The sequence below is a fragment of the Leisingera sp. SA215 genome (assembly GCF_055902035.1).
Window position 1 is genome coordinate 54,320 of record NZ_JBVVXU010000018.1, and the last position, 49,421, is coordinate 103,740.

General features: G+C 61.2%; 54 protein-coding genes and 4 pseudogenes (1 of these 58 cut by a window edge). 37 read left to right on the top strand and 21 right to left on the bottom strand.

All coding sequences use genetic code 11. From position 1 onward, the window contains the following. Positions 1–268, bottom strand: the 5' end (the start) of a protein-coding gene (locus tag AC0KW6_RS16610; protein ID WP_474035432.1) for a chromosome segregation SMC family protein. The gene continues 3,188 nt to the left of window position 1, outside the view; only the first 268 of its 3,456 coding nucleotides appear in the window; it begins with the start codon at positions 266–268; the stop codon falls past the left edge of the window. 165 nt (positions 269–433) lie between these two features. After that, positions 434–1,642 (bottom strand): aminotransferase-like domain-containing protein, encoded by a 1,209-nt coding sequence (locus AC0KW6_RS16615; RefSeq protein WP_474035433.1) that lies wholly within the window; start codon positions 1,640–1,642, stop codon positions 434–436. Between the two features lie 167 nt (positions 1,643–1,809). On the opposite strand from AC0KW6_RS16615, the gene AC0KW6_RS16620 reads away from it, so the two are divergent. Continuing rightward, positions 1,810–2,580, top strand: a complete 771-nt coding sequence (locus AC0KW6_RS16620; RefSeq protein WP_323777492.1) for a FadR/GntR family transcriptional regulator — start codon at positions 1,810–1,812, stop codon at positions 2,578–2,580. 308 nt (positions 2,581–2,888) lie between these two features. On the opposite strand, the gene AC0KW6_RS16625 is transcribed toward AC0KW6_RS16620, so the two are convergent. The 6 genes from AC0KW6_RS16625 to AC0KW6_RS16650 form a co-directional block, all read right to left on the bottom strand. Further along, positions 2,889–3,449 carry a F0F1 ATP synthase subunit B gene (locus AC0KW6_RS16625; RefSeq protein WP_323777489.1) on the bottom strand — a complete coding sequence of 187 codons (561 nt, stop codon included), beginning with the start codon at positions 3,447–3,449 and terminating at the stop codon, positions 2,889–2,891. 4 nt (positions 3,450–3,453) lie between these two features. Beyond that, positions 3,454–4,002 carry a F0F1 ATP synthase subunit B' gene (locus AC0KW6_RS16630; RefSeq protein WP_323777487.1) on the bottom strand — a complete coding sequence of 183 codons (549 nt, stop codon included), beginning with the start codon at positions 4,000–4,002 and terminating at the stop codon, positions 3,454–3,456. Between the two features lie 88 nt (positions 4,003–4,090). After that, positions 4,091–4,327 (bottom strand): F0F1 ATP synthase subunit C, encoded by a 237-nt coding sequence (locus AC0KW6_RS16635; protein WP_008205040.1) that lies wholly within the window; start codon positions 4,325–4,327, stop codon positions 4,091–4,093. A gap of 84 nt (positions 4,328–4,411) precedes the next feature. After that, positions 4,412–5,212: a F0F1 ATP synthase subunit A gene (locus AC0KW6_RS16640; protein WP_323777482.1), complete on the bottom strand. Its 801-nt coding sequence runs from the start codon at positions 5,210–5,212 to the stop codon at positions 4,412–4,414. A gap of 40 nt (positions 5,213–5,252) precedes the next feature. After that, positions 5,253–5,597, bottom strand: a complete 345-nt coding sequence (locus AC0KW6_RS16645) for an AtpZ/AtpI family protein (protein ID WP_416361494.1) — start codon at positions 5,595–5,597, stop codon at positions 5,253–5,255. A 196-nt stretch (positions 5,598–5,793) separates the two neighbouring features. Next, a complete protein-coding gene (locus AC0KW6_RS16650) occupies positions 5,794–5,955 on the bottom strand; it encodes a hypothetical protein (protein WP_474035434.1) in 162 nt (53 codons plus the stop codon). A gap of 53 nt (positions 5,956–6,008) precedes the next feature. Here AC0KW6_RS16650 and AC0KW6_RS16655 point away from each other — a divergent pair, with 53 nt between their 5' ends. After that, entirely contained in the window at positions 6,009–6,353 is a 345-nt protein-coding gene (locus AC0KW6_RS16655; RefSeq protein ID WP_323777281.1) for an ArsR/SmtB family transcription factor, read from the top strand. On the opposite strand, the gene AC0KW6_RS16660 is transcribed toward AC0KW6_RS16655, so the two are convergent. The 3 genes from AC0KW6_RS16660 to AC0KW6_RS16670 form a co-directional block, all read right to left on the bottom strand. After that, the gene (locus AC0KW6_RS16660) at positions 6,350–6,760 is read right to left on the bottom strand and encodes a universal stress protein (protein WP_323777279.1); all 411 of its coding nucleotides are present in this window, start codon (positions 6,758–6,760) and stop codon (positions 6,350–6,352) included. The genes AC0KW6_RS16655 and AC0KW6_RS16660 overlap by 4 nt on opposite strands. 117 nt (positions 6,761–6,877) lie before the next feature. Continuing rightward, positions 6,878–7,774 carry a DMT family transporter gene (locus tag AC0KW6_RS16665; RefSeq protein WP_474035435.1) on the bottom strand — a complete coding sequence of 299 codons (897 nt, stop codon included), beginning with the start codon at positions 7,772–7,774 and terminating at the stop codon, positions 6,878–6,880. Beyond that, positions 7,771–8,649, bottom strand: coding sequence for a LysR family transcriptional regulator (locus AC0KW6_RS16670; protein WP_474035436.1), 879 nt, complete (start codon positions 8,647–8,649; stop codon positions 7,771–7,773). Before AC0KW6_RS16670 ends, AC0KW6_RS16665 begins: the two co-directional genes overlap by 4 nt. Before the next feature lie 125 nt (positions 8,650–8,774). Between AC0KW6_RS16670 and AC0KW6_RS16675 the strand changes: the two genes are divergently transcribed. After that, positions 8,775–9,356: an FMN-dependent NADH-azoreductase gene (locus tag AC0KW6_RS16675; RefSeq protein WP_323777274.1), complete on the top strand. Its 582-nt coding sequence runs from the start codon at positions 8,775–8,777 to the stop codon at positions 9,354–9,356. A gap of 149 nt (positions 9,357–9,505) precedes the next feature. Here the strand turns inward: AC0KW6_RS16675 and AC0KW6_RS16680 are convergent, their stop codons facing one another. Continuing rightward, complete coding sequence (locus tag AC0KW6_RS16680) at positions 9,506–10,033, bottom strand: prolyl-tRNA synthetase associated domain-containing protein (protein ID WP_323777272.1); 528 nt, start codon at positions 10,031–10,033, stop codon at positions 9,506–9,508. A gap of 107 nt (positions 10,034–10,140) precedes the next feature. Then, positions 10,141–12,048, bottom strand: coding sequence for an elongation factor G (locus AC0KW6_RS16685; RefSeq protein WP_474035437.1), 1,908 nt, complete (start codon positions 12,046–12,048; stop codon positions 10,141–10,143). A 414-nt stretch (positions 12,049–12,462) separates the two neighbouring features. Between AC0KW6_RS16685 and ffh the strand changes: the two genes are divergently transcribed. The 15 genes from ffh to AC0KW6_RS16760 all read left to right on the top strand — a co-directional run bounded on the left by ffh (position 12,463) and on the right by AC0KW6_RS16760 (position 24,285). Next, a complete protein-coding gene (gene ffh / locus AC0KW6_RS16690; protein ID WP_474035438.1) occupies positions 12,463–13,986 on the top strand; it encodes a signal recognition particle protein in 1,524 nt (507 codons plus the stop codon). A gap of 2 nt (positions 13,987–13,988) precedes the next feature. Continuing rightward, complete coding sequence (locus tag AC0KW6_RS16695) at positions 13,989–14,534, top strand: GNAT family N-acetyltransferase (RefSeq protein WP_323777266.1); 546 nt, start codon at positions 13,989–13,991, stop codon at positions 14,532–14,534. Positions 14,535–14,680: 146 nt separating this feature from the next. Further along, a complete protein-coding gene (locus AC0KW6_RS16700) occupies positions 14,681–15,247 on the top strand; it encodes a GNAT family N-acetyltransferase (protein WP_323777264.1) in 567 nt (188 codons plus the stop codon). Between the two features lie 61 nt (positions 15,248–15,308). Then, complete coding sequence (locus tag AC0KW6_RS16705) at positions 15,309–15,911, top strand: GNAT family N-acetyltransferase (protein ID WP_323777261.1); 603 nt, start codon at positions 15,309–15,311, stop codon at positions 15,909–15,911. A 102-nt stretch (positions 15,912–16,013) separates the two neighbouring features. Continuing rightward, the gene (locus AC0KW6_RS16710; protein ID WP_323777259.1) at positions 16,014–16,322 is read left to right on the top strand and encodes a chorismate mutase; all 309 of its coding nucleotides are present in this window, start codon (positions 16,014–16,016) and stop codon (positions 16,320–16,322) included. A 60-nt stretch (positions 16,323–16,382) separates the two neighbouring features. Next, positions 16,383–16,751, top strand: a complete 369-nt coding sequence (gene rpsP, locus AC0KW6_RS16715; protein ID WP_024088433.1) for a 30S ribosomal protein S16 — start codon at positions 16,383–16,385, stop codon at positions 16,749–16,751. Positions 16,752–16,755: 4 nt separating this feature from the next. Next, positions 16,756–17,394: a 5,6-dimethylbenzimidazole synthase gene (gene bluB / locus AC0KW6_RS16720; RefSeq protein WP_323777257.1), complete on the top strand. Its 639-nt coding sequence runs from the start codon at positions 16,756–16,758 to the stop codon at positions 17,392–17,394. Between the two features lie 153 nt (positions 17,395–17,547). Beyond that, on the top strand, positions 17,548–18,051 hold the full coding sequence (gene rimM / locus AC0KW6_RS16725; protein ID WP_323777255.1) for a ribosome maturation factor RimM: 504 nt from the start codon (positions 17,548–17,550) through the stop codon (positions 18,049–18,051). Positions 18,052–18,053: 2 nt separating this feature from the next. Next, positions 18,054–18,893, top strand: a complete 840-nt coding sequence (locus AC0KW6_RS16730) for a hypothetical protein (protein WP_474035439.1) — start codon at positions 18,054–18,056, stop codon at positions 18,891–18,893. Positions 18,894–18,977: 84 nt separating this feature from the next. Continuing rightward, the gene (gene trmD / locus AC0KW6_RS16735; RefSeq protein WP_323777251.1) at positions 18,978–19,784 is read left to right on the top strand and encodes a tRNA (guanosine(37)-N1)-methyltransferase TrmD; all 807 of its coding nucleotides are present in this window, start codon (positions 18,978–18,980) and stop codon (positions 19,782–19,784) included. A 124-nt stretch (positions 19,785–19,908) separates the two neighbouring features. Next, a complete protein-coding gene (locus tag AC0KW6_RS16740) occupies positions 19,909–20,244 on the top strand; it encodes a YegP family protein (RefSeq protein ID WP_323777249.1) in 336 nt (111 codons plus the stop codon). A gap of 355 nt (positions 20,245–20,599) precedes the next feature. Further along, positions 20,600–20,974 (top strand): 50S ribosomal protein L19, encoded by a 375-nt coding sequence (gene rplS / locus AC0KW6_RS16745; protein ID WP_323777248.1) that lies wholly within the window; start codon positions 20,600–20,602, stop codon positions 20,972–20,974. Between the two features lie 11 nt (positions 20,975–20,985). Beyond that, a complete protein-coding gene (gene rpmE, locus AC0KW6_RS16750; protein ID WP_024088426.1) occupies positions 20,986–21,207 on the top strand; it encodes a 50S ribosomal protein L31 in 222 nt (73 codons plus the stop codon). A 112-nt stretch (positions 21,208–21,319) separates the two neighbouring features. Then, positions 21,320–23,365 (top strand): DEAD/DEAH box helicase, encoded by a 2,046-nt coding sequence (locus tag AC0KW6_RS16755; RefSeq protein WP_474035440.1) that lies wholly within the window; start codon positions 21,320–21,322, stop codon positions 23,363–23,365. Positions 23,366–23,475: 110 nt separating this feature from the next. Further along, the gene (locus AC0KW6_RS16760; RefSeq protein WP_474035441.1) at positions 23,476–24,285 is read left to right on the top strand and encodes a division plane positioning ATPase MipZ; all 810 of its coding nucleotides are present in this window, start codon (positions 23,476–23,478) and stop codon (positions 24,283–24,285) included. Positions 24,286–24,303: 18 nt separating this feature from the next. Here the strand turns inward: AC0KW6_RS16760 and AC0KW6_RS16765 are convergent, their stop codons facing one another. Then, positions 24,304–25,536: an adenylate/guanylate cyclase domain-containing protein gene (locus AC0KW6_RS16765; protein ID WP_474035442.1), complete on the bottom strand. Its 1,233-nt coding sequence runs from the start codon at positions 25,534–25,536 to the stop codon at positions 24,304–24,306. 51 nt (positions 25,537–25,587) lie between these two features. Next, positions 25,588–26,028, bottom strand: coding sequence for a MarR family winged helix-turn-helix transcriptional regulator (locus tag AC0KW6_RS16770; RefSeq protein WP_323783530.1), 441 nt, complete (start codon positions 26,026–26,028; stop codon positions 25,588–25,590). A gap of 73 nt (positions 26,029–26,101) precedes the next feature. On the opposite strand from AC0KW6_RS16770, the gene hmgA reads away from it, so the two are divergent. From hmgA to maiA, 7 genes and pseudogenes are all read left to right on the top strand, one after another. Beyond that, positions 26,102–27,457 carry a homogentisate 1,2-dioxygenase gene (gene hmgA / locus AC0KW6_RS16775; RefSeq protein WP_474035443.1) on the top strand — a complete coding sequence of 452 codons (1,356 nt, stop codon included), beginning with the start codon at positions 26,102–26,104 and terminating at the stop codon, positions 27,455–27,457. Positions 27,458–27,565: 108 nt separating this feature from the next. Continuing rightward, entirely contained in the window at positions 27,566–28,822 is a 1,257-nt protein-coding gene (gene fahA, locus AC0KW6_RS16780; RefSeq protein ID WP_474035444.1) for a fumarylacetoacetase, read from the top strand. Between the two features lie 11 nt (positions 28,823–28,833). Then, complete coding sequence (locus AC0KW6_RS16785) at positions 28,834–29,784, top strand: MBL fold metallo-hydrolase (RefSeq protein ID WP_323783524.1); 951 nt, start codon at positions 28,834–28,836, stop codon at positions 29,782–29,784. Between the two features lie 150 nt (positions 29,785–29,934). Further along, positions 29,935–31,545 (top strand): FAD-dependent oxidoreductase, encoded by a 1,611-nt coding sequence (locus AC0KW6_RS16790; protein ID WP_474035445.1) that lies wholly within the window; start codon positions 29,935–29,937, stop codon positions 31,543–31,545. Positions 31,546–31,550: 5 nt separating this feature from the next. Continuing rightward, a complete protein-coding gene (locus AC0KW6_RS16795) occupies positions 31,551–31,766 on the top strand; it encodes a DUF2783 domain-containing protein (RefSeq protein WP_323779054.1) in 216 nt (71 codons plus the stop codon). Further along, positions 31,763–32,307: pseudogene (locus AC0KW6_RS16800) on the top strand (VOC family protein). The gene AC0KW6_RS16795 and the pseudogene AC0KW6_RS16800 overlap by 4 nt, the downstream one beginning before the upstream one ends. 24 nt (positions 32,308–32,331) lie before the next feature. Next, positions 32,332–32,964, top strand: coding sequence for a maleylacetoacetate isomerase (gene maiA, locus AC0KW6_RS16805; RefSeq protein ID WP_474035452.1), 633 nt, complete (start codon positions 32,332–32,334; stop codon positions 32,962–32,964). Between the two features lie 176 nt (positions 32,965–33,140). Here maiA and argE read toward each other — a convergent pair whose 3' ends face one another. From argE to AC0KW6_RS16825, 4 genes are all read right to left on the bottom strand, one after another. Then, the gene (gene argE, locus AC0KW6_RS16810; protein WP_474035446.1) at positions 33,141–34,334 is read right to left on the bottom strand and encodes an acetylornithine deacetylase; all 1,194 of its coding nucleotides are present in this window, start codon (positions 34,332–34,334) and stop codon (positions 33,141–33,143) included. Continuing rightward, positions 34,331–35,821: a tripartite tricarboxylate transporter permease gene (locus AC0KW6_RS16815; protein ID WP_474035447.1), complete on the bottom strand. Its 1,491-nt coding sequence runs from the start codon at positions 35,819–35,821 to the stop codon at positions 34,331–34,333. Before AC0KW6_RS16815 ends, argE begins: the two co-directional genes overlap by 4 nt. A 13-nt stretch (positions 35,822–35,834) precedes the next feature. Beyond that, positions 35,835–36,332 (bottom strand): tripartite tricarboxylate transporter TctB family protein, encoded by a 498-nt coding sequence (locus tag AC0KW6_RS16820; protein WP_323779049.1) that lies wholly within the window; start codon positions 36,330–36,332, stop codon positions 35,835–35,837. 90 nt (positions 36,333–36,422) lie between these two features. Continuing rightward, complete coding sequence (locus AC0KW6_RS16825) at positions 36,423–37,397, bottom strand: Bug family tripartite tricarboxylate transporter substrate binding protein (RefSeq protein WP_474035448.1); 975 nt, start codon at positions 37,395–37,397, stop codon at positions 36,423–36,425. A 127-nt stretch (positions 37,398–37,524) separates the two neighbouring features. Here AC0KW6_RS16825 and AC0KW6_RS16830 point away from each other — a divergent pair, with 127 nt between their 5' ends. Continuing rightward, positions 37,525–38,436, top strand: coding sequence for a LysR family transcriptional regulator (locus tag AC0KW6_RS16830; RefSeq protein WP_323779046.1), 912 nt, complete (start codon positions 37,525–37,527; stop codon positions 38,434–38,436). Here the strand turns inward: AC0KW6_RS16830 and AC0KW6_RS16835 are convergent. Further along, a pseudogene (locus tag AC0KW6_RS16835) lies at positions 38,424–38,890 on the bottom strand (transposase); the annotation flags it as partial. The gene AC0KW6_RS16830 and the pseudogene AC0KW6_RS16835 sit on opposite strands and share 13 nt — an antisense overlap. Before the next feature lie 493 nt (positions 38,891–39,383). On the opposite strand from AC0KW6_RS16835, the gene AC0KW6_RS16840 reads away from it, so the two are divergent. From AC0KW6_RS16840 to AC0KW6_RS16860, 5 genes are all read left to right on the top strand, one after another. Then, positions 39,384–39,563 (top strand): hypothetical protein, encoded by a 180-nt coding sequence (locus AC0KW6_RS16840; protein WP_474035449.1) that lies wholly within the window; start codon positions 39,384–39,386, stop codon positions 39,561–39,563. A gap of 153 nt (positions 39,564–39,716) precedes the next feature. Continuing rightward, positions 39,717–40,334, top strand: a complete 618-nt coding sequence (locus AC0KW6_RS16845) for a paraquat-inducible protein A (protein WP_323779042.1) — start codon at positions 39,717–39,719, stop codon at positions 40,332–40,334. Further along, positions 40,301–40,936, top strand: a complete 636-nt coding sequence (locus AC0KW6_RS16850; protein WP_323779041.1) for a paraquat-inducible protein A — start codon at positions 40,301–40,303, stop codon at positions 40,934–40,936. The genes AC0KW6_RS16845 and AC0KW6_RS16850 overlap by 34 nt, the downstream gene beginning before the upstream one ends. Next, positions 40,933–43,017, top strand: coding sequence for an MlaD family protein (locus AC0KW6_RS16855; RefSeq protein WP_323779039.1), 2,085 nt, complete (start codon positions 40,933–40,935; stop codon positions 43,015–43,017). The genes AC0KW6_RS16850 and AC0KW6_RS16855 overlap by 4 nt, the downstream gene beginning before the upstream one ends. Before the next feature lies 1 nt (position 43,018). Next, positions 43,019–43,576 (top strand): PqiC family protein, encoded by a 558-nt coding sequence (locus tag AC0KW6_RS16860; RefSeq protein WP_323779038.1) that lies wholly within the window; start codon positions 43,019–43,021, stop codon positions 43,574–43,576. Positions 43,577–43,875: 299 nt separating this feature from the next. Here the strand turns inward: AC0KW6_RS16860 and AC0KW6_RS16865 are convergent. Further along, a pseudogene (locus tag AC0KW6_RS16865) lies at positions 43,876–44,085 on the bottom strand (IS256 family transposase); the annotation flags it as partial. 194 nt (positions 44,086–44,279) lie between these two features. Between AC0KW6_RS16865 and AC0KW6_RS16870 the strand changes: the two are divergent. From AC0KW6_RS16870 to AC0KW6_RS16895, 6 genes and pseudogenes are all read left to right on the top strand, one after another. Continuing rightward, positions 44,280–45,110: a metalloregulator ArsR/SmtB family transcription factor gene (locus tag AC0KW6_RS16870; protein ID WP_323779036.1), complete on the top strand. Its 831-nt coding sequence runs from the start codon at positions 44,280–44,282 to the stop codon at positions 45,108–45,110. A gap of 42 nt (positions 45,111–45,152) precedes the next feature. After that, positions 45,153–46,151, top strand: a complete 999-nt coding sequence (locus tag AC0KW6_RS16875; RefSeq protein ID WP_323779034.1) for an ArsJ-associated glyceraldehyde-3-phosphate dehydrogenase — start codon at positions 45,153–45,155, stop codon at positions 46,149–46,151. Next, a complete protein-coding gene (gene arsJ / locus AC0KW6_RS16880; protein WP_474035450.1) occupies positions 46,148–47,440 on the top strand; it encodes an organoarsenical effux MFS transporter ArsJ in 1,293 nt (430 codons plus the stop codon). Before AC0KW6_RS16875 ends, arsJ begins: the two co-directional genes overlap by 4 nt. Next, positions 47,437–48,456 (top strand): ACR3 family arsenite efflux transporter, encoded by a 1,020-nt coding sequence (gene arsB, locus AC0KW6_RS16885; protein WP_323784432.1) that lies wholly within the window; start codon positions 47,437–47,439, stop codon positions 48,454–48,456. Before arsJ ends, arsB begins: the two co-directional genes overlap by 4 nt. Beyond that, positions 48,453–48,875 (top strand): arsenate reductase (glutaredoxin), encoded by a 423-nt coding sequence (gene arsC, locus AC0KW6_RS16890; RefSeq protein ID WP_323784430.1) that lies wholly within the window; start codon positions 48,453–48,455, stop codon positions 48,873–48,875. The genes arsB and arsC overlap by 4 nt, the downstream gene beginning before the upstream one ends. A 91-nt stretch (positions 48,876–48,966) precedes the next feature. After that, positions 48,967–49,421 (top strand): annotated as a pseudogene (locus AC0KW6_RS16895) (IS5 family transposase); the annotation flags it as partial.

Here is a 49,421-nt window from a genome sequence, read left to right on the forward strand (position 1 = left end):
GCCGCTCAGTATTGTCGATCTGCAAGCTGACTTCGGCAAAGTTGCGCGCGGGACGCGACGAGGTGCCGGCAAAGATCACATCCTCCATGCCGCCGCCGCGCATGGCCTTGGCGCGGGTCTCGCCCATCACCCAGCGCAAAGCCTCCAATAGATTGGATTTGCCGCAGCCATTTGGTCCCACAACCCCTGTCAGCCCATCGGCAATGACCAGTTCGGTAGGATCAACAAAGCTTTTGAAGCCGTTCAGCCTGAGCTTGGAAAACCGCAAAGCCGCCCCTTCGTGATTCCGTATCGGGAAAGTTCAGCGGTTCCTATCGTGTGTGTCAACGCTCCGCACCCCCAAATCGGGACAAACCGAATGGATTTGGCACCATATCTTGTGGATAACCCGTGCGATCCGGCGGTCTTTTGCCAAGCCAGCGCTGTTCCGAAGTCAGACAGAGCGCAACAGCCGCCCCAGCCGGGCTATCCCTTCCTGAATGGCCGCGTGGTTGGATTTGGAAAAGCTAAGCCGGATCGTGTTCTGGCCGCTGTCATCGGCAAAAAAAGCCTGCCCGGGCACAAAAGCGACCTTCTCTGTCTCCAGCGACCGTGCCAGCAATCGGGTCCCATCCGCGCCGTCTGGCAATGTCATCCAGACAAACATCCCGCCCTCGGGCCGGGTCCAGTTTACCCCCTCCGGCATATGTTCCTCCAGGGCCGCCAGCATCACGTCACGGCGCCGCTGATAGACCGCGTGCAGCTGCTCAACATGCGCATCAAAGCAAGCCTCGGCCACCGCATGCACTGCCATCTGGTTGATAGTGGACGTGTGCAAGTCCGCCGCTTGCTTCAGCAACACCATCTGCGATATGACCGGCTTGGCCGCCACCGCCCAGCCGATCCGCACTCCTGGTGCCAGCGTCTTGCTGAAGGTGCCGCAATAGACCGTGCGGCAGTCCGCGACCGTGCCTTTCTGCTCCAGTTCCAACGCCAGCACCGGCGGCACGGCCTCGCCATCATAGCGCAGTGACTGATAGGCTGCGTCTTCGATGATCGCACAATCCAGTTCCTCCGCCACCTCCAGCATCTGCAGGCGGCAGGTGCGATCCAGGGTTTCCCCGGTCGGGTTAGCGAAATCCGGTGACAGATAGGCGAATTTCACCACGCTGCCCGCTTCAGCCGCGCCTACGGCATAGCTCTCCGCAGTCCGGTCCCCTTTCAACGACAAGCGGTCATAGCGTGGCTCATAGGCATTAAAGGCCGCCAGCGCCCCCAGGTATGTCGGCCAGCCCACCAAAGCGGTGTCGCCAGGCGACAAGAACAGTTTACCTAAATAATCCAACGCCTGCTGGGAGCCGGAAGTAATCAGCACATTGCCCGGATCACAGACTATTCCAATCTTTGCCATCTCCCCAACAATCCACTCGCGCAGCGGCATATATCCCTCGCTCACCGAATACTGCAGCGCCATGGCTTGCCGTTCTGGTGAAAGCGAATTCTTGAAAGCTTTGGCAAATTCATCCGTTGGGAACAGCGCTGAATCCGGGATGCCGCCGGCAAAAGAGATAATATCCGGCTGATCCAGAAGCTTCAGCAACTCGCGGATTGCCGACGCCTTCATCCGCGCGTTCCGGCTGGCAAAGATCTGGTCGAACTGCATCCTCGCTCTCCTGGTGCTTCTGGTTTGGCATTTAGTGTCACGGTAGGAGAGTGCAAAATAAAGTCAATAATACTGACCTAATGTTGCAGCCTTCGTGAACCGGCCCGCCCTTGCAGCCTCTTCCCTCGCGTGGTCATATGATTTGACCAATTCAGACGAGCCTCCGCATGCCATTTCAGAAAGTTCAGCCCGAAAAACTCTCTGCCTCTGTCGTCAAGCAGATCGAACAGCTGATCCTGCGCGGCATCCTCTCACCCGGTGAACGGCTGCCTGCTGAACGTGAGCTGGCCGAACGGCTGGGCGTTTCCCGCCCCTCTCTGCGCGATGCCATCGGCGAACTGCAAGCGCGCGGGCTGCTGACGTCCAAGGCAGGCTCCGGCGTGTTTGTGGGGGACGTTCTAGGGTCAGCCTTTTCGCCAGCGCTGATCCAGCTCTTTGCCACCCATGACGAGGCTGTGTTCGACTACCTGTCCTTCCGCCGCGACATGGAGGGGCTGGCGGCGGAACGCGCAGCCCGGTTCGGCTCTGACTATGACCTGCAGGTGATCCAGGCGATCTTTAATAAGATGGAGGCGGCAGGCAACCCGGCTGTGTCCGAAGCGGCGGCCAAGCTCGACGCCCAGTTCCATTCCGCCATCATGGACGCCAGCCACAACGTGATCATGCTGCATATGATGCGGTCGATGTTCGACCTGCTGCGCGAGGGGGTGTTCTACAACCGCCGGATCATGTTCCAGCAGCACACCACCTATGAAGCGCTGCTGGAGCAGCACCGCGCCATCAACGCCGCCCTGCAGGCCCGCGACCCGCAAGCGGCTCGCGCCGCGGTGGAGGCGCATCTGGACTACGTCAAACAGGCCCTCACCGACAACCAGCGCGCCGAGCGCAACACCGAAGTGGCACGGCAGCGGCTGGAGCATGAGACGGGCAAAGGTTGAACAGGGAGCTGTAGCCATATTCCGGCTGCCGCAAAAAGCGGCCCGGCAAAGATGAGGATGTATGGGGTAGTTTTGACGCGTTTAATGAAAAAGTTCGAAGTCGTTGATGGAAATCCTGACATATCACCCTCAGTTGAAAGCCCCGTTTTACTACACGCCGTTCAACGCCCGTTTTCAAAGTTCAGTCGGAAAAAGCAGAGTTAAGCTGCTGCTTTTGCATCTTTAGATGCAAGGCAGCCTTCTACTCGCAAACGAAAAAACCCGGCCGCTTGGGCCGGGTTCTTTGATTTTCCAGGTGTCAGCGCAGCTTAGTGCAGCTTGGCGTCCACATCTGCGATCGCGGCGTCAATCAGCTTGTTGGCTTCGGCCGCAGTCATCTGTTTCGAGATCACCTCATCCGCCGCAGCAACTGCGATTGAGATCGCTTGGTCGCGTACTTCCTTCACAGCCGAAGCTTCCGCTGAAGCGATTTGCTCTTCAGCAGCCGCCAGACGGCGGGCGATGGAGGCTTGCAGGTCCGCTTTTGCCTGTTCCGCTGCACGGGCAGCTTCGTCACGGGCAGCAGCGACGATCTGGTCGGCCTTGGCCTGAACTTCCTGCTGCTTGCGCTCGTAAGACGCCAGAACAGTCTGGGCCTCCTCGCGCAATGCACGGGCCTCGTTCAGTTCCTTCTGGATGCCTTCTGCACGGCTGTCCAGCTGGCCACCCAGCATGCCCGGCACTTTGGCCAGCAGCAGGATGCCCACAAACAGAGCAAAAGCCAGCAGAACAACAAAATCGGTGTTGCCCAGTGAAAAGAACGGGCCTGAAGCGGCCAGCGCAGGGCTGGCGGCGCCAAACGTCAGGGCAAGGGCGAGAATATTGCGCATGTCCTTATCCTTTCGTCCGCTCGGCAACTGCCACGGCAATTGCGTCTGCGTCTGCCGAACCGCCCAGCGCGGTCACCAGCGCCTCTGCGGTATCGGTGGCAACAGCCTTCACGCTTTCCAGCGCACCGGCCTTGATTTCGGCGATTGCCTTTTCGGACTCGGCAGCCTTAGCAGAGATCTGTTCGTCCGCTTTAGCAATTGCCTGATCCAGTCCGGCCTGAATTTCCGCGCGGGTCTCAGCAACGATGCGCTGAGCTTCGGCACGGGCATCCGCCAGAGCTTTGTTATATGCGTTCTCGGCCTCGACAGCCTTGGCTTTCAGGTCTTCAGCCGCGGCGAGGTCGTTGGTGATGGTCCCCTGACGCTCGGCCAGCACCGCAGCAATGCGGGGCAGCGCGACGCGCGACAGAATGAGGTAGATCACGACCAGGGCGACCACGAGCCAGAAGATCTGGTTCCCGAAGGTCGAGAAGTCCAGCTGCGGCATGCCCGGAGCAGACCCGTGCGCTGCGTCTGCGGCGCCGTGTGCTGCGTCTTGCGTATTTGATGCCATGTCGTTCTCCTTGGGAACTTGCCGTTACACCGGGCAGTGCAGATCTAGGCCGCACTGCCCGGCCGTAAGGAAATAGGTTCCTAAGGTCTTAGACGGCGAACATCAGCAGCAGCGCGACCAGGAACGAGAAGATGCCCAGTGCTTCTGCAAATGCGATGCCGATGAACAGGGTTGCGGTCTGGCCGGCGGCTGCCGACGGGTTGCGCAGAGCGCCTGCCAGGAAGTTGCCGGCAACGTGGCCCACACCGATTGCGGCTGCGCCGGAACCGATTGCTGCCAGGCCTGCGCCGATGAACTGACCGAGTTGTGCGATATCGCCTTCCATGAGTATTCTCCTTACGATGGAATGTGGTGATTTAGGGTCTGGGTGAACCGCCAGGCTCACCCGGTAAACTTTCAGATCCTGGCCTTAGTGACTCGGATGCAGCGCGTCCTTCAGGTACACGCAGGTCAGGATGGTGAAGACATAGGCCTGGATGAAGGCCACCAGAACTTCGAGTGCATAAACCGCAGTGATCGCGAAGATCGGCAGGAAGCTGAACAGGCCCAGGGCGCCTGCAAAACCTGCGAACACCTTCAGAACCGCGTGGCCGGCCATCACGTTGCCAGCCAGACGAATGCTGTGGCTGACGGGACGCACGAAGTAGGAAATCAGCTCGATGATCGCCAGGATCGGGCGGAGCGCCAGAGGCGCGCTCGACACCCAGAACAGGCCAAGGAAACCGGCGCCGTTCTTGACAAAGCCAACGATGGTCACAGTGAAGAACACCAGCCCGGCCAGGATCGCGGTTACCGCGATGTGCGAGGTGGTGGTGAAGGACATCGGCAGCAGACCCAGGAAGTTGGCCATCACGATGAACATGAACAGGGTCATGATATAGGGGAAGAACTTGACGCCATCCTTGCCGGCCACATCTTCAACCATTTTATAGATGAATCCATAGGCCAGTTCCGCAACCGACTGGGCGCGGCCCGGCACGATGGCCCGGCGCGACGACCCCAGCACCAGCAGCGCGAACACGGCAGTAACGGCCAGTGCCATCCACAGGGTCACGTTGGTTGGGGTGTACCAGGAAATATTATCGCCAAACAGCGCCTTCACATTGAACTGATCCATCGGGTGGATTGCCAGTTTTGATTCCGCCGGAGCGAAAATCAGGCCGGATACCAGCACCAGCGCCAGCGCTGCGTAAAAGAAAATTTTGCCCATCAGTCCGCTTCTCCTGTCGCCGGTGCCCGATCCCGTCGGATCAATCCCGGTCTTGCGCATTTTTGTCGGCCTCTTCGGCCAGTTTCTGTTCCTGGATTTCTTGCGCGGTGCGAAGCATCGTCTTCACCCCGGCCGCCAAGCCCAGCATTATAAACAGCACCATGAAAATAGGCAGGGTTCCAAACAGATGGTCCAACCCGTATCCGATGCCAAAGCCGATCCCAAGACCGGCCACCAATTCGATCACCATCCGCCAGGCCTGATTGGCCATCGAATAATGCTCATCCGCACGCGGCTTGGGCTCTTGGGCCTTACGCGCCGCCGCCAGCTTCTCCTCCAGCTGCGCCATGCGCTGCTTTTGGTCGTCGTCGGTCACGGGCGCCATCCTCACGCGAATTTCTGAGAACGGTTGCTAAGGCCAAGGAGCTTGGGAGTCAATTACAAGGATTGAAACTTGGATTTCCTATTAACATACTGATAAATAACAGCTAAAAATGCAACACTGCGTCCCGCGCGCTTCTGTCGCGCCGGCTGTTGGCGCCCGAACTTCAGGGAAACGATATTCAACCAAGAGGTTGATTTTAGCCAAAGGGCCGTTTTGCCGTACCCCAGCGCCCGATCCGCCCGCCGGCCAGCAACAGCCCCAGCAGGATCGCCACCATGCCCCAGCCGATGCCCAGGAAGAAATCACCAGCCAGTATTCCAGTGCCACGCCCTGTCTCTCCCCACAGTAGAGCCTCCATGACGGCTCAAGACAGATTGTCAAACCTGCCGGCGGTGGATAGGACTACCAGGCATGAGCGATCCCCTCGACACAGCTTTTGCGGCCTTGGCCGACCCGACTCGCCGGGCGATCCTCACTATGCTGCTGGAAGACGACATGGCGGTGACCGATGTAGCGGAACCATTCGAAATGTCGCTGGCGGCGATTTCCAAGCATTTGAGCATCCTGACCCGGGCAGGGCTGATCGCTCAGGAAAAGCGCGGCCGGGTAAAGTGGTGCAAGCTGCAGCCCGACGCCATGCGCGCTGCCTCCGTCTGGATGCAGGGGTTTGGCCAGTTTGAACCGGTCAACCTGGATGCCTTTGAACGCTTCTTGGAGGCTGAGCATCTGGCAGGAGACGCGCAGGCGGACCCCTAGCGAACTACAAATACCGATGTTTCAGAATGCAGCACCAGATGGCTGGCGTGTGACGAAAACACATAGTCCAGGATTCCAGGCATATGGGTGCCCATCACAACCAGATCCACTTCCAGCTCCTTTGCAGTCCGGGGCAGGATCGAATCGATCTCTGCCCCGACATCCACAGAATAGATCGGCAGCCCCTCAACCTTAGCACCGGTTTGCTCCGCCATCTTGCTTGCCAGGTCTGCCAGCTCATCACCGGACGACCCTACAGTATGCCCGCGCCTGACCTGCTGATCCGTCACATGGACCAGCGTCACGCGCGCGCCATGATTCTTGGCGAAATCCGCTGCCACATCCAGCGCTTTCTTGACCGTTGAAGGCATGTGCAGGTCAACGGGCACCATGATATGCTTGAACATTGTCGCCTCCTCTGTCCGATGCGTCCCTCAGCACCAGTATAGCGGAAAACAAGAGGGTTGCGTTGACCTGCTGCAAGGTGTTGGACCCGCCGCCGGTGGGGAGCATGCCCTGTGTGTTCAGACGGGCACCCGATCCCTCGCGCCCTCCAGCAGCATCGCCAATGCCACCACCGACATCACGATCCCAATCAACACCATGCCCGGCGGCGCGCCGCGGCCCAGCGCGATCTCCCACAGGATCACCCAGCTCGGCGTGAGGTAGGTATAGGCCATAACCTTTGCCGAAGGCAGCCGCATTGCCGCATATTGCAAAAGCACAAAGGTCGCCGAACTGGCACAGACAGCCAGATAGAACAGCCCGATCCAGACGATAGCGGGCAACTGGGCCCAATCGGCGGCCAGAATGTCCTGCCAGCCAAACACCGCCAGCAGCGCGCCGCCTGCCAGCAGCATCCCGAAGGTAAAGACCACTGCGGGCTCACCCCGGTTCAGTTTCCGCACCATCGGCGTATAAATGGCATGCAACAGGCAGCCCCAGAAATAAATGATCTCCCCCTGGCCGACCTCAAACGCCGCCAAGGCGCCCAAATCGCCGCGCACGATCACCCATACTGCCCCCGCCGCGCCAATCGCCAGCGCCACGGCCATCCAGCGGGTGGTGATCTGCCGCAGCAGCAGCCAGCCGAATGCCGCGCTCATCACCGGCACCAGGGTGAACACCGCTGCGGCGCTGACCGGCGCCGCCGTCTGCAGCCCATAGAACATCAGCACGAAGTATCCGCCGAACAGCCCGCCGAGTACGGCAAACCGCCAGGGTGCTCGAAAATGCCCACGCTGCAGCCCGGTGGTTGCCAGTGCGGCGATGCCGATGACGACCGCGGCAATACCAAATCGCGCCGCATTCAAGGCCGCCGGCGCAATCTCGTTGGCCACCATCGCGCCCAGCGAGAAAGATCCTGCCACCAGTGCCGAAAACAGCAGCATCGCCAGGTGCCCCCGCAGTGCCTCGCTCATAGCTGCCAATCCTTTACCTGCTCTTTCAAGAACGCCAGGAACGCCTGCACCTTGGTAGTACGGTGCAGATCCACATGGGTCACCAGCCACAACGCGCCCTCCCAGTCCTTCTTGGGCGGCATCATCTCCACCAGATCCGGCTGCTGCCGCGCCTCCCACGCCGCCATGAAGCCGATTCCGGCGCCGCTGCGCACCGCCGCCTTAAGGGTGGAGCCGTCGGTACAGCGAAAGGCGATCGCCTCAGCCGGAGCATTGGCCCGCAGCCAACGGGAATACGGCGCCCGGCTACTCTCATCGTCCTGACCGACGAACCGGTGGTTGGGAATATCCTCCAGCCCCTGCAGCAGCCCGTATTTCGCCGCATAATTCCTGGAGGCATAAAGCCCGATCTTCTGCTTCATGAAAGACTGCACCACATTGTCCGGCTGATCCGGCGCATTGCCCGCGCGGATCGCCACATGGGCTTCACCGTATTCCAGCCGGAACAGACGGTCGCCGGTCAGATAGCGGATGATCAGCCCGGGATGCATGTCCTGGAATTCTTGCAGCGCCGGAACCATCATCGGCGCGAACGACGCCAGCGAGGTCACCACCAGCTCGCCTGAAACGTCATCGCCCTGCCCCTTCAGCCGACCCACCAGCTGGTTGAACTGATCGTCCGTGGCTTGCGCGACCCGCAGCAGGTCCTGCCCGGATTCTGTCGGCGTATAGCCGCGGGCATGGCGCTGGAACAGCTTCACCCCAAGCCGCGCCTCGATTGAGTCGATATGGCGGATCACCGTGGCATGGTGCACACCCAGCACTTCGGCGGCACCGCTCACCGTGCCCATGCGGGCCACCTGATACGCAGTGCGGACCTCATCCCAATTGTCCATTGCAGCCTCCTTGCCAGCCGGATCCATTATGCGCAAAAATGCACATCTCATGTGATCAAAGCGGCATTGCGTTCAAATTTGCAATACCCCAAATACCTGTCAGCAACAAGCACAGGAACACGAAAATGACCCGCACTGTTCTCCACATCGACTCCTCCGCCCGCACCGAGGGTTCCGTGACCCGCGATCTCTCGGCGCAGATCGTCAGCCGCCTTGGCGCCGGACAGGTGATCCGCCGCGACTTGGCCACACCGCTGCCGCTGCTGGACGGCGCTTGGATTGGCGCCAACTTCACCCCGGCGGACCAGCGCAGCGACGCGCAAAAGCAGCTGCTTTCCCTCTCCGACTCGCTGGTGGAGGAACTGAAACAGGCCGACACTATCGTCATCGGCGCTCCGGTCTACAATTTCTCGGTGCCCTCCACGCTGAAGGCCTGGATCGATCTGGTAGCCCGCGTCGGCATGACTTTCCAGTACCGTGAAACCGGCCCCGTCGGCCTGCTGGAAGGCAAGCGCGCCATCATCGTCATGGCCTCGGGCGGCACCCAGGCCGGCTCCGACATCGACTTTGCCACTACCTACCTGCGTCACATGCTGGGCTTCATCGGGATAACAAACGTCGAAATCGTCGCCGCCGACGCCATGTCGATCGACGCCGATGGCGCCCTGGCTAAGGCAAAGGGCCAGATCGAAGCGCTGGCGGCCTGATCCCGGCTGCCCAGCGCGCCTGCCGTCAGCCCTGCCCGGGCTGGCGGTTTTCTGTTCGTGAACCCGTCCGCAGCCCATCAGGCGGCAGCGCTGGACCTGGCGCTGGAAGACGAGCAGGCTGGATAGCACGGCCGTCATTCAATTCCTGCTTAGATCCAGCTGACCTCACAGCCGGTCTTTTCGAAGAAGGCCATCAGATCAGTCCGCGTCATCGCCACCGTGCGGTCATTGACCAGCGGATGCATGAAAATCACATCCGACTCCTGTGCCCGCGCGTCCATATAAAAGGTGACGCCCTTTTCCGTTCCTGTGATCATCGCCAGCGGACTGACCGCGCCGGGGCGGATACCGAGGTTCTCCAGCAGCCGGTCCGCCGAGCCGAACGACAAGTTTCCGGCCCCCAACTCCGCCGCCAGCACCTTGAGATCGACCTCCCGGTCCTGCTGCAGCGTCACCAGATAGTTGCGCTTCTTCTTATCGCGCAGATACAGGTTCTTGAGCCGCAGCGCGTTTTCGCCCGGCACCGTGAACTGGTCTTCGACCGCCTTGGCATCCTCCACCGTGCGGAGCGGCACATGCGTGTGCAGCCGATAGGCGATTCCCCAACCGTCCAGCTGCTTCAGCAGCGCATCCGAGGAGACAGGCAGGCTGTCTTGATAGGCCGATGATGCATCCATGATCTTACTCCGCAAGCCGTTTCGGGTTGCAGCGCAGATCACGCAAAATGAATACGGGACGCAAGAGGTGTTCCGCCCCCTGCGCCCCGTTTTGCGCCAATTCGCCTCTACGCCTCGGCGAAATCCCCGCGCCGGGCCTCTTCATAGTGGTCGAAATCAGTGCTGAACCAGCCGGTACCGCGGGTGGCGCTGGCCAAAGTGCTGCACAGATCATCCTGCACCGACATCGGCAGCAGTGTTTCAAACACATCCCAGCCAGCGACACCGTCTTCGGCCTCAAACCCCAGGATCTGCCCCTTCATGCCGCTCACCACCGGCACCAGCCCGCCGGTAAACACCGAGGGCACATGAATTTGCACCCGCATGATCGGTTGAAGCAGCACCGCGCCAGCTTCGGACAGCGCCTCCCTGACCGCATTCTTCCCCGCAGTCCGGAACGCAAAATCAGAGCTGTCGACCGAGTGATGCTTACCGTCCTTCAGCGTCACGCAGATATCCACCACAGGATGCCCGTTCAACCCCTGCGCCAGCGCCTCGCGCGCGCCGGCCTCGACCGAGGGGATATAGTTCTTGGGCACTGAGCCGCCTTTCACGGTTTCTTCAAATACGAAACCGCTGCCCCGCGGAAGGGGCTTCACCTCGATCACCACATCGGCAAACTGCCCGGCGCCGCCGGACTGCTTGCGGTGGCGGTACTGCACCTGCACCGGCTTCCTGATTGTCTCGCGTAATGCCGGCGGCACCACGACTTCCTCCACCTCAACGCCGAATTCGTCCTTCAGGGCTTGCTTGATGCGCCGCATGTGCAGCGGGCCTTGCAGGTTCAGCAGCACTTGGCCGCTGGCCTCATCCTGCCCCACACCCAGCGCCGGATCGATCTCCGCCAGCCGCTCCAGCGCGCCTGACAGCCGGGCATCGTCGCGCTCGTTTACCGGGGTAATCACCCGCCGAAAGGTCGATGGCCGCGGCTGCGCCCAGTCCGGCAGCGGCGCGGCGCCGTCGCGCGCATAAGCAAATCCCATATTCAGATGGTCCGACTTGACCGCTTGCCCCATATCCCCTGGTGCCAGGCTAGCGTTGGCCGTGGAACCAACGCCGGTCAGCGAGCCAAGCGCTGCTCCGCCAACCGAAGCGCCATTGCCGACACTGCCGTCCAACGCCCGCACCATCACCGTTTTGCCCAGATGCTTGACCAGATCGGCCATGCAACCGACAGCGACGACTTTGGCGTCCTGTGACAACCGCTCCAATGCAACCCCCACATCCGGGGCCTCGTGCCGCAGCGACTTCATCAGCCGCAGGATACCGTTCTTATGCACGGCAGATCCCATCAGCGCCGGGATCAGGTCGTTGTGCTGCAGCACCTTGGTCGCCACCTCGTAGGCCTCATCCGGCATCACCTTCTGATCCTCGATCAGCTCCTCCAGCAGGGTGTCGTCGAAATCCGCCAGCGCCTCCAACAATTCGGTCCGGGCTTCCTGCTCGCGGGTATACATCGCCACCGGCAGCTCAATCAGCGCCGAGGGCTCGCCTTCGCGGTATTGCCAGGCGCGTTCCGAGATCAGATCCACAGCCCCCACAACCTGGCCGTTCTCGCGGATCGGCACCTGCCGCAGAATGATGTTGTGGCTGCAATAGGCCTGAAGCGCAGCGGCGATTTCCGCCACCCGGTCTGCCGCCTGGTCCATGCGGTTGACAAAAATAAAGGCGGGGATCCCCGCCTCCTCCAGCTTGCGCAGATACGGTGCGCTTAGCACCGCAGCTCCGGCATCTGCCGGCACGCAAAGGACGGCAGCGTCACTGGCCGCCAATGCCGGACCTGCCTGAGCCAGGTTGTCAGCCCCGCCTGCGATGTCGATTGCGGCCCAGTCCTCGCCCATGAATGAAAAAGGCTGCAAAGCGGCGACGCCTGCAACCTCCTGCCGTTTACCCGCGGCACTGTCCAGATTGGCCAGCGCCGCTGTCAGCGTAGATTTGCCGGACTGCGACGGTCCCAGAATAGTGAAAACGCGCATGTTATCTGATCCTCCCTTGGCTGATGCGGCTGCCCGCCCGGAACCGCAGACGCCAAGCGGCGCGCGGAATGCCTGTTCTGAAGATCTGCCTCGATGCTCTGTCGGGTGGCCCGGCCGGCGAGTGGACGGCGAGGGACCAGCTGTCAGATGTTGACCAACACGGCCCCTGCATGTCAAGCCGCACGTAGCTGCCCTGTGCCGCCCCGGCGAACCCGCGCCGCGGTTGACTCCGGCGGCCAAACGGCGTAACGCCTGCCCCAGCATCCGGAAGCGAGTGAGTCTTCCGGTCCCTGCCCGTGCCAGGGATCGCCCCCCACCAGCGTGTTACGCCCGTGGGGGCATTTGCGCATGGATCGCTTGTCCCCTACATACGGGGGCGCCACAACTTGAAACCGGCATCAGGAGGCCGCAGGCATGTTTGAAAATCTATCCGAACGCCTATCCGGCGTCTTTGACCGGCTGACCAAACAGGGCGCCCTCAACGAGGAGGACGTGAAATCCGCCCTGCGTGAAGTGCGCGTGGCGCTGCTCGAAGCCGACGTCTCACTGCCGGTTGCCCGCGACTTCGTCAAGAAGGTGCAGGAGCAGGCCACTGGTCAGGCGGTCACCAAGTCGGTGACCCCGGGCCAGCAGGTAGTGAAGATCGTGCACGACGCATTGGTCGACGTGCTGCGCGGCGACGAGGATCCCGGCAAGCTGAAGGTCGACAACCCGCCCGCCCCGGTGCTGATGGTCGGCCTGCAGGGCTCGGGCAAGACCACCACCACCGGCAAACTGGCGAAACGGCTGAAGGAGAAAGAAGGCAAGAAAGTCCTGATGGCCTCGCTTGACGTCTACCGGCCGGCCGCGATGGAGCAGCTGGCGGTGCTCGGCACCCAGATCGGCGTCGACACGCTGCCGATCGTGCCCGGCCAGAAACCCGTCGATATCGCCAAACGCGCCAAGCAGCAGGCGACACTGGGCGGCTATGACGTCTACATGCTGGACACCGCGGGCCGCCTGCACATCGACGAGACCCTGATGCAGGAGGTCGAGGACGTCCGCAACGCGGTCTCCCCGCGTGAGACGCTTCTGGTGGTCGATGGCCTCACCGGCCAGGTCGCGGTTGAAGTCGCGGAAGAGTTCGACGCCAAGATCGGCATCTCCGGCGTGGTCCTCACCCGGATGGACGGCGACGGCCGCGGCGGCGCCGCGCTGTCGATGCGCGCTGTCACCGGCAAGCCGATCCGCTTTGTCGGTCTGGGCGAGAAGATGGACGCGCTGGAAACCTTTGAGGCCGACCGCATCGCGGGCCGCATCCTCGGCATGGGCGACATCGTGGCGCTGGTCGAGAAGGCCCAGGAAACCATTGAGGCCGAACAGGCCGAGCGTATGATGAAGCGCATGATGAAGGGTCAGTTCAACATGAACGACCTGAAGATGCAGCTTGAACAAATGCTCCAGATGGGCGGCATGGAGGGCATGATGCAGATGATGCCCGGCATGGGCAAAATGGCCAAGCAGGTGCAGGACGCCGGCATGGACGACAAGGTGCTTAAGCGCCAGATCGCCATGATCCAGTCGATGACCAAGAAAGAACGCGCCAATCCCGCCCTGCTGCAGGCCTCCCGCAAGAAACGCATCGCGGCCGGCTCCGGCATGGAAGTCAGCGACCTCAACAAGCTTCTGAAAATGCACCGGCAGATGGCCGATGTGATGAAGAAGATGGGCAAGATGGGCAAAGGCAAGATGCTGAAGCAGGCCATGAAGGGCATGTTCGGCAAAGGCGGCGGCATGCCTGGCATGGACGGCATGGATCCCTCGCAAATGGACCCCAAGGCGCTGGAAGCGGCAGCCAAGGCAATGGGCGGCGGCAAGGGCCTGCCCGGCGGCCTCCCCGGCCTCGGCGGCGGCATGGGCCTGCCAGCGGGCCTCAGCGGTTTCGGCAAGAAGAAGTAATCATGACTGTCGCCATCCCCACCCTCGAAACGGATCGCCTGATCCTCCGCGCCCCGGCGCAGGCGGATTTCACAGCGCTTTGTGCGTTCTACGCTTCGGAACGCGCCGATTTCGTTGGCGGGCAGATGGATGCTGAGCAGGTCTGGCGTCACTTGGCGCTGGAAATCGGCCATTGGCAAATGTTGGGCTATGGTCGCTGGGCCGTGGACGAAAAGAGCAGCGGCCAATGCGCCGGCATCATTGGCCTGTGGAACCCACATGGCTGGCCGGAAGCGGAAATCGGTTGGGATCTATTTCAGGGTTTTTCGGGCAAAGGCTACGCCACCGAAGCGGCCATTGCCGCACGCAACTACGCCTATGTAACCCTGGGCTGGCCCACTGCAATCAGCCTCGTCGACCCGGCGAACCACGCCTCAGCCGCTGTGGCTCAGCGCATGGGCGCGAAACAAGACGGTAGCTTTGCGCACCCCCGTATGGGAAAGCTGCAGATCTGGCGTCATCAAGGCGCGGATGATCTGGCCGCAGGCGGAATGGAGGCCTGCGCATGAGCTTCCGTCAAATCTGCGCGAACCACGTCCGCCCGGCACTGGCAGCGGCTTGTTTAACCGAATATTACGCAGTCTCCCCGATACTCCTTCACCGGATGGGTGAAATTCACTCCGGGCGGTCCGCCGCCCGGGTAAAGGGGTATAAAATGACTGACGTTCGAAAGCCGTTTCCGCGGCTTGCATCAAAACGGCTGATGCTGATTTCTCCGGCGGACCCGGAGTTTGACGCCAATGCGGCCTTTCTGAACCCGGGCGCACCGCGCTTTATCGACGCGTCGGAAGACCCCGACTCGCTGTGGTGGTCGATTGCAACCATCATCGGTCACTGGCACCTGCACGGCTACGGCCTGTTTGCTGTGGTCGAGCGCAGCAGCGGCTTGACCGTCGGCCTTGTAGGCCCCTGGTTCCCCAAAGGATGGCCGGAACCGGAATTATCCTGGCACCTGATGGAGCCGGGACAGGGCAAAGGCTATGCCAGCGAAGCCGCGCAATGCGTGCTCGATTGGTTGTTTGCCGAGGCTGGCTGGGACAGTATCGTATCCTACGTGCCCGAGGAAAACGGCGCTTCTATTGCGCTGGCCCAGCGCGTTGGCGCCCGGCCGGAAAAACCGGTCTCTTTCCGTCTGCAGCCCGCACCCAATATCCGCGCCTGGCGCCACACCCCGCCCGCCTGCGTGTCCGGCCCGCAAGCCGCACAGGGCATGCTTCACTGATGCGCCTTAACGGTATCATATTCTGGCTTGGCCGCGCCCCTCTGCTGAAAGGAGCGCGCTGATGCCGTTTGACATCCCGGTGATAGAAACCCGCCGGCTGGTGCTGCGCGGTCCCGAGGCGCAGGACTATCCTGACTTCAAAGCCACCTTCAGCTCCTACCGCTCGCGCTTTATGGGCGGGCCGCTGAACACCTATGAGGCCTGGATGCTCTACGCCGCCGAGATCGGCCACTGGCAGGTCCGCGGCTTTGGCATGTGGATGATCCACGACAAATCCACGGACGAGACCTATGGAATGGCCGGCGGCTGGCAGCCCGCGGGCTGGCCCGAACGCGAGATTGCATGGATCATCTGGCCCGGTGCCGCCGGCAAGGGCTATGCGCTAGAGGCCGCGCAGGCCGCACGCCGGCATTTTTATTCAGATCTGGGCTGGGAGACCGCGGTCAGCTATATCGACCCCAAGAATCTCGACTCGATCCGGCTGGCAGAACGGCTCGGCGCCACCAAGGACCATGAGGCTGCCACTATCGACGGCAATGATGCAGTTTTCCGCCATCCCGGCCCGGACACTCTGAAGGACAGCCAGATTGCGCATGGCATCGAAATGGAAATCGGCCACTACGCCGATCCGCTATTCAAGCCGGAGGGCTGGGCCCTTGACTGAACCGCGTCTGGAAACATTGTTGCTGCGCTGCGGCGGTGTACGGGGGGTGCACGCCCGCTGCTGCCCTGGCACGCGCCAGCCTGCTGCATTGCGGAGAACCCGATGACAACTGACACCCAAGATCCCACCGCCCGTGCAGCCCGGCTGCTGAAGGGCCACCGTGAAAGCATCGACCGCCTGGATGCGATCCTCGTTTATACCCTGGGCGAGCGGTTCAAGCACACCCAGGCAGTGGGGCGGCTCAAGGCTGAACACGACCTTCCCCCGTCCGATCCGACCCGCGAAGCGGCGCAGATCGCACGGCTCGAAGACCTGGCGGAGCAGGCCGATCTGGACCCTGAGTTCGCCAAGGCATTTTTGAACTTCATCATCGGTGAAGTCATTCGCCACCACAAGAAACACCAAGAATAACAATCACAACAGGAACAACCGGGGCATACCCCGGACAACGCCATCAAAGGAGATGTACCCATGGCAATGAAAATCCGTTTGGCCCGCGGCGGCTCTAAAAAGCGTCCCTTCTACCGCATCGTGGCTGCTGACAGCCGCATGCCGCGTGACGGCCGCTTCATCGAGAAGCTGGGCACCTACAACCCGCTGCTGCCGAAAGACAGCGAAGAGCGTGTGAAAATGGACATGGAACGCGTGCAGCACTGGCTGGACCAAGGCGCACAGCCGACCGACCGTATCGCACGCATGCTGGAAGCCGCAGGCGTGCGCGCCAAGACCGAGCGCAGCAACCCCAAGAAAGGCGCCCCGGGCAAAAAAGCCCAGGAGCGTGCAGAAGAGAAAGCTGCCAAGGCTGCTGAAGCCTCCGAAGCAGCTGCAGACGCGGAATAATTCCGTGGAGCTGCGGGGCGCTTTTCCCGAAGAGTTCCGCAGCCAGCTTGATCTGCTGATGCGGCTCCGGCGCGACGTGCGCCGGTTCCGCAGCGTTCCGGTGGAGGAGGCAGTGCTGATGCGCTGCCTCTCTGCCATTCCGCTGGCCCCCTCAGTGGGGCTCAGCGAACCCTGGCGCATCCTGCGCGTGGACAGCGACACTGCCCGCGCCGCCGCGCTGAGGAATTTCGAGAAGGCCAATGCCGAAGCCCTGAAAGGCTACTCCGATGATCGGGCGAGCAAATATGCGCAGCTGAAGCTCTCTGGCATGCGCGACGCACCGGTGCAGCTGGCGATCTACTGTGACGATGAAACGGCCCAGGGCCACGGGCTGGGCGCCGCCACGATGCCGGAGATGCGGCGTTATTCGGTGGTCACCGCCGTCACACTTTTCTGGCTCGCCCTACGCGCCGAAGGCTTGGGGCTGGGCTGGGTTTCGGTGCTGGATCCCGAACAGCTGAACCGCGATCTGGCGGCGCCTGCAGGCTGGCAGCTGATCGGCTATTTCTGCATCGGCTATCCTGAACGCCAGTCAGACACGCCAGAACTGCAGGAGGCCGGCTGGGAAAGCCGTATGGCAGACCTGCCGCTGCAAACCCGCTGAGCCCCGGGATGGGACGATTGATCCGGCTTGTGTTTTTTGTTGCAGTGGCCTTTACCGCTGGCATCTTTTTTGAACGCAACCACCAAAGCGAACTCTGCGAACAATCCGGCGGCCAGTGGCTGCGGGCAGGGTTCTGTGCAAAGGAATGACACCATGAGCGACCTGATCTGCGTAGGAGCAGTGGCCGGCGCCTTCGGCGTGCGCGGCGAGGTGCGGCTCAAGAGCTTTTGCGCCATCCCCGAGGAAATTGTCGACTATTCGCCGCTTACCAACGAGGACGGCAGCCAGAGCTATACGCTGACCCTGACCCGTCCGGTCAAGAATGGCTTTGCCGCCCTAATGAGCGGAATTGAAACCAAGGAACAGGCGGACGCCGTCCAAGGCCTGCGCTTGTTCGCCCGCCGTGACCAGCTGCCCAGTCTGCCGGATGACGAATATTATCATGCCGACCTGATTGGGCTGGAGGTCTATGACACCGGCGGCACTCTGCTTGGCACGGTGAAATCAGTGCAGAACCATGGTGCGGCGGACCTGCTGGAGATTCATGGTCCGGGGCTGAAGTCCACGGTACTTCTGCCTTTTACCATGGCCGCGGTGCCGACAGTAGATCTTGAAAAAGGCCGCATCGTCGCCGACCCGCCGGACGGGGTGTTCTGAACGTGGCACCGGATGAATTGGCAGAAGGGCGCCCGCAACGTCTGCGCTTAATTCTCCACGCCGGGTTTCACAAAACCGGAACCACAACCGTCCAGCGCTGCTTGCAAGACAACCAGCCGCTGCTTTCGCCGCATCTGCGCATCTTCCTTCGCAACGATATGCTTGCACTATGCGAGGCTGCGCGGCGCTGGTCGGCCACCCGGAATCCAGTTGATTTCGCGCTGTTTCAGTTCGAATGCGCAGTCTTGCTGGAAGCGCTTGATGCAGATGACCCCCGGCCGGTTCTTCTTGCCTCGGAAGACTTATCCGGCCACATGCCCGGGCGGCATGGCCTGAAAGATTACGGAGCCGCGCCTCTGCTGATGAAATGCATTCAGGACACGGTTCTGGAGCTTCAGCCGGCCGCCAGCATATGCATTTTCTATATGACCCGGTCCGCGCCCGAATGGCTGCAAAGCTGCCATGTGCAGCATTTGCGGGCCAGCCCGCTGACATTGGACGCAGAGGAGTACGTCAGACAGTATGCCGCTTCGGCGGACCTGCAAGCGATAGTTTCCGGAACAGCCCAACTGTCAGCCAGTGCCAAGATCAGCTCTGCACCGCTTGAGGCCGCTTCTGCCCACCGGCTCGGCCCGATTTCCGCACTGCTGCCGCACCTTGGCCTGCCAGCTGCAGCCATTGAAGCAATGAAACCTGTCCCGCCCGCCAACACCCGACCGGAGCCAGAAATTCTTGAAGAGCTGCTTGCGCTCAATCGCTCGGGGCAACCGTACAGCCAGATCCGCATTAAAAAACAAGCCGCTCTTCGCAGATCCCGCGTTTCAAAGCGGCCCCCCGTATAAACTTTGGCCCCCACTAATCCCTTTGTATCTGATGCCAGCCCTCGTATAGGTCAGCATAGCCCTCCATCTTCCGCCCGAGAAAACATGACCGACACCCCCTCCCGCTCCCACGGCCGCAAGGCCATCCGCCCCACTCTGAAACCGCGAGAGCTGATGACGCCGACACCGGACCTGGCAGGCGTGTGGAAAGCCAAGATCATCACCCTGTTCCCCTCCGCCTTTCCCGGCGTTCTGGGCGAAAGCCTGACCGGAAGAGCGCTGCAGGAAGGGTTATGGCAGCTGGAGACAACAGACTTGCGGGAATTCGGCGTGGGCAAGCACCGCAACGTCGATGACACGCCTGCAGGCGGCGGCGCCGGCATGGTGCTGCGCGCCGATGTGCTGGGCGCGGCGATTGAACACACGATGGCAGGCACCCGCGGCAACTGGCCTTTGGTCTACCTGTCTCCGCGCGGGCGCCGGATGGACCAGCAGATGATGCAGAACTTTGCACAATGCGATGGCATAACCCTGTTGTGCGGCAGGTTTGAAGGAGTCGATGAACGAGTGCTGGAGCATTATGGCATCCAGGAAGTCTCCTTGGGCGATTTCGTGATGACCGGCGGCGAGCTGGCCGCGCAGGCGCTGGTCGATGCCACCGTCCGGCTCATTCCAGGGGTGCTTGGCAACCAGGCTTCTACCGAGGAAGAAAGCTTCTCCTCCGGATTGCTGGAACATCCGCAATATACCCGCCCTGCCGAGTGGAACGGCCGCGCAATCCCGGACGTGCTAATGTCAGGCCACCACGGTAAGATCTCGGAATGGAGACACAGGATGAGCGAAGACATCACCAAGGCCCGCCGTCCTGACCTGTGGGAAGCTCACAGCCGGAAGACAGGCAGCAAGCGCTGATTGGCTGTTTGACCAACATCCCTCTTCCGGGCGAGCAGAAGCGCAAGTTGCCTCCAAACATTGCCGGATGACCCGAGCCGTGCTTTAGTCCCCTCATATTCATCAGGAATTAGGAGAGAGCAGGATGGCTGGGAAATTCGAACTTTATACCGATAATGCAAGCGAATTCCGCTTCCGTCTGAAAGCAGGCAACGGCGAAAATATTCTGGCCAGCGAAGGCTACAAGCAGAAAGCCAGTGCCGAAAACGGCATCGAATCGGTTAAAAAGAACGCTGGAGAGGATGCGCGCTATGAGCGCAAAGAAACTGCCGCCGGCAAGCATATGTTCAACCTGAAAGCCACCAATGGCCAGGTGATTGGCACCTCTCAGAGCTACAGCAGCGCATCGGGTCGCGATAATGGTATTGAGGCGGTGAAGAAAAACGCGCCGACAGCTGTGGTCGAAGACCAGACTGGGTGAGGGCCTGAGAGCCGGAAAAGGCCGGGGCAGAACCCCCAAATCCTTACAGACAGGAAACTGCATGGGTTTTCAGATAACTCTTGCAGACCACTCAGCTAGGCACTTGTTTTGCTGGGCTAGCGGACGTATATAGCGCCGGTCTGGATTCGCAATCGCGGCTCCGGACCGCTGGCTGTTGGATCGTTTACCTGAACTCCTTCTTCGGTTTTCGCCTGGGATCTGCCTGCCAGAAGTAAGAAACAGACTGCGTGATCTCTGGCGGGCTGCCTGTGGCGGGACCCGATGAAGACCAAGAGCTCTCATGACGGCACAAACCTCTGCGGAAAGAACCGCAGGCCAATTTAGGAGAGTTGCGATGAACTTGATCGCACAGCTGGAGGCGGAACAAATCGCCGCCCTGGGGAAAGAAATCCCTGATTTCAAAGCCGGCGACACCATCCGTGTCGGCTTTAAGGTGACCGAAGGCTCGCGTTCGCGCGTGCAGATGTACGAAGGTGTTTGCATCAGCCGTAAAAACGGTTCGGGCATTGCCGGTTCGTTCACCGTCCGCAAAATTTCGTTCGGCGAAGGCGTGGAGCGTGTGTTCCCGCTGTATTCGACCAACATCGACAGCATCACCGTTGTGCGCCGCGGCCGCGTGCGCCGCGCCAAGCTGTACTACCTGCGCGCCCGCCGCGGCAAGTCGGCCCGTATCGCAGAAGATGCACACTACAAGCCCAAGAAAGCCTGAGGAGCGGTATCATGAAAAAAGACACTCATCCCGAATACCACTTCATCGACGTCAAAATGACCGACGGCACCATCCTCAAGATGCGCTCCACCTGGGGCAGCGAAGGGGATCAGCTGGCGCTGGACATCGACCCGACGGTGCACCCGGCCTGGACTGGCGGCACCTCGCGTCTGATGGATGCAGGCGGCCGTGTTTCGAAATTCAAGAAGAAATACGAAGGCCTGGGCTTCTAAGCCGTCCGCCGTATTTTGCCAAACTCCCGAAGGCTGCCCCGGACGGGCAGCCTTCTTTCATTTCTCCTGACGCTGAGGCCGGATGCGCCTCGCGGGAAAGACAGCCCCCCTCGTGAAACAAGCCCTGGCCAACGCACTGCAAGAGCGCGGATATGAAACCCTGACCCAAGTGCAGGAGGCTGTGACCCAGCCGGAGCTTGAAGAGCGCGACCTGCTGGTTTCCGCGCAAACCGGATCAGGCAAGACAGTCGGCTTCGGACTTGCGCTTGCGCCAACCCTGCTGGGTGAAGCCGAAGCGTTCGACGAGGCCGCGGCTCCGTTGGCGCTGGTGATCGCACCAACCCGCGAGCTGGCGCTGCAGGTGAAGCACGAGCTGAGCTGGCTTTACCGTGGCGCTGGTGCGGTGATTGCATCCTGCGTTGGCGGCATGGACATGCGGGACGAACGCCGCACCCTGGCCCGCGGCGCGCATATCGTGGCCGCGACACCGGGGCGGCTGCGCGACCACATCATGCGCGGTTCCATCGACCTCAGCAACCTGCGCGCTGTGGTGCTGGACGAGGCCGACGAAATGCTCGACCTGGGTTTCCGCGAGGATCTGGAGTTTATCCTGGGCGAAGCGCCCGAAGACCGCCGGACACTGCTGTTCTCGGCCACTGTTCCGGCGGGCATTGCCAGCCTCGCCGAAACTTTCCAACGCGATGCGATGCGGATCAAGACCGCAGGCGAAACCAAACAGCACAGCGATATCGAATACAGGCTGATGAGCGTGGCGCAACAGGATGCGGAAAACGCCATCATCAACGTGCTGCGCTACTACGAGGCCCCTAGCTCCATCGTCTTTGCCAATACCCGCGCAGCTGTGAACCGGCTGGCGGCACGGCTGACCAATCGCGGCCTGCCGGTGGTGACACTGTCGGGCGAACTCTCCCAAGCTGAACGCAGTCAAGCGCTGCAAGCGATGCGCGACGGGCGGGCCCGGGTCTGCGTGGCCACCGATGTTGCTGCCCGCGGCATCGACCTGCCGGGGTTGGAGCTGGTGGTGCACGCCGAGCTGCCTTCGAACCACGAAACCCTGCTGCACCGTTCCGGCCGGACCGGCCGCGCGGGCCGCAAAGGCGTCAGCGCACTGATCGCACCGCCCAAGGCCCGCAGCAAAGCGCTGCGGCTGCTGAAATGGGCCAAGCTGACGGCAGAGCATTGCGAAGCGCCCTCGGCTGATGACATCCTGGCACGGGATGAGGAGCGCATGCTGGCGGATCCGGTCTGGCAGGAAGCGGTTTCCGAGCAAGAGCAGGCAGGGGTTCAAACTCTGCTGGAGCATTTCTCCGCCGAGCAGATCGCCGCCACTTACCTGCGCCTGTTCCGCAGCCGCCATTCGGCACCTGAAGACCTGCGCCCGGCCGGTGCGGAGGAACCGCGCAAAGAACGTAAGGAGCGCAAGCCCTTCGGGCCGTCGGTGTGGTTCTCGCTTTCGGGCGGGCGGGCTGCCGGTGCGGACCCGCGCAAGGTGCTGCCGATGCTCTGCAAGGCCGGCAACATCGACCGCGACTCCATCGGTGCGATCCGGGTGCAAGACAATGAGACCTTTGCCGAAATCAGCAAGGCCGCGATTGACGGTTTTCTGAAAGCACTGGATGGCAAGGCAGAACTGGAGCCGGGCGCCGTGCTGAGCCAGCTTTCCGAGGCTCCCGATCTGGGCCCGGCCCCGCGCCGCGGCCCCGGTGGACCGAAGGGTGGCTTCAAAGGTGACCGGGATTCCAAACCGCACCGTGGTAAACCGGATAGTCCGAAACCCTATCGCGGCAAATCCGAAGACAGCCGCCCGCCGCGCAAGGACTGGCAGGAAAAGCGCTCTGCTGACAAAGCGCCTTTCGAACGCGAACCGCGCCGCAGCCGCGCGCCGGAAAGCAGCCCCAAGCCTGACCCGGCTGTTGTAGCCAAGCCGCGCGGCGCCTCCGATCCTTCCAAGCGGATGACCAAGCCCGGCGCGCCTGCAGCAAAACCCTACCACGCCAAAGGCCCCAAACCGCCGGCCGGCAAGCCCAACAGCAAGAAAAACAAGGCGCGTGCCGCTGATGCCAAGCCGGGCAAACTTCGCAAAGGTGGAGATGCCCGCCCGAACCGCAAGCCGGCGGGACCCTCAAAACACAGGTGATACTCTAAGTTTACCAGCCTGCGCAGACCGCTTTTCTTGACCGAATCCAGAGCCTATACAGAAGCGCAAAGATAAAAACGTGCCAAAGGCACGAGCGAAGGGATCTGTACATGGCGCATATTATTGTCGTCGGCAACGAGAAGGGCGGCGCGGGAAAATCCACTGTTTCCATGCATGTTGCAACCACCTTGGCCCGGCTTGGGCACAAGGTGGCTGCGCTGGACCTGGACTTGCGGCAGCGTTCGATGGGGCGTTACCTGGAGAACCGCAAGGATTTCTGCACCAAGGCAGGACTGGAGCTGCCGATGGTGGAAATGCACGAGCTGCCGGAGATTGATCCCGACAGCCTGCAACCGGGCGAAAACATCTATGACCATCGCCTGTCGGCCGCTGTCTCGGCGTTGGAGCCGGGCCATGATTTCATCCTGATCGACTGCCCCGGCTCGCACACGCGTCTCAGCCAGGTGGCCCATTCACTGGCCGATACGCTCATCACCCCGCTCAATGACAGTTTTGTCGATTTCGATCTGCTGGCGCATGTAGACCAGAAGGGGGAAGCGATCACCGGACCGTCCGTCTACTCGGAAATGGTGTGGAACGCCCGCCAGCTGCGCGCGCAGGCCGGGCTGAAGCCGATTGACTGGATCGTGATCCGCAACCGGGTCGGCACTCAGCGCATGGTCAACAAGGAAAAGATGGAACGCGCCATCAATATGCTGTCCAAGCGGATCGGCTTCCGGGTCGCACCGGGCTTTTCCGAGAGGGTCATCTTTCGCGAACTGTTTCCCCGAGGGCTGACCCTGCTGGACCTCAAGGACATTGGTGTCAAGCAATTGAATATTTCCAACATTGCCGCCCGGCAGGAGCTGCGCGACATGATGAAGGAAGTGAACCTGCCGGGAGTCGAAATCAGTATCTGATCCTGTTCCGGCTGTAGTTCAGCGATCGCAGCCGCATTTACCGCGGTGTATGGTGTAAAGCTCAATCGGTTCAGCCACTCCGCGCAGCATGTAGCGGCCCAGCGACACCAAATCATGATTGGTGCCCTCAGCCGCTTTCCGTACGTCTTCGGACATGATGATGCTTTGCCCGACTGAACGGTGCATCCCGGCAATCCGGGCGGTCTGGTTCACCGCTTGCCCGATTACGGTGAAATCCAGCCGGTTTTCCGCACCGATGTTGCCATAAAGAATGGTTCCCGCGTGCAGCGCCAGGGTAAAGCCAGCTGTGGGGAGGCCCTGTTCCTCGCGCATCGAATTAAACGCCCGGACCTTGCCACAGAGTTCATTCGCAGCGGCAAGAGCGGCATGGGCGTCCTCCTCAATGCTGCCCAGATTGAACATAGTCAGCATTCCGTCGCCCATAAACTTGAGGATATTGCCGCCATGCGCCTGGATGGATTCCACCGCAAGGCCGAAATAGCCATTCAGCATCTCGATCAGGTCAGTGCCGGGCAGCCGCTCTGCAAGCTGGGTGAAACCTTTGAGGTCAAACAAGCAGATAACCGCATCAATCTGCTGCGAAGAACCACGCTGGATTTCGCCCGACAGCACCCGGCGGCCTGCATCACGGCCCAGATAGACCTGAAGAAGGTCACTGGCCATCTGCCTGTTCGACGAGGATTTCAACGCCAGCCCCAGATGCGGCAGAGTGGTGCGGAGCAGATCCAGCTCGCGGTTGCTGAACCCGCCGGGCCGGTCCGTGGACCAGGAAATCAGCATCCCTTCGCTGGGATGACGCGGATCGTTCGGCCCGGCATCCGGCGGCGCAAACCGCACACCCTTTGCAAAGTAATCAGTCGCCCCGCGTTCCCGCAGCTCAGGCAGTAACGGAAATTCCTCTGGGGCGCTGTCCTCGATCCTTTCGCGGAATTCTTCCAGATTATGTTCCAGAATGTGAAAGAACGGGCTGCGCAGCCATTCTTCGCGCGGGGATTCGCGATATTCATAGTGCTCGTAGCTGATGCCATCCGCGCGGGTCCAGTTGAAGCCCAGCCCGCCGAATTTCGGGTGGAAGGCACGCTGCGCCAGATGGAACCGCCATAAGGGCACCCCGGCATCGGCCAGACGCTGACAATATCCTTGCAGCAAGTCCTGCTGATGCGCGCCCTGCAGCCCCTGCTCCATCAGCCAGGCAATCAGCGCTCCGGAATTGACATCGATCTGTATCATGTTTTCACCTTCAATACCGCGGCTCTATTTGGGTATTCCGGCCGCTGATGTCTATGGGGCGATCCCTGCTAAATTGCGCAGCATATACCGCAAAATTGCAACCTCACCGGTGGTGAACCTGGCGCAGATGCTGGTGTCGAACTGCAATGCATATTCCCGCAGATCCATATAGGCAGCCTCCCCCGCCGCCGTGAGCGCCAGATGTTCCGAACGGCGATCGTTATCATCACGAGAGCGGGCCACAAACCGTTTCTCCGACAGCTTGGCCACAGCACGGCTGATTTTGGTCTTGTGGATCTTCGCCCGGTTGCCGATTTCCTTGGCCGTCATCTGCCCGTAGTTGCCCAAGTGGAACAGCACCCTCCATTCCGTTCGCAACATTCCATAGCGGTTCTTGTAGTGTTTTTGGAACCCCAGCGAACTTTCCTCAGCCGCGCGGTTCAGCAGATACGGCAAGAAATCCTGCAAAGCGAAATCATCTTTTTCGTTCATTTTTTACTCCCCTTCCCCTTGTTAGTTACAAAAACAACTAATATTCCGCAAGCAGCAAGAGGAGAAACGCGCGATGAATCTACCCGCCGATCCCCATGAAATGATCCAGGCCCCCTCGTTTGCCGGGCCGAACGAGGGCTATATGCCCGGCTTTGCCAATGACTTTGAAACCGAAGCGCTTCCCGGTGCGCTGCCGCAGGGCATGAACAGCCCGCAAAAGTGCAACTATGGCCTATATGGCGAGCAGCTGAGCGGTACCGCGTTTACCGCCGACCCGCCGGAACGGACATGGTGCTATCGCATACGGCCCTCGGTGAAGCATTCGCACCGCTATCAGAAGATTGAACTGCCGTACTGGAAGTCGGCACCCTGCATCGATCCGGATGTGATTTCTCTGGGCCAGTACCGCTGGGATCCAGTACCGCATTCTGAGGAAGGCCTGACCTGGCTCACCGGCATGCGCACCATGACCACCGCAGGCGACGTGAACACACAGACAGGCATGGCCAGCCACATCTATCTGATCACCGAAACGATGGTGGACAGCTATTTCTTCTCGGCCGATTCCGAGCTGCTGGTGGTGCCGCAGGAAGGCCGCCTGCGCTTTGCGACTGAGCTGGGCATCATCGACCTGGAACCGCAGGAGATTGCCATTATCCCGCGCGGGCTGGTTTACCGGGTGGAGGTACTGGAAGGGCCGTGCCGCGGTTTTGTTTGCGAAAACTATGGCCAGAAGTTCGAGCTGCCAGGCCGCGGGCCGATTGGCGCTAACTGTCTGGCCAACCCGCGCGATTTCAAGGCACCGGTGGCGGCATTCGAGGACCGCGAAGTGCCGTCCACCGTGACCATCAAATGGTGCGGCCAGTTCCATGAAACCAAAATCGGCCATTCGCCGCTTGACGTGGTTGCCTGGCACGGCAATTACGCGCCTTTCAAATACGACCTGCGCACCTATTGCCCGGTTGGCGCGATCCTGTTCGACCATCCGGACCCGTCGATCTTTACCGTGCTGACCGCGCCGTCCGGCGTTCCGGGCACCGCGAATATTGATTTCGTATTGTTCCGCGACCGCTGGATGGTGGCCGAAAACACCTTCCGGCCGCCGTGGTATCACAAGAACATCATGTCGGAGCTGATGGGCAATATCTACGGGCAGTACGATGCCAAGCCGCAAGGTTTTGTGCCTGGCGGCATGTCGCTCCACAACATGATGCTCCCCCACGGACCGGACAAAAACGCGTTCGAAGGCGCATCAAATTCCAATCTGGGGCCCGAGAAGCTGGAGAACACCATGTCTTTCATGTTCGAAACCCGCTTCCCGCAGCATCTGACTGCATTTGCAGCTAAGGACGCGCCGCTGCAGGATGACTATATCGACTGCTGGAGTGACATCGAGAAGAAGTTCGACGGCACCCCCGGCCTGAAATGAAAATGGTGAGGGGGCGCTGCCCCCTCTGGGCCTGACCGGCCCATTCACCCCCGGAGTATTTCCGGAAAAGATGAAAAGGATCCCTCGGATCCGGAAACTGGAGACACGATGCCTCTGCTGAAATCCTGGGTGGCCTCGGCCAATGATGCGAACCACCCGTTCCCGCTGAACAACCTGCCTTATGGCGTGTTTTCCGTTGATGGCGATGATCCGCGCTGCGGCGTGGCCATCGGCGATATGATCCTGGACATGCAGGCCGCCGAAGAAGCCGGCCTGGTCCAGCTGAGCGATGCGCCGCTGTTCGATGTGCCCTATTGGAATGACCTGATGGAGGAAGGCCCGGCTGTCTGGGCCGCTCTGCGCGCCCGTCTGACTGCGCTGCTGTCCGAAGGTGCTGCCGGGCAGGACATGGTGGAACCGCTGCTGGTTCCCGCCGTGGATGCGGAATTGCACATGCCCTTTGCGGTCAGCGAATACACCGACTTCTATGCCGGCAAGAACCACGCCTTCAACGTCGGCACCATGTTCCGCGGGCCGGAAAACGCGCTGCCGCCGAACTGGCTGCATATCCCGATCGGCTATAACGGGCGGGCGTCTTCCGTGGTGGTGTCGGGCACCGATGTGCGCCGCCCCTGGGGGCAGCTGAAAGGCCCGAACGATGACAAGCCGCGATGGGCGCCCTGCGCGCGTTTTGACATCGAACTGGAGATGGGCGCAATTGTCGGCACGCCGTCGGAAGGCCCGATCTCCGTGCAGGAGGCAGACGACCATATCTTTGGCTATGTGCTGCTGAATGACTGGTCGGCGCGCGACATCCAGGCCTGGGAATACCAGCCGCTAGGGCCGTTCCAGGCCAAGGCCACTGCCAACTCGATCAGCCCCTGGATTGTGACCAAACCGGCGCTGGAACCCTTCCGCTGCGACACGCCGGAACGCGAGGTGGAACTACTGGACCATCTGAAGGACTGCGGGCCCATGCTCTATGACATTGATCTGGAAGTCACCATGGCGCCGGAGGGCAAGAGCGCGACCACTATCGCGCGGACCAATTACAAGGAAATGTATTACTCAGCCGCGCAGCAGCTGGCGCATCACTCGACCTCGGGCTGCCCGATGAATGCTGGCGACCTTTTGGGCTCCGGCACCATTTCCGGTGCGACGAAGGAAAGCCGCGGTTCGTTGCTGGAACTCAGCTGGGGCGGCAAGGAGCCTATTACGCTGGAGACGGGTGAAGAGCGTTCCTTCATCGCTGATGGCGACACGCTGACGCTGAAGGGCGTTGCAAAGGGCGACGGATACACCATCGGATTTGGCGACTGCAAAGGCACTGTTCTGCCTGCGCTTGAAGATCCCTACGCACGATAAGGAATACCATCATGGCTAAGGCTTTTGCGTCCCAAGGGGACATGACTGAAAAGAAGATCACCTTTGATGAGATCGGGGAAGGGCTTTATGCCTTCACTGCAGAGGGTGACCCGAACTCTGGCGTGATCATTGGCGATGACAGCGTGATGATCATCGAAGCACAGGCCACGCCACGGCTGGCCAACAAGGTGATTGAATGCGTGCGCTCAGTGACTGACAAGCCGATCACTCATGTTGTGCTGACCCATTATCACGCCGTACGGGTGCTGGGTGCCTCCGCCTTTGGCGCGCAGCAGGTTATCATGGGCGATGCAGCCCGCGCGATGGTTGTGGAGCGCGGCCAAGAGGACTGGGACAGCGAGTTTCAGCGTTTCCCGCGTCTGTTTGAAGGCCACGAAAGCATTCCGGGCCTGACCTGGCCTACCACGACTTTTTCAGAAGATATGACGGTCTATCTCGGCAACCGCCGGGTCGATCTGATGCATCTGGGCCGTGCCCATACCGCCGGAGACATCGTGATCCATGTGCCGGACCAGAACGTGATGTTCACCGGCGACATTGTCGAATACCACTCTGCCTGCTACTGCGGCGACGGCCATTTCGGCGACTGGGGCAATACGCTCGACAACATCAAGGCGTTCGACGTGGACGCCATCGCACCGGGCCGCGGTGATGCACTAGTGGGCAAGGAGATGGTCAACGCCGCCATCGAGAGCACCCGCGACTTCGTTGACAGCACCTACCGTCCCGCCGCCAAGGTTGCCGCCCGCAACGGCACATTGAAAGAGGCATGGGATGCAGTGCGCGCCGAGTGCGATCCGAAGTTCGCCGACTACGCGATCTACGAGCATTGCCTGCCCTTCAACGTCGCCCGCGCTTATGACGAGGCCCGCGGCATCGAAACCCCGCGGATCTGGACCGCTCAGCGTGATCTGGAAATGTGGGAGGCCCTTCAAGGCTAACGTTCGGCCGGCATTGCAACCGGGGCGGTTTGATCCAGATCGTATCGCCCCGGCGGAACCTGTGAGACGCTAGACCATCCTCCCGGCGGCCCCATGCCGGGAGACGGTTGAGCTGTGCCGGACGGCACCTGGAATTTGGGAGGAGACCAGATGAACAAGATCTTTGAAGTCCCTTTGTACCCCTACGAGCGTCATCCAGATGAGGACGCCGCAACACCAGTACGCCGCAAGGTAGTGGTGATCGGCGCTGGCCCCATCGGGCTGGCTGCCGCCATCGACTTGGCGCAGCAGGGCACCGAAGTGGTGGTGCTTGATGACAACGACAAGGTGAGCTTTGGATCCCGCGCGATCTGCTTTGCCAAGCGGCCCCTGGAAATCCTCGACCGGCTGGGATGCGGCCAGCCGATGGTGGACAAAGGCGTGCAGTGGAACGTCGGAAAAGTATTCTTTGACGACCGTCAGGTCTATGACTTCAACCTGCTGCCGGAAGAAGGCCACAAGCGCCCCGCCTTTATCAATCTGCAGCAATATTACTTTGAAGAACACCTTGTTAACCGGGTCCGGGAGCTGCAGGAGCAGGGCGCCAAGATTGAAATCCGCGGCCGCAACAAAGTTTCGGCCATCGGCACGCATCCCGACCATGTGACATTGGAAATCGACACGCCCGAAGGCTCTTATAATCTGGAAGCTGAGTGGCTGATCGCCTGTGATGGCGCAGGTTCCCCTACCCGCCGGATGCTGGGACTGGATTTTGTCGGCCGGGTGTTTGAAGACAACTTCCTGATTGCCGATGTCATCATGGACGCGGATTTCCCGACCGAACGCTGGTTCTGGTTCGACCCGCCCTTCAACAAGGGGCAGTCGGCACTTCTGCACAAGCAGCCGGATGGGGTCTGGCGCATTGACCTGCAGCTGGGCTGGGATATCGACAAAGAGCGGGAGAAGCGCCCGGAAAACGTGATCCCGCGTCTAAAAGCGATGCTGGGAGAGGATGTGAAGTTCGAGCTGGAATGGGTCTCGATCTACACTTTCCAATGCCGCCGGATGGAAAAGTTCCGCCACGGGAGGGTGCTGTTTGCCGGCGATGCTGCGCATCAGGTTTCGCCCTTTGGTGCACGCGGCGCCAACTCCGGCGTTCAGGACACCGACAACCTGTGTTGGAAGCTGCAACTGGTGATGGACGGCACCGCCCCGGAAAGCCTTCTGGACAGCTATGACGCTGAGCGGGTCCACGGCGCGGACGAAAACATTTTGAACTCCTCGCGCTCCACCGATTTTATCACCCCCAAGTCGGAGATGAGCCGGGTGCTGCGCGATGCTGTGCTGGATCTGTCAGAACAGTATGAATTCGCCCGGCCGCTGGTGAATTCGGGCCGTCTGTCGGAACCTTGCACCTATGATGGGTCGCCGTTGAATTCAGCCGATGCCTTAGACGGGCCTGAACGGACCCGGCCTGGCTCTCCTTGCCCGGACGCACCGCTGAGCGACGGTTTCCTGCTGGACAGGCTGGGGGACAAATTCGTTCTGCTGACTATCGATGCTGACGCCCCGGATGCAATTGAGGAGTCCGGCATCAGGGTTCCCCGTCTTGCGCTCTCCATCAAGGACGACAAGTCGCTGGCGCTGAAGGAACGGTATTTGGGCAAGCATGAAAGCGGCGTTTATCTGATCCGCCCGGATCAGCATGTCGCCGCCCGCCGTCCCGGCTTTGACGAAAACCAGTTCCGGCACGCGATCCGCCGGGCCATCGGTAAGGAGTGATCCATATGACCGACGAACAGCTGATCCTGACCGCCAACACCGAGCGCGCCGACGACTTCTATGCAGATCTCCTGGCGGCGCATGAGGGTCTCAGCAAAATCGAAAGCGATGCACTGAATGCACGCCTGGTGCTGATACTGGCCAACCACATAGGCAAACGCTCGGTTCTGAAACAGGCGCTGGCAGCTGCCGCGCGGAATCCCCGGGAGGATTCCGCTTGAAAAGAGAGCAGATCCCTCACGTTGCCTACCGAAGCAAAGACACCAATCAGACGGTAGAATGCCTCAACGAAATGCTGAAAAAAGGACTTTGTCCTGGGCATTGCCGAGGACCAGTTTCCATCCGCCCACGAGCCGGCCCCTTGCATGCTTATCTTCATGAACGCAGGGAATGGCAACATGCTGGCTTTTCCTTGAGCCGGCGGCCAAGCTGGAAATGGTCCATGCCCGCAAAACGCCGGTCTGGGTCCAGAACATCGCCTTTGAGGTAAAGGACCGTGACACGCTGATCCAGTTCAAAGGGCATCTTGAGGCCAAGGGCGTCGAGGTGCTGGGGGTCACTGATCACTCTAACTTCCATTCGATCTATTTCTTCGATCCGAATGGCCACCGGATGGAACTGGCCTGCCCCGGCCTGCAGGAAGAGGCGCTGCCGCAAAAGCCCGGTTCGGTGAAGTGGGAAATGCTGAATGAATGGTCAGAGACCGATAAAGCCCCGAAACATGCCGATTGGCTGTACTTTAAGAAACTGAACAAGGCCTAAGCTTTTTAATAGGGGAGAATGCCGTTGGGCGACGCGATTCTTTACGACTACTGGCGGTCATCAGCCAGTTACCGCCTGCGCATTGCGCTAAACTTGGCAGGGATTGAATACACCACTGAACGGGTCGATCTAGTGAAGGGCGAACACAAAAGCCCCGAACATCTGGCCCGCAACCCGCAAGGTTTTGTTCCGGTCCTGGAAATCGACGGGCTGCGCCTGACCCAGTCCCTGGCAGTTCTCGACTATTTGGACGATACCCGGAACCTCGGCTTGCTGCCCAAGGACCCAGGTCTGCGTGCCAGGGCACGGGCGCTAGCCCATTCGGTGGCCGTGGACGTGCATCCGGTCTGCAACCTGCAGGTGGCCAAATATGCAACCCAGCTCAGCGGCGGCGCGGCCGGCATGCCCAAGGCGTGGATGCAGCATTTTATCCGTCCGGGCCTGGAAGCCTTCGAGGCACTGCTGACCGACTTTGATCAAGCCCCTTTTTGCATCGGCGACACACCAGGCCTCGCCGATATCTGCCTTATGCCGCAGCTTTACAATGCCCGCCGCTGGCAAGCGGATTTCAAGGATATGCCCCGGATCTGCGCTGTAGAGGCAGCCTGCGCGGCGCACCCTGCTTTTGCCGCCGCGTATCCGGATCAGGTGCGCTGACTGGCCCAAGGTGCAATGTCGCCACTCTTCATCACAGGCTTTGCCGGCCGCAAAGTCTTCCTGCGTAGCGCCCCAAACTTTGCCAAGCATCCCGCAAAAGCAAAGATCCAAGGCAAAGGGCGGAGCATTTGCCCCGGCCCTTCTGTTCGCTTGCACTCTGACTGTCCAAGCCAAATTCAAGCCGCACTCAGGCGCGCGGTGAGCCCGCCCAGGAACTCCAGACAGCTCTCGATCTGGCTGATCTCGACGAATTCATTGGGCTTGTGGGCCTGGTCAATGGATCCGGGGCCAACGATGACTGACGGAATGCCGCCGATCTGTTCGAAGACGCCGCCTTCGGAGCCATAGGACACCTTGCCGCCATAGGCGGGCATCAGACCCGCCAAGGCCCGGAACCCGGCGCTGTTGCGGGCATCGTTCATCGCAGGATAGGCAAAAATACGCTGGAACTCGATGCCGCAGCCGGGCGCCCGCGCCTGCATCTCGGCGTTGATCTCGGCGGTGCTTTCGATCAGGGTCGCCATTTCGCCCTCGGGATCGTTTTCGCCGATCGAGCGCAACTCGAAAGTAAAGCTGCAATGTTCCGGCGTTACGTTGGTGGCAACTCCGCCGGAGATCATCGTCGCCAGCAGGGTGGCATGGGGCACGGTGAATTCGGCGTCAAACGGCCCCTCACTTTCATACCGGGCCGCCCGTTCGGTGATCAGCCCGAGTATCTGCCCGGCATATTCAACCGCGTTCACATGGCTCGGCGAGAAGGAGGAATGCCCGGAGGTGCCGGTCACAACCGCACGCATGGCGATCTTGCCCTTCTGGCCAGTGACCAGCTTCATGTTCGAAGGTTCACCGATGATGGCGAACTCTGGCGGCACCGGCAGCGCCGCCAGGTGGCGGGCGATATCCGGCGCCCCAAGGCAGCCGATTTCCTCGTCATAGGAAAAGCAGAGATAGAGCGGCCTCTGCAGATCCGCGTCGGCTATGGCCGGTGCGGCGGCCATGACACAGGCGGCAAACCCCTTCATGTCGCAGGCGCCGCGCCCGTAAAGGCGCCCGTCGCGCTCATCCATGGCAAAGGGCGGCGTGACCCAGGTGTCCTCATCGGCGGGCACCACATCCGTATGACCCGACAGCACAATCCCCGGCTGTTCTTCGGGACCGAACCGCGCCACCAGGTTCACCTTCTGCCCGGTTGCGTCGGGTAACAGGGTGATCTCTGCCCCCAGTTGCCCCAGATACGCCGCCATATAGTCGATCAGGGCCCGGTTCGAGTTTTTCGACACGGTGTCAAATCCGATAAGCTCCCGCAGGTGCTCTTTGGCCTGTTCCAGTTGCGGATGGCTGGGGGTAATCGCTCGTGCAGGCTGGCTCATGAGATCAGGGCCTTTCGGTCTTTGGATTTCTGGATTTCGCGTCGCACGGTCAGGGCCACCACAAAAGCAATCAGGGCGGCAAACACCCAGGTGATCGGGGAGGACAGGAGAATGCCCGGCTCTCCGCGCGACAGCGCCATCGCCCGGCGCAGGTTCTCTTCGATCATCGGACCCAGAATGAAGGCGATGAGAAAAGGGGCGGCCGGGATGTTCAGCAGGAACATGGCAAAGCCTACGCAACCCATCACCAAGAGCACCGTCACGTCGAACATGCTGGAGGAGATCGAGTAGATCCCGAACAGGCACAGGAGAAGCACAGTCGGCGTCAGCAGGGTCTGCGGAATATGCGCCACATAAGAAAACATCCGCATGGTCAGCTTGCCAGCCCCGAACAACAGTACCGAAGAGAACAGCATGCCGATGAACAGCATGTAAATCTCGTGCATGTTGGTCTGAAACAGCAGCGGACCGGGGGTCAGGCCCTGGATCATGAAGGCGCCCAGCATCACGCCGGTAATCACGTCACCGGGCACGCCCAGCGCCAGGAGCGGGATCATGGTAGCCCCGCAGGCGCCGTTGTTGGCGCTTTCGGAGGCAGCGATGCCTTCCAGCTCTCCCTTCCCGAAGTTCTTGCCGTTCTTCGAGCTCCGCTGCGCCTCCCCGTAGGAGAAAAACGCCGCCGCCGAGGGACCAATGCCCGGGATAGCGCCCATAATCACGCCGATGGAACTGCCGCGCAGGATCGACTTCAGCGAGCTGAGGAATTCGGCGCGGCTGACCTTCTGATCGCCCAGCTTGGCGGTCTCTTTGTCAGGCGCCGCCCTCATAACGATCATCTTGATCAGTTCCGGCAGCGCAAACAGGCCGATCAGCACCGGGGCCACCGACAGTCCCGCCTGCATGTCATCGGTAAAGGCAAAGCGGAAGGAACCGTACATGTCCTCTCCGGCGGTGGCCAGAAGCAGCCCCATGGCGGCTGATACCAGCCCCAGCAGCAGCGAATTTCCGGACACTCCCGCAACCGTGGTCAGGGCAAAGAGCATCAGCATGAAGTATTCCGGTGGCCCCACGTGCAGCGCCAGCATCGCCAGCGGCGCGGCGAGGAAGATCAGCGACAGGTTCGAGATGAAATCGCCGGTGACCGAAGAGTAGAGCGCCATGTTCAGCGCTTTGCCCGCCTTCCCCTGCTGCGCCAGCGGATACCCATCAAGTGCGGTGCATGCGGCCGAGGCGGTGCCCGGTGTCTTGATCAGGATGGCCGAGACGGAGCCGCCGTAGGTCGAACCCTTGTAGAGCGCGACCAGCAGCAGGATCGAGGGCACCGGCGCCATGTAAAAAGTAAACGGCAGCGCCAGCGTAACCGCCATGGTTCCGGTCATGCCCGGAATGGCGCCGATGATTACGCCGCCCCAGATACCGGCGACCATGATCAGGAGGTTTTCAAGAGTGGCGACCGCCTGCAGGGCGATCAGAATGTCATTCATCATTTTGTCAGTCCCTTCAGATCCCGATCGCCGTGGTTAACAGCCCCTTGGGAAATTGCGTGCCCAGCGCCTGCTGAAAGAAGGCCAGAAGGAGCAGCGGCCCGAGGATGGAGATCGCTAGCGCCCACAGGACGTGGCCGCGTTCTCCGGTCAACAGGATGCACAGGCCGGTCAGGGCCATCGCCGCAATGGGAAAGCCCGCCAGCGGCACCGCCAAGACAAAACCTGCAAAGGCAGCTGCGGCGCCCAGCGCCCGTAGCACCATGGTGGCCAAAGCGGCGCCATCGGTCTTGATCGGAGACTCGTCAGGCACGCCGCGTCCCAAAAACGCCTGGATAATGGCCAGCAAGCCCAAGGCAGTTCCGATAAGCGCCACCAAGCGCGGCCACATGTCGGGCGGCGGGGCGAATCCGGGAATGAATGCGGGACGCGGCACATAGACCGGGATCAGCACGGCGGCCACAAGGGCAAAAAAGGCTGCGATCAAAAGGCCGCGAAAGAGAGGTTTGGTCATCGCTCGATCTTTCGCTGAGGGAGGAGCAGCCCCGCCGACCCGATTATGGGCGGGGCCGCTCCGATCTTATGAGTGAAGGACGGTTCAGGCTTATTCAGCCGGCAGGTAGCCGAACTTCTTGGCCAGGCCGTTGAACAACTCGTACTGCGTCTTGGCATAGGCGGGCATGTCCACGGCGCCCACGGTCGAGATCGAACCGCGGCGCTCGGCCAGGGTCAGCCAGGTCTCGTCGGTGGCCACCTGGCCCAGCACGTCCTGCCATTTGGCGATCACGTCTTCCGGCAGGCCCTTGGGCGCATAAAGCGCGCTCCAACCGGTGACCTGACCGGCCTGCTCATAACCCAGCTCGGCCGCCGTCGGGACCTCGGGCAGCTTGTCCATGCGCTTGGGGGCGAAGACCATCAAGGGCTTCATGCTGCCGCTTTCGATATGCGGCATCAGCGAGCCGGCTGAAATCGCCAGGAAGTCCACATGGCCGCCCAGCAGCGCGGTCGCCAGAGCGCCACCGCCCTTGTAAGGCACCAAGGTTGCGGCGGTCAGCGGGTCCAGACCGGCGTCCGACAAAAGCGACTGAACGGTGAAACCATCGATTGCGGTCGCCCCCGAGGCGGCATAGGACATGCGGCCCTTGGCCTCTTTCACCGCGGTGATCAGCTCTTCCACGCTGGTGTAGGAGGCGTCGCCCTTCACCGCGAGGATCATCGGGCTGGCTTCCAGGCCTCCTACAAAGGTGTAAGCATCCCAGTCGACCGAAGCCTGCGGGTTCACAGCCGGGGTCAGCGCCATGCCAACACGGGCCAGAAGCATCGTGTAGCCGTCCGCATCGGCTTCGGAAACGAAGCGCGCGCCGTTCATACCGCCAGCGCCGGGCTTGTTCACCACGGTCACCGGCTGGCCCAGATAGGGCTTCGCGCTTTCAGAGAGGGCGCGGCCGGCCAGATCTGAGGCACCGCCGGGGCCATAGGGTACCACCAAGGTCACGGCCTTTTCGGGATAGCCAGCGGCCATGGCAACGCCAGCGGCCATCGAGAAGGCCAGAGCAAGGCCAGAGATAAGTTTTTTCATGGTATCCTCCCACAATGCGGCCGGGAGCCCGACCGGAATTCACGATGAGGTTCCTGTTCCACAGTATTCCAATATTGACAAGGATTGCCTGCAGTATGCTAAAAATGAATACTGAGGGAGCATCAAGATGATCAAGCTGCGGGAACTCGAGGCCTTTGATGCCTTCATGCGCCTGGGCAGCGTCCAGGCTGCCGGTGAAGTCTTGGGGCTTGGCCAGCCTGCCGTCAGCCGCCTGCTTAGCGCCCTTGAAGAGCACGTTGGGTTTGCTCTTTTCCTCAGAAAACGCAACCGTTTAGCACCAACCCCCGAGGCCTTCCAATATCATTTGACGGTGCAGCGCGCCCTGGCCGCTATGCGCGACATCGAAGAGGAAGCGGCCGCCATCGCCAATAAGCAGCTAGGCCATCTGGTGATCGCCGCCCAGCCGGTGTTCTGCGACACCTTTCTTCTGGATGCCATCGCTGTATTCCGCCGTAGCCACCCAGGCGTCAGCATCCGCCTGGTCGATGTCGGCATGGAGGAAATGATGCGCATGATCGCCGAACGCAGCTGCGACCTGGCGCTGGGAATCACCCTGGAAGCCGAGTCCTTTGGCGCCACTGCACGCACCCTGGCCCGCTGCGAAGCGCGCTGCATTCTGCCGGTGGATCACCCGTTGAATCAGCCGGGTGAAATCCCCCTGCCCCGCCTGCGCAGCGAGAGCTTTGTCGATCTTGCCCCAGGCAGCCCGCTGCGCACACGGGTCGATTACCTTATGCAGACCATCGACGTGCAGCGAAACATCACCGCTGAGATGCGCAATCTGCGCGGCGTGGTCAAACTAGTGGAAATGGGGCTGGGCCTGGCCATCGTCGATCCGGTGGCCTGCCGCCTGCTGGACCCGCTCCGGGTGCTGGACCGGCCGCTCCTGCCGTCCATCAGTTGGGACATCGCTCAGTTCACCCCCCGCGACCGCCCCCTCAGCGCGGTGGGACAGGCGTTCTCGGACGTGATCGCTACCGAAATCGCCCGCCTGCGCAACCAGGGCCTAGTGGTTTGAGCTCGGACTGCCGCCCCGGCGGTGACGGTCTTACATGACTTGGCGTTCTTGCGCGGTGGAATGACGGCGTGGGCCCCGCGGTCCGCGATGGCATCGTGGCATTTGCGTGTGTCTTAGGCGCCGTCCGCCGTAACGCTGGCGACCTGCTCGTCAATAGCGATCTGGCCGAGCGGACCTGGTAGCGCTGGCGCGTCACCGAGATCGCTCCCGGTAACCTCGACCGCCCGGACCTCCAGCGTTTCTTCGTCGATCCCGAGGTGCATCTGGCGCCAGACCCGTCGCTTGGGGCCACGTAATGGGATGTTGACGGCGAGCGCTTCTGTCGGCCAGAGAGCGTGCTGAAGTCGGGCACCGACCAGTCGAGGACGACAAGGTGCAGCAGGCTTTCAACGAAGCCCGTCCTCTGCCGCAAGGCCATACCGAACAGCTCCTTCATCGTCAGGCCTGCCTGTATGAGGTCGATGTGGTAGCTTCCATCACCGTGCCGAATATAGCTAATCTGTCCGCCCTCAATAATCGCGTCGGGGCGTCACCCTTGATCTCAATGGCAAGATGTCATGCCCTTCTGCAAGAATACTGCAAAGCAGAGTGCAGCCTATACACGCCGCTGCAACTTTGATCGAATGGGTGTGGATCCGGATCGTGTTTCCAACAAATTCGACCTGTTCGGCCTTGAGACCCGCTGGTAGAAAATCCCGCCGTGAAAAGTATGGCGCCATCGGCAACCTCTTTCTGAGCTGATCGAAATTTAGCCTGAGGCACGTCAGCGCTGCGCCAATTCTGCGCCAGACCCAATTTCGCATGTCGGTTCACAGTTCAGTAGATAGGGACCGTTTTACAGCGGCATCTCCGTACTCCGTCCACCAACTCACCATTCAAGTCGGTTGCCGCTCCACTATGAAAGTGATACTTTTGCCTATAGCCAAAAAACATGCGGAAAATTGGAGATGCCCGACTTCGACAACGCGGCCGAAGCTCTCGCCAGGCTTTATGTCCGCGGCTTCGGCGGCAAAGCCTCGGGCCGCTACAAGATCCCGCAAAAACTACTCCAGGAACTTTGCGGAAAGCGTCGGTTTTATGAGGAAGACATCACGACGCTGCCGCGTGTGCTGCTAGAGAAGGGCTAAGTCCTGATTGATATGGTCAGTTTCTCGTGATTATGAGCGCCAATTCCTTCGCAAACTACAGGCGGGCCGGCAAGGAAGTGCTGCTGTCACTGGCCGCGGCAGAGTAACTTCCGACCCGCTGCGGGCTGCGCTGATTGTCCGGATGGGGGTGACATGGATACAGAACAGCTCATTGCCTGCCCCGTTTGCGACGTGCTGCACCGCGATCAGAACGTCGCAGCGCACACGGTGGCCAGATGCGCCCGCTGCGGCACTGTGCTGGCGGCCCCCAGATCCGGCGCCATGACCCGGATCGCGATGCTGTCGCTGACTGCACTGATCCTTCTGGCCGCCGCAGCAGGTTTCCCCTTTCTGGAGCTCAAGGCCCAGGGCCTGTCGCACCGGGCCTCGGTTCTGGATGCGGTGCTGGCGTTTTCGCGCGGGCCGATGGCGCCGCTGTCGCTGGCGACCGGCCTACTGATCGTGCTGCTGCCGGCCGCGCGCTACGGCGCGCTGATCTATACCCTGGCGCCGATGGCCCTAGGCTGGCATCCGGCACCGGGCGCCGAGGCCGCCTACCGCTGGGCGGAGCGGCTGAAACCCTGGGCGATGGCCGAAATCTTTATCATCGGGGTGGCGGTGGCGCTGGTCAAAGTGTCCGGCCTGGCACAGGTCGGACTGGGGCCTGCCTTCTGGGCCTTTGCCGCGCTGCTGGTGGTGACCATCCTGACCGACAGTTCGATTTGCAGGCTGACCGTATGGAAAACCCTGAAGACGCGCCGCAGTTCCTGACCGCAACAAACGCAGGGCTGGCCGGCTGCCGCGCCTGCGGCACGGTCAATTCCCGCGGTGCAAACGCCTGTTCCTGCTGCGGCGGCAGCCTGTCTGAACCGGGGCCGCACAGCCTGCAGCGGGTCTGGGCCTGGCTGGCCGCCGGCATAATCGCCTATGTTCCCGCCAACATCTACCCGATGCTGCGCACCACCGCCTTCGGCCGCACCTCCGAGAATACGCTGATCGGCGGCATTGCCGAATTGTTCGGCCACGGCTCGTACGCTGTTGCCTTCATCGTGTTCTTTGCCAGCATCGTAATCCCGGCCGCCAAGTTCCTGGCCATTGCCTATCTGGCGGTTTCGGTCCGCAAACCGGGCGCGCTGGGCCGCCACGGACGGCAGGTGCTGTATGAGGTGGTCGAATTCATCGGCCGGTGGTCGATGATTGACGTCTTTGTCGTTGCCATTCTGACCGCCCTGGTTCAGCTGGATTTTGCCGCTGCCGTCACACCGGGGATTGCAGCGGTCAGTTTTGCATTGTCGGTTGCCTTCACCATGCTGGCAGCCCAAAGTTTCGATCCGCGCCTGATCTGGCAAGCGGAAGAGCGAGAATATGAATGAGCCTGCCTGAACCCGCCCCGATGACCGTCTCCGCGCAGCGTCTCTCGCCTTGGCGAAACCTTTCTTTGGTCTGGTTGGTGCCGCTGGCGGCGTTGGCTGTTTCGCTCGGGGTCGCCTGGAAGGCCTATAGCGGTCGCGGCGTGCTGATCAGCATCACCTTTGAAAACGCCTCCGGCATTGCCGCCAATGAAACGACAGTGCGCTATCGTGACGTTGTGATCGGCCAGGTCGAGGACGTGGGGTTTGCCGAGGACCTGAGCAAGGTTGCCGTATGGGCCCGCATCGACAAGAAAATTGCTCCCTACCTGGATAAGGATGCCGCCTTCTGGGTGGTGCGCCCGGAAGTGAGCGCGCGGGGCATCTCAGGCCTCAGCACCGTATTGTCCGGAGTTTACATCGAAGGTGCCTGGGATCAGGATCGGGGTATCCCCGAAATCAGCTTTGAAGGCGCTGATCGGCCGCCGCTTGTGCAGCCAGGCCGTGGCGGGCAGCGGATCACATTGCGCACCAACGACGGACGGATGATCTCTGAAGGCGCACCGGTGCTTTTCCGCGGTATTGAGGTTGGCCAGCTGGAACGCCCGCGCCTGACGGTCAGCGGCAACAGTATCGTTGTCGATGCCTTTATCGAGGCTCCGCATGACCGGCGGATCAATTCCGCGACGCGTTTTTGGGACACTTCCGGCTTCTCAGTTTCTATTGGCGCCAGCGGGCTGTCGCTTGATGTGGACAGCATTGCCTCACTGGTGGCCGGCGGGATAGAGTTCGACACCGTGTTCGATGGCGGCCGTCCAGTCAGTGCCGGCGCTGTTTTCGACATTCACCCTGACGAAGCCGCGGCTCGCCGCACCGCCTTTGCCCCCGCGCTGACAGGCGGCGTCGCCGTTTCGGTTGCCTTCGGCGAGTCGGTCGCGGGCCTGACCAATGGTGCCGCGGTCAAGCTAGGCGGCGTAAAGGTCGGCGAAGTCAGCAGTCTGAACGCCGCTATTCAGAGCGGCAGTGAGGAGACCGAGGTTCGCCTGATTGCCAAGCTGCTGCTTGAACCGTCGCTGATGGGCCTACCACCCGGGGCGGGAGAGGCTGAGGTTCTGGACTTTCTGGAACAGGCGGCAGCGGGTGGGCTGCGGGCCCGGCTGGCTGCTGCCGGGCTGTTCAGCTCTGAGCTGATTGTCGAACTGGTCACCTTGGAAAAGGCTGAGCCTGCACTGTTCAATCGCAACGCAGACCCTTACCCCGAGTTGCCTACTGCGCCCTCAGATCTGCCCGATTTCACTGCAACCGCAGAAGGCGCATTGGAGCGTATCAGCGAGCTGCCTGTCGAAGAGCTGATGGCGCAGGCAATCGCTACTCTGGCGAGCATCGAATCCCTGGCCTCTGCCGACAGCACCCGCCAAGCGCCTTTGGCGGCGGTGGCGCTTCTGGAGGAAACCCGGGCGCTGGTCGCGGATCCGGAGACCCAAGCGCTGCCCGGCGAGCTGCGTGCAGCGGTGGCTGACCTTCGCGCAATTCTGTCTGAGTTGCAGCAAGGCAGAGCGGTGGCCAACCTGACAACAGCACTGGAGCAGGGCGGCCGGGCTGCTTCCAGCCTCGCTGCGGCATCGGACGAATTGCCCGCGCTGGTCAGCGACTTCCGCTCCCTGGCGGCCAAAGCCAATGCACTGGAGGCCGAAGAGCTCGTCCGCTCCGCCAGCCAGCTGTTGAAAAGCGCCGACAGCATGATCGATTCCGAGGGCGCCAGGGCGCTGCCCCCGGCCCTGACCAGCGCGCTGGATGAAATACGCCTCACCCTGGCGGCGCTGCGCAGTGGCGGGCTGTTGAGCAACGCCAATGCCACAATGGCCTCTGCCCGCGGCGCTGCCGACGCTGTGGCGGCCGCAGCTGAAGGGTTACCGGCTCTCTCCGCCCGGCTGGAAAGGCTGGTTGCACAATCTGAGGCCTTGATCACGGCCTACGGCGCCCGCTCAAACTTCAACTCCGAAACGCTGGATGCCCTGCGGGAGTTCAAATCAGCCGCACGCTCGGTCTCCCAGCTTGCCCGTAAGATTGAACGTCACCCGAATTCCCTTTTGTTTGGAAAGTAAGATGATAAAAGCCCTGTCTTTGACGCTGCCCCTTATTGTGTTGGCAGCTTGCGCTCCGGCCAATGATGCCCGTTACCTGATCTCTGCTGCCCCTGGCGAAAAAGTAGCCAACCTGCGCTCCCGGACGATCGAGGTGCGGCTGATCTCTCTCCCCTCCTATGCCGCAGCGTCTGATATCGTCGCCGAAGGCGACGGCGGCGCCCTGTTCGCGCTTCGCGGCGCACAATGGGCCGATGACCCGGCCCGCGGCATGGCCACCGCTCTGGCTCGCGGGCTGAATGAACGAACCGGTGCCTCCGCCGCAATTGAACCGTGGCCGCTGAACACTGGCCCCGACGCGCGTCTGGATGTGCAAGTGGATCAGGCCTATGCGCGGGCTGACGGAGTTTTCGAACTGTCAGGCCAGTTTGCGGTTTCCTCGCCCGAGGGCACAGTACGGGAATTTGTGAAGCGCTTCGACATCCGGACACCGGTCAGTGGTCACGGACCATCCGCAACCGCAGATGCACTCGCCAAGGCCCTGGCAGAGCTCGCCCGGCAGATTGCATTGGCAATGTAATAGCCTCCTGCGCGCAGATTGTATGGAGGCCACCTCAGCAATAAAAAAAGCTTCCATTGCTAGCGGTCCGGTGGGGAGGTGTTATTTACAGGTAAGCTTCATTTCCAATCCGGTTGATAATCTTTAGCACATTTTACCCACAGCAGTCTTCCAGACGTGATCGTCAGACTTCCGAATAACCGCTGGAGAGCCATAGCAAACAGGATCGTGGCCTCCCCGCTAAACGGTGACCAGTGTTAAGGGGAGCCAACGTTTGTTTGACGCCGGGCGCCTCTGTCAACTTCAAAAAGGGCGCTGCAAAGCTGCCGATTTCGCTGACCGTAACAGTACCCCTTGGCCCGCTCTTCACCGCTGACATAGCGAAGGCGGCCAGGGAATTCGGCCAGTTCCTCTTCGAACATCGCCTCGATGGCGGCGCGGACATTAGCCCGATGGCAATCCCAGATCGAATCATATCCCGAGGCGTCGGACAGTGGCGAAAGGGACGCGCTGCCGATATTCTGCTTCATGGTGTGATCTCCTTGGCGGTTGCAGCCGCCGGTAGGGCGGGAGGCAGTTCACCCGGAGTTTACGCCACATTCAAATTTCCACCATTTCCAAGACACGACCAGCAATTCGGCGAGGTCGAAGAGAGAGAGAACAAGGAACTGCGACAAGAACATTTCCTCTTGCGTGGATGTTATATTTCGATAAAACGGGAATCATGGAAAAAGAGATTCCCCTCCGCCTCGCTGTCTTGGGGCACCCCCAGCGCCTTTCGGTGTTCCGGCTGCTGATGCGCCGGTATCCTGACCATGTGCCCGCTGGGGAAATCGCTTCGGCGCTGGACGTAAAATCCAGCACATTATCGTCATATCTTTCTGCTTTGATGCAGGCAGGGTTGGTGTCGCAGACCCGCGAAGGCACCTGGCTTTACTATCGGGCTGATATGGGCGGAATCCGGGAAACACTGGATGCGCTGTTGCTTGACTGCTGCCGGGGACGTCCGGAGCTGTGCCTGCCTGTCCAGCCTGGCCCGAACCCAAAGGACCCATCCATGAGAGACCCGCGATTTAACGTGCTGTTTATCTGCACCGGTAATTCTGCCCGTTCGATTTTTGCCGAAACGCTGCTGCGCAGTTTTGGCGGCGAGCGGTTCAATGTGCACTCTGCAGGCACCAAGCCGTCTTCCGAACTCAACCCCTTTGCCATCGAAGTCCTGCGCGGGAAGGGGCATGATGTGGACAGCCTACGCGCCAAGAACGTCAGCGAGTTCATCGGCAGTGCCGCGCCCGAGTTCGATTTCGTCTTCACGGTCTGCGATCAGGCCGCAAACGAGGAATGCCCCGCTTGGGAAGGCCAGCCGATATCCGGCCATTGGGGCATGCCTGACCCAGTCAAGGCCGAAGGCAGCGATGCCGAGAAGAGCCTCGCCTTTCAGCAGGCCTATGGCACACTCAAGAACCGGATCCTGGCATTTGCAGCTTTGCCGATCGCCGAGCTGGACCGTATTTCACTGCAAAAAGCCGTGGACGACATCGCTCTGAACCATTGACCGGCCCTGCGGCCAGGCCGCCCTGCAAACAAAGGAAAGACCATGACTGTATACGCGTTGAACGGCCTTGGCCGGATGGGAAAGCTCGCCCTGAAACCGCTGCTGGAGAGCGGTGCGCAGATTGCCTGGATCAATGATGCGGTGGGCTCGCCCGAGATGCACGCGCATCTGCTGGAATTCGACACGGTCCACGGCCGCTGGCAAGCTGATTTTGCCTTTGATGAGAACAGTGTCACCATCGACGGCATTCGCCTGCCGGTTCACTGCGAAAACCGGATCGAGAAGCTGCCACTGGAAGGCGTGGATGTGGTGATTGACTGTACTGGTGTTTTCAAAACCGAAGCCAAGCTGGCGCCCTATTTCGATGCTGGTGTGAAAAAGGTGGTGGTCTCCGCCCCCGTCAAGGACGGCGATGCAGCCAACATCGTCTATGGCGTGAACCAGGGCACTTACGAGCCTGGGCGTCACCGCATCGTGACTGCTGCCAGCTGCACCACCAACTGCCTGGCGCCGGTCGTGAAGGTCCTGCACGAGGCAATCGGCATCAAGCACGGCTCGATCACCACGATCCATGATGTGACCAACACCCAGACCATCGTCGACCGGCCCGCCAAGGATCTGCGCCGGGCGCGGTCGGCGCTGAACTCGCTGATCCCCACGACCACGGGCAGCGCCACGGCGATCACGCTGATCTACCCGGAGCTGAAGGGCAAGCTGAACGGCCATGCGGTGCGGGTGCCGCTGCTGAACGCCTCGATCACCGACTGCGTGTTCGAACTGAAGCGCGAAACCAGCGCTGAAGAGGTGAACGCCCTGTTCAAGACCGCCGCGGATGGCCCGCTGGCAGGCATTCTCGGCTATGAGGAACGGCCGCTGGTCTCCGCGGACTACACCAACGACACGCGGTCCGCGATTGTGGATGCGCCCTCGACCATGGTTGTGAACGGCACCCAGTTGAAGGTCTACGCGTGGTACGACAACGAGATGGGCTATGCGCACCGGCTGGTGGATGTGGCCCGCATGGTGGGTGAAAGCCTGTGACATCTCCCGGCCCGAAACCCGAAGGCGGCCCGCCGAGCGGGCTGCGTGCCTATGCTGCGGTCACGGCGTCGTATTGGGCCTTTATGCTGGCCGACGGCGCCCTGCGGATGCTGGTGCTCCTGCATTTCCACACGCTGGGTTTCAGCCCGGTGCAGCTGGCCTATCTGTTTGTCCTGTATGAGGTTGCGGGCATGGCGACCAACCTCTCGGCCGGCTGGATCGCGGCCCGGTTCGGGCTGACAACGACGCTCTACGCGGGGCTGGGCCTGCAAGTGGCGGCGCTGGTGGCACTGGCGCAGCTGGACCCGAACTGGCAGATTGCCGCATCGGTGGCATTTGTCATGGCGGTGCAGGGGCTCTCGGGCGTGGCCAAGGATCTGGCCAAGATGGCCTCCAAATCCGCCGTCAAGCTGCTGGCGCCCAAGGAGGGCGACGGGCTGTTCCGCTGGGTAGCCGTGCTGACCGGGTCCAAGAATGCGGTCAAGGGGGTCGGCTTTCTGCTGGGTGCGGGTCTTTTGGCAGTGGCGGGATTTACCTGGGCGACCCTTGGCATGGCTGCGGTGCTGGCGGTGATCCTGGCTGCGGTTCTGGTCTCGATGCCTGCTGGCCTGCCGCGGGGACGGAAGGGCGCGAAGTTTTCCGAAGTGTTTTCGAAATCCGCCAACATCAACTGGCTGTCGGCGGCGCGGGTGTTCCTGTTCGGCGCCCGGGACGTCTGGTTCGTGGTTGGCATTCCGGTCTATTTCTACGCCGTTCTCTCCGACGGCAGCGAAGCGGGCAACCGCGCCGCATTCTTCCTGATCGGCACCTTCATGGCGGTCTGGATCATTTTCTACGGCGCCATACAAGCGTCGGCTCCGCGCCTGCTGAAGGCCGCATCCCGCAGCGAGGGCGACCTGATCGCGGCCGCCCGGACATGGGCCGCAATGCTGGCCGTCCTGCCCGCCGTTCTGGCCGTGGCCGTTCTGGCCGCGGGTCAGCCTGCGCCCTGGCTCACGGTGGTGCTGGTTGTCGGGCTTTTGGTCTTTGGCGGGCTGTTCGCGGTCAATTCCTCGCTGCACTCCTACCTGATCCTTGCGTTCTCCAAGGATGAGCGGGTCACCATGGATGTGGGCTTTTACTACATGGCGAATGCGGGCGGGCGCCTGTTGGGCACCGTGCTGTCCGGCCTCACCTATCAATTGGGCGGGGTGGCCGCCTGCCTGGGAACCGCAGCGGTGATGGTGGCGCTCAGCGCGCTGGCTGCCGGGCGCCTGTCTTCCAACCCCGAACAAGAGGCTCTGTCATGAACATCTTCGAGAAATACCTCAGCCTTTGGGTGGCCCTGGCCATGGCTGCGGGTATTGCGCTTGGCAATGCGGCGCCCGCGGTGGTGGATACCATCGCCGCGGCCGAGGTTGCCAGCGTCAACCTGGTGGTGGCGGTGCTGATCTGGGCCATGGTCTATCCGATGATGATCGGGGTGGATCCCTCCAGCCTCAAGGACGTGGCCCGCCAGCCCAAGGGCCTGGCCATTACGCTGGTGGTGAACTGGCTGATCAAGCCGTTCTCCATGGCAGCGCTGGGTGTTTTGTTCTTCGAGGTGGTCTTTGCCCCGTTCGTGCAGCCCGGTGATGCGCAGCAGTATATCGCGGGCCTGATCCTTTTGGGTGCCGCCCCCTGTACCGCAATGGTCTTTGTCTGGTCTCAGCTGACCAAGGGGGACGAAAACTACACGCTGCTGCAGGTTTCGGTGAACGACCTGATCATGGTGTTTGCCTTTGCGCCGATCGTTGCCTTCCTTCTGGGTGTCACTGATATCGAAGTGCCCTGGAGCACGCTGGTCCTGTCTGCGGTTCTGTTCGTGGTGCTGCCCCTGGCGGCGGGCCTTTGGACCCGTTCTCGCTTGGGCAGCGAGGCGCGGATCACGGGTTTTCTTGCCCGGATCAAACCCCTTTCGGTCATCGGGCTGATTGCGACTGTTGTCATTCTGTTCGGGCTTCAGGGGCAGGTGATCCTGGACCGTCCGGCGGTGATCGCAATGATTGCAGTTCCGATTCTAATCCAAAGCTATGCCATCTTCTTTGCCGCCTATGCTGCTGCTTACGCCATGCGGGTTCCGCACAGGATTGCGGCCCCTTGCGCCCTGATCGGAACCTCGAATTTCTTTGAATTGGCTGTGGCTGTGGCAATCAGCCTTTTTGGGCTTCACTCCGGCGCGGCGCTGGCGACAGTCGTGGGCGTACTTGTCGAGGTGCCGGTCATGCTGACGCTGGTGGCCTTTGCAAACCGGACCCGGGCACGCTTTCCGCGGGCAGGTTCATGACCATTGTAATTTACCACAATCCCAATTGCGGCACGTCACGAAATGTTCTGGCGTTTATCCGCGCTGCGGGTGAGGAGCCAGTTGCCGTCGATTATCTCGAAACTGGTTGGACACGTCCGCAACTCATAGGCCTCTTCGCCGCCGCGGGCTTGACCGCTCGGGAGGCGCTGCGCATAGACCGCTCGCCAGCAGAAGAACTCGGCGTCTGCGATGCAACCGTGGACGAAAATGCGCTGCTTGATGCCATGGTTGAACATCCGATCCTGGTGAACCGGCCCCTAGTCTGCAGCCCAAATGGAGTTCGTCTTTGCCGCCCATCGGAAACGGTTCTAGATCTCCTGGATCAACTGCCGCCAGGTCCGCTTGTTAAAGAGGACGGCGAAATGGTGATGGACAAAAACGGAAAGCGGCTCGCGTAATCACTCCAAAAACAGCAATGCTCCTTAGGGTCAGGATGCATTGATTTCCGCCGCACTGCATGATTCACGGCTCGGAAAATGGAGTTGTGACATGAGCGATCTTTTCTGGCTGACCGACGAGCAGATGGCCAAGCTCACCCCCTTTTTCCCGAAGCCGCATGGCAAGCCTCGGGCCGATGACAAACGGGTGCTGAGCGGGATTATCTTCATCAATCGCAATGGGTTGCGCTGGCGAGATGCCCCCGACGCCTACGGGCCGCACAAAACGCTCTACAGCCGGTGGCAGCGTTGGAGCGAAAAAGGTATCTTCGCGCGGATGATGGCCGGGCTGGCCGCCGAACACGGCGAGAAAAAGACGGAAATGATCGATGCGACCTATCTGAAGGCACACCGCACAGCGATCAGCATGGCCGCGAAAAAGGGGGGCGTGGTCGCCTGATCGGTCGAACCAAGGGAGGTGTGAACACCAAGTTGCATGCCATTTGCGACAGCCAGGGCCGACCTCTCAACCTGTTCGTGACCGCCGGGCAGGTGAGCGATTATATC

What these genes read in the sequence shown, in the direction of transcription:
- AC0KW6_RS16760 (WP_474035441.1), top strand. Translation starts at nt 23,476, where the DNA reads ATGGCGCATATTATTGTCGTCGGCAACGAGAAGGGCGGCGCGGGAAAA.
- AC0KW6_RS16790 (WP_474035445.1), top strand. Translation starts at nt 29,935, where the DNA reads ATGAACAAGATCTTTGAAGTCCCTTTGTACCCCTACGAGCGTCATCCA.
- AC0KW6_RS16705 (WP_323777261.1), top strand. Translation starts at nt 15,309, where the DNA reads ATGCCGTTTGACATCCCGGTGATAGAAACCCGCCGGCTGGTGCTGCGC.
- AC0KW6_RS16670 (WP_474035436.1), bottom strand. Translation starts at nt 8,649, where the DNA reads ATGGACAATTGGGATGAGGTCCGCACTGCGTATCAGGTGGCCCGCATG.
- AC0KW6_RS16795 (WP_323779054.1), top strand. Translation starts at nt 31,551, where the DNA reads ATGACCGACGAACAGCTGATCCTGACCGCCAACACCGAGCGCGCCGAC.
- AC0KW6_RS16620 (WP_323777492.1), top strand. Translation starts at nt 1,810, where the DNA reads ATGCCATTTCAGAAAGTTCAGCCCGAAAAACTCTCTGCCTCTGTCGTC.
- AC0KW6_RS16655 (WP_323777281.1), top strand. Translation starts at nt 6,009, where the DNA reads ATGAGCGATCCCCTCGACACAGCTTTTGCGGCCTTGGCCGACCCGACT.
- AC0KW6_RS16645 (WP_416361494.1), bottom strand. Translation starts at nt 5,597, where the DNA reads ATGGCGCCCGTGACCGACGACGACCAAAAGCAGCGCATGGCGCAGCTG.
- hmgA (WP_474035443.1), top strand. Translation starts at nt 26,102, where the DNA reads ATGAATCTACCCGCCGATCCCCATGAAATGATCCAGGCCCCCTCGTTT.
- AC0KW6_RS16630 (WP_323777487.1), bottom strand. Translation starts at nt 4,002, where the DNA reads ATGGCATCAAATACGCAAGACGCAGCACACGGCGCCGCAGACGCAGCG.
- AC0KW6_RS16870 (WP_323779036.1), top strand. Translation starts at nt 44,280, where the DNA reads ATGGAAAAAGAGATTCCCCTCCGCCTCGCTGTCTTGGGGCACCCCCAG.
- AC0KW6_RS16850 (WP_323779041.1), top strand. Translation starts at nt 40,301, where the DNA reads ATGGAAAACCCTGAAGACGCGCCGCAGTTCCTGACCGCAACAAACGCA.
- AC0KW6_RS16740 (WP_323777249.1), top strand. Translation starts at nt 19,909, where the DNA reads ATGGCTGGGAAATTCGAACTTTATACCGATAATGCAAGCGAATTCCGC.
- trmD (WP_323777251.1), top strand. Translation starts at nt 18,978, where the DNA reads ATGACCGACACCCCCTCCCGCTCCCACGGCCGCAAGGCCATCCGCCCC.
- rpsP (WP_024088433.1), top strand. Translation starts at nt 16,383, where the DNA reads ATGGCAATGAAAATCCGTTTGGCCCGCGGCGGCTCTAAAAAGCGTCCC.
- ffh (WP_474035438.1), top strand. Translation starts at nt 12,463, where the DNA reads ATGTTTGAAAATCTATCCGAACGCCTATCCGGCGTCTTTGACCGGCTG.
- AC0KW6_RS16785 (WP_323783524.1), top strand. Translation starts at nt 28,834, where the DNA reads ATGGCTAAGGCTTTTGCGTCCCAAGGGGACATGACTGAAAAGAAGATC.
- AC0KW6_RS16625 (WP_323777489.1), bottom strand. Translation starts at nt 3,449, where the DNA reads ATGCGCAATATTCTCGCCCTTGCCCTGACGTTTGGCGCCGCCAGCCCT.
- AC0KW6_RS16695 (WP_323777266.1), top strand. Translation starts at nt 13,989, where the DNA reads ATGACTGTCGCCATCCCCACCCTCGAAACGGATCGCCTGATCCTCCGC.
- rplS (WP_323777248.1), top strand. Translation starts at nt 20,600, where the DNA reads ATGAACTTGATCGCACAGCTGGAGGCGGAACAAATCGCCGCCCTGGGG.
- AC0KW6_RS16860 (WP_323779038.1), top strand. Translation starts at nt 43,019, where the DNA reads ATGATAAAAGCCCTGTCTTTGACGCTGCCCCTTATTGTGTTGGCAGCT.
- AC0KW6_RS16845 (WP_323779042.1), top strand. Translation starts at nt 39,717, where the DNA reads ATGGATACAGAACAGCTCATTGCCTGCCCCGTTTGCGACGTGCTGCAC.
- AC0KW6_RS16875 (WP_323779034.1), top strand. Translation starts at nt 45,153, where the DNA reads ATGACTGTATACGCGTTGAACGGCCTTGGCCGGATGGGAAAGCTCGCC.
- AC0KW6_RS16765 (WP_474035442.1), bottom strand. Translation starts at nt 25,536, where the DNA reads ATGATACAGATCGATGTCAATTCCGGAGCGCTGATTGCCTGGCTGATG.
- AC0KW6_RS16685 (WP_474035437.1), bottom strand. Translation starts at nt 12,048, where the DNA reads ATGCGCGTTTTCACTATTCTGGGACCGTCGCAGTCCGGCAAATCTACG.
- argE (WP_474035446.1), bottom strand. Translation starts at nt 34,334, where the DNA reads ATGAGCCAGCCTGCACGAGCGATTACCCCCAGCCATCCGCAACTGGAA.
- AC0KW6_RS16665 (WP_474035435.1), bottom strand. Translation starts at nt 7,774, where the DNA reads ATGAGCGAGGCACTGCGGGGGCACCTGGCGATGCTGCTGTTTTCGGCA.
- AC0KW6_RS16615 (WP_474035433.1), bottom strand. Translation starts at nt 1,642, where the DNA reads ATGCAGTTCGACCAGATCTTTGCCAGCCGGAACGCGCGGATGAAGGCG.
- AC0KW6_RS16675 (WP_323777274.1), top strand. Translation starts at nt 8,775, where the DNA reads ATGACCCGCACTGTTCTCCACATCGACTCCTCCGCCCGCACCGAGGGT.
- arsC (WP_323784430.1), top strand. Translation starts at nt 48,453, where the DNA reads ATGACCATTGTAATTTACCACAATCCCAATTGCGGCACGTCACGAAAT.
- AC0KW6_RS16820 (WP_323779049.1), bottom strand. Translation starts at nt 36,332, where the DNA reads ATGACCAAACCTCTCTTTCGCGGCCTTTTGATCGCAGCCTTTTTTGCC.
- AC0KW6_RS16825 (WP_474035448.1), bottom strand. Translation starts at nt 37,397, where the DNA reads ATGAAAAAACTTATCTCTGGCCTTGCTCTGGCCTTCTCGATGGCCGCT.
- rpmE (WP_024088426.1), top strand. Translation starts at nt 20,986, where the DNA reads ATGAAAAAAGACACTCATCCCGAATACCACTTCATCGACGTCAAAATG.
- rimM (WP_323777255.1), top strand. Translation starts at nt 17,548, where the DNA reads ATGAGCGACCTGATCTGCGTAGGAGCAGTGGCCGGCGCCTTCGGCGTG.
- AC0KW6_RS16830 (WP_323779046.1), top strand. Translation starts at nt 37,525, where the DNA reads ATGATCAAGCTGCGGGAACTCGAGGCCTTTGATGCCTTCATGCGCCTG.
- AC0KW6_RS16700 (WP_323777264.1), top strand. Translation starts at nt 14,681, where the DNA reads ATGACTGACGTTCGAAAGCCGTTTCCGCGGCTTGCATCAAAACGGCTG.
- arsB (WP_323784432.1), top strand. Translation starts at nt 47,437, where the DNA reads ATGAACATCTTCGAGAAATACCTCAGCCTTTGGGTGGCCCTGGCCATG.
- AC0KW6_RS16710 (WP_323777259.1), top strand. Translation starts at nt 16,014, where the DNA reads ATGACAACTGACACCCAAGATCCCACCGCCCGTGCAGCCCGGCTGCTG.
- AC0KW6_RS16840 (WP_474035449.1), top strand. Translation starts at nt 39,384, where the DNA reads ATGCCCGACTTCGACAACGCGGCCGAAGCTCTCGCCAGGCTTTATGTC.
- AC0KW6_RS16770 (WP_323783530.1), bottom strand. Translation starts at nt 26,028, where the DNA reads ATGAACGAAAAAGATGATTTCGCTTTGCAGGATTTCTTGCCGTATCTG.
- AC0KW6_RS16680 (WP_323777272.1), bottom strand. Translation starts at nt 10,033, where the DNA reads ATGGATGCATCATCGGCCTATCAAGACAGCCTGCCTGTCTCCTCGGAT.
- fahA (WP_474035444.1), top strand. Translation starts at nt 27,566, where the DNA reads ATGCCTCTGCTGAAATCCTGGGTGGCCTCGGCCAATGATGCGAACCAC.
- AC0KW6_RS16815 (WP_474035447.1), bottom strand. Translation starts at nt 35,821, where the DNA reads ATGATGAATGACATTCTGATCGCCCTGCAGGCGGTCGCCACTCTTGAA.
- AC0KW6_RS16855 (WP_323779039.1), top strand. Translation starts at nt 40,933, where the DNA reads ATGAGCCTGCCTGAACCCGCCCCGATGACCGTCTCCGCGCAGCGTCTC.
- AC0KW6_RS16640 (WP_323777482.1), bottom strand. Translation starts at nt 5,212, where the DNA reads ATGGGCAAAATTTTCTTTTACGCAGCGCTGGCGCTGGTGCTGGTATCC.
- AC0KW6_RS16650 (WP_474035434.1), bottom strand. Translation starts at nt 5,955, where the DNA reads ATGGAGGCTCTACTGTGGGGAGAGACAGGGCGTGGCACTGGAATACTG.
- AC0KW6_RS16660 (WP_323777279.1), bottom strand. Translation starts at nt 6,760, where the DNA reads ATGTTCAAGCATATCATGGTGCCCGTTGACCTGCACATGCCTTCAACG.
- AC0KW6_RS16635 (WP_008205040.1), bottom strand. Translation starts at nt 4,327, where the DNA reads ATGGAAGGCGATATCGCACAACTCGGTCAGTTCATCGGCGCAGGCCTG.